Below are 57,671 nucleotides of genomic sequence, written 5' to 3'. Positions count from 1 at the left end.
AGAGCAGTACGGGCGCATCGCAGCATCCTGGCGCGGCAAAAAGCCCATCCAGCGCAACGCGATCATCGCGCTGGGCAATTTCAAGGACCGCACAGCGGTGCCGGTCTTGAGTGATCTGCTGCGGAGCGATCCTCGCCCGGAAATCCGGGCTACCGCAGCGTGGGCGCTAGGGCGCATCGGCGGTGAGGATGCTTTCGCCGCTTTAACGAAAGCTGCTGCGGCTGAGCAAGAGCCGCAGGTAAAGACGGACATCGAGAAAGCCATAGCTGTACTGAACAGTCAAGCAGTGGCCGTACAGGAGGAATAAGATGAAACAGCCGCAAGAAACAGTCTTGCTCACCTACACAGAGATCGACTCGCCGATAGGTCCCCTCGTGCTTGTGGCATCCCCACAAGGCCTCTGCAAAGTCGAGTTCGGTACCTATGAGAAGAATCGAGAACAACGTGAGCAGTGGGCAAGTCGTTGGTATGGGGCGTTTGAGCTTATCGAAAATGCGGAGCAGCTAGCGCCCGTAGCTGAGCAGTTAATGCAGTATTTTAAGAGAGAACGAGATAGCTTTGAAGGGGATCTGGACCTACAAGGAACAGATTTCCAGAAGCGTGTATGGCTGGCTTTGCAAACGATCCCCTATGGGGAGACAGCATCCTATAAACATATAGCGGAAGCGATTGGCTCGCCGAAAGCTGTTAGAGCCGTAGGGGGAGCGAACAATCAGAATCCCATACCTGTCATCATCCCATGTCATCGGATCATTGGCGCAAACGGCGATCTTGTAGGATATGGCGGGGGCCTTCCGACCAAAGTGCACTTATTAGATTTGGAACAACGATCATTGCTAACCTAGAAGTTCAACAACTACAACATGTGGAGTGAATCCTATGAAATATGTGCATTTGGATTCGGTGGAGTCCGGTCAATTCCTGGGACGTACGATATATGCCAGCAATGGGGCTATTTTGCTTTCGGAGAATGTGCAACTAACCGTATTTATGATTAATACGCTGAATCGAATTGGCGTGACGATGATTTATATCAAAGACCCCAACCTAGAAGATGTGGAGATCCCGGAAATCCTATCGGATGAAACGAAGCGACTTGTCATGACACAGATGGGGCAGACGTTCGCGTCTATTCAGTCAGGGAAAGATTTCAACTCGCGCAACGTCAGCATCTCCATCAACACACTACTAGATGAGATTATGAAAAATCGTGATGTTCTCGTACAGTTGAATGACATTCGGACGCAGGATAATCAAATGTATATCCATGCCATGAACGTCTGCATGATGGCCGTACTCATCGGGATGAATATGGGGATGAATGCGACCCAATTGAAGGATCTCGCTATGGGGGCGCTTCTGCATGATATTGGGAAAGTGGAGCTGCTCACAGACGATGAATCGGAGGATCCGCGGCGACATCATACGTGGCGTGGGTTTGAGCTATTGAAGAATAAGCGTGAGTTCAATCTGCTCATTGCACATGTTGCCTTTCAGCATCATGAGGCTCTGAATGGAGAAGGCGCTCCGAGAGGGATCATGGGGGAAGATATTCATCTCTATGCCAAAATCACTGCCGTCGCTAATATGTACGACAACTTACTCTTTGATATGTCTGCAGGACGCCGCAAGCTGCCGCATGAAGCTTGTGAATATATGCTGGCGTTGGCGGAGACGAAACTGGATCGCGATGTGTTGATTCAATTTTTGAAAATTGTTTCGATCTATCCGACGGGAACTTCGGTTCGATTGACGAATCGGGAGACTGGCGTTGTCGTTGGTCAGCATAGAGGACTTCCAACGCGTCCGATTATTCGGATTGTGAAGCAGGATGCCACAGATAAAGTGTTGGATATCAAAGAGATCGATCTGGCGAAGGAAACGACTTTATTCATTGAACAAGTTCTTTAATTTGTAAACCGTGGAACAGAAATGATATGATAGAACAAGCATTCTATTCTAAATATATACAAGCAGGGGGCACAGGTTATGTGGAGTTATTTAATTCCCATTTTCACATTGATTGCAGGTTTGGTTGGCGGTTTCTTTATTGGTGTATTCTATTTGAAGAGACAGCTTGAATCCATGCAAAACAATCCTGAAATGCTAGCCAAAATGGCAAAGCAAATGGGTTACAACATGAATAAGCAACAACTGAATAAAGCACAACAGATGATGAAGAATCAAAATTTTAACCAAAAGCGGAAATAAGAAATAAAGAAATAGGGTGGAGTGGTAGAGAAGATGGCATCCATCGATTATAAAAATGGATTAGTAGCAGAAAATCGCGAGCAGATAGAAGGTCATGTCCGTGAAATTTTGCGACTGATTGGTGAAGATGTAGATCGGGAAGGTCTATTGGATACGCCAGCTCGTGTAACACGTATGTACGAAGAAATTTTTGCAGGGTATGCAGCAGATCCTCGCGAAGTACTTGGTGTTACTTTTGATGAACAGCATGAAGAACTTGTTATTATCAAAGATATCGTTTACTACAGCCAGTGTGAGCACCATATGGCGCCTTTCTTTGGCAAAGTCCATGTTGGTTACTTACCAAGCGGTAAAGTGGCTGGTCTCAGCAAATTTGCTCGTTTAGTAGATGTCGTTACACGCAAGCTGCAAGTACAAGAACGTATTACCTCTGAAATTGCTGACATTCTATTCGATGTGCTTAAGCCGCATGGCGTCATGGTCGTCGTTGAGGGCGAGCATATGTGCATGTGCGCAAGAGGCGTGAAGAAATACGGCAGTCAAACCGTAACATCTGCTGTGCGCGGTTCCTTCCGTAAGGATGCAACACTGCGTTCGGAATTTCTATCTTTATTAAAATAATAAGAGCACCGGGGAATGTGCACGAAGACAATCGTCTTGTGCATCATTCCCTTTTTTCAGTTGTGCACCAGGTTGGGCTTGTTGGGGCATGGAGAATATAGTATTCTTGTAAATTAATAATCCTTCTGCATCAGGGGGTCGAATGGTGACTATCGTACATGCTCTCGCATAAACTGATAGCAGTGTGAGGAATCCCCCAGCAGCAGGATACAGGTAAGAACGGCGCCCTACAGCACTAGAGGGCTAGAGGAGGCAAACATATGAACAACATACGGAAATATCGGCCTGGTGAGGCAGCTTCCTCGAAATGGAGTGAAGAACGGGATGAATTTGAACGGGATTATGCAAGGTTGATTCAGTCACCGACTTTTCGGCGTCTACAAGGGAAATCTCAGGTGTTCGGGGCTGGTTCGGGAGATTACTATCGGACTCGTCTGACGCACTCCTTGGAGGTTGCACAGATTGCGCGAGAAGTGGCGAAGCGTTTAGAGCGGACGAATCCCTTTTTGAGCAAAAGAGAGCATCCAGGCCTGATCATCGATCCGACCGTGGTTGAGTGCGCATCCATAGCGCATGACTTCGGTCACCCGCCTTTTGGACATAAGGGCGAAGAAGTGCTCAATCATATCCTGATGAGGGATCACGGCTTGAAATATGAGGGCAATGCGCAAAACTTCCGGATCCTCATGTTTCTTGAAAAACGTGCAGGCAGCGAGAGTGGCTTGGATCTGACGGCAGCTGTGCTTCTCGGTATCAACAAGTATCCTTTTTTGATCGAGGAAGAGGGACGTCTCAAGGGTGTCTATGGGGCAGAGTGGGACGTCATTCAAGAGCTGCGTGACATTTGGAAAATGCCAGAGGGCTGCTCCACATTGGAAGCGCAATTAATGGACCTCTGCGATGATATTGCGTATTCTACGCATGATATCGAGGATGGCATTCGGGCAGGCAAAATTCAAATGAACGCTACCTTTTTCGAGGATCAACGATTGATTCGACACCTCGTGATGGAGATATTGAACGATCCCAATCAACATAAATTCGGCTGGGAGCAAGTTGATATTGAGCAGATGGTGCGCCGGGTTCTGCATGATTATTTGGAGCAGTGGGAGCTTATTTTTGCTGAGTGCAACCGCGAGGAATCACGGACGCGCAGAGAGATGAAAGCGCGCTGGGTCAGCTCCTTCGCCAGCCGCCTCGACATCATCGACGATACGGATCGCGGCTGGAAGAAGGTCGCCCTCGTCAAAGACGGCGCAGAGGATATGGATCTGCTGCGCACGATGGAGATCCTCAAGAAACTGGCGTGGGTCACGCTGATCAAGGATTTCCGCGTCCTGCGTCTGCAAAAGCGCAGCGAGATCATCGTCGAGCGTCTCTGGGACAGCTTCATCGAAAAGGACAAAGGGCAATGGATCATCCCGCCCGACTGGATCGATAGCTACGAGCGGCGCAGCAGCAATAGTCATTGGAGCTGGCCGCGCTTCGTCGCGGACTACATCTCGGGCATGACCGATGCGTATGCCGAGAAGGTATACGCGGAGCTGTTCGCGAGTAAATCGGGCTCGATTTACGAGATGGATTGAGTGGGGCGTGCCCACTCAAGTTCTGTCTGCAAGTAGATGTGAGTGGGTGCTTGTAGCTACAAGTAGCCACAAGGACCAGCAAGTACCTTACAAGTAACCAACAACCTCGCCACCTCTCTTCAACCAACCAGCCGCCGCCAGAGCGCAAATAGATGGATTTTATACAGCTAATCTATCTAGTTTTTCTCATTTAGGAAGATTAGATGGATTTCCTGTAGCTAATTTGATGGTTCTAAGCGGAAATGGCGGAAACCGCAATATTTAGCTGTACTTTTTCCATTTAAATTCAAAAATCAACGAAATAAGCCAAAATTAGCTGTAGGTTTTCCAGTTAAGTTGGCTGTTATGGGCATACATGGGGTACTTGGATCGAAGCGCATAAGGAGTCTAATGCACAAGAGTACTGTGAGTCCAGGGTTTAAGTAAGGACCTAAGTAACTAGCTACTTTTCACCAATTTAACCTTTAGCGAACACAGCCACTTGTCACTTAACGCAAACAGTAACCCACCCGCTTTTCACTTTCCGCAACCCATCACTCACCAGTAGCCACTTGTCACTCCTCACAAACCGTAACCCACCAGTAGCCACTAGTCACTCACGACAAACCGTACCCCACCAATAGCTACTATTCACTCATCACAAACCGTACCCCACCAGAAGCCACTAGTCACTCACCACAAACCGTAACCCACTAGTAGCCACTAGTCACTTACCACAAACCGTACCCCACCAGAAGCCACTAGTCACTTACCACAAACCGTACCCCACCAGTAGGCTACTATCACTTACCACAAACCATCACTCAACAGTAGCTACTATTCACTCATCACAAACGAACACCCAGCAGCGCAAATCCACCACCCCCGCCGAGTGCAAATAGATGGATTTAGTACAGCTAAACTATCTAGTTTTTCTAATTTAGGAAGTTTAGATGGATTTCCTGTAGTTAATTTAGCGGTTTTAAGGGGAATTAGGGGAAACCGCGACATTTAGCTGTACCTTTTCCATCTAAATTCAAAAATCAATAAAATAAGCTAGAATTAGCTGTAGGTATTCCAGTTAAGTAGCGACACAGGAGCATGCGGTTGAGAGGTTTGCTGATTTGGCTGATGGGGGGTAAGCGCTGCTTGTCTCTTTTCGGTTAGGTTCATATCGGCAGGCAAGCCGATAAAACGGCAAAAAAATACCGACCTCATCAGAGGTCGATTTTATAGGGAGGAGGGAATACCAGCGTTAACGTGCTCGGATGTGGCCGATGGTTCAATACTGCCGAGGAAGTCCATCGTGCGGCTCACATACGTTTTGGGCTCAGCGCGGTACAGAAGTTCATGTTGTGCGTTAGGGAGAATCCATAGCTTAGAGGCGATATTGTGTTGCTGCTTGAACATGGCCTCGACTAAAAGATGAGGAGCCTTGTTGTCATTTGTGCCATGAATCAGGAAGATTGGCATCTCATATGACGTTGTAGTTACTTTAGTGAAAGGCACGTCATGCAAGCTTACGCCATTAAGTAAAGGAAAGAATAAACGGACAAGTGGGAGAGAAGGGTATTTCGGCAGACGCACAACTTGATTCATATTTTGATAAAGGGTGTCCGAGTTCAGTAGAAATGTACTGTCTAGGATCATCCCTGAAATATCTCCATTTTGCTGTAGAGCAGTCTGTAAAGCAGTGCCTGCCCCCATGGAAAAGCCCCAAATAAAGATTGAACCACCAGTGGATTGTTTGACGTAGTCAATGGCCCCAAGAAGCTCTTGGGATTCCTGAACACCGCCGGTCATGAGGCGACTGCTAGTGGGATTCACATAGCCATAGTCAAACATGAGAACGTTATACTGCTTTTTATGAAGCTCGCGGGCCAAGGTGTACAAAGGAACCCATTCTTCTTCACGATTACCGCCATAGCCATGTGAGAAAATGACAGTTTTACTAGAGCCTACTGCTGGGATGAACCAGCCATCTAAGTTGGAGTTACCGTTTAGACTCGGAAAGGAAATGTTCGTATAAGGAAGTCGGACAGCCTTCATCGGATTCGAATGTAGAGGCTCAATATGTGGCCTTGCCAAAGTCCAAGCAATGTAAGCGTGGAAGATGAGTACGACTGAGGTGCAAAGAATTAATAAAGTTAGAAAAGCTGTGGTGATTAGCTTTTTCCTGCGTAGAAAAGGTTGTGTAACCTGATCAAGAGTGGGTTGCAGCGATCCCGTAACAGGATTGAGTGTAGTAGTAGACATCGATGAAGCCTCCCTCCGTGAAGATGTGTATGTGAAATTTCGCTAGTTAGAGGTATGAATTGGGAAGGGAGAGTTAATTGTTTAAATATTCTGATAAATATTTCTATACTTTAATATTATTCTGAATGCGCTTACAAGTCAATGTAGATGCGGCATTTGTAAGCCTATTGTAACGGTTCTGTAATAATGGGAAAAAGAGGTGTTTGACCTTTACGGTTCCATGTAGTTTCGTTATACTGAACATAACAAGGTTTCATATAGTGAAACTGTTTGGCTTATGAAGGTGGTGACTCTTCTATGGAAGATGGCAAGCTGACCGTGCGTGCTGTTGAGCGCGCTTTAGATATTATGCTTTGTTTCACGGGGGCGTCCGAGTTGACGTTAACCGAAATTGCTACACGTGTGCAGCTTCACAAAAGCACCGTGCATCGCCTTCTCGCATCGCTTGAAGGCAAGGGCTTCATCATGCGTGATGAAGCGACGGACAAGTACAGATTGGGCTACCGGCTCTGGGAGCTTTCGGCCAACCTGTCCAAAGAGGGAGACCCTGGCATCATTCTGCTGCCGGAGATGGAACGGCTGCGCGATCAGCTCGGCGAGACGATCTCGCTGTACGTGCAGGACGGCCTGGTGCGCGTGCGCATCCAAGCCGTGCAGAGCAACCATGCCATCCGACGTGTGGCCCCTGTCGGGGCGCGAATGCCGCTTTACGTCGGCGCCTCGAGCAAGGTGCTCGTCGCCTTCGCTGAGCCAGGGCTGCTGGAGCAGCTGCTAACCTCGGCCGACTGGCCGACAGGATTAGACACGCAGGCGTACCTGCAGCAGCTCAGCGACACACGGCGCGCGGGCTTCGCCACGAGCGTCGAAGAGCGCGAGCCTGGCGCGGCGGCTGTGTCCGCGCCGATTCTCGACCGCGGCGGCCGACTAGTGGCCGCCCTCGCGGTCTCGGGTCCAGCGAACAGGCTCACGCTGGAGCTGATGCAAGAGCAGGCGCCGACGATTATGGAGGCGGCGCGCCGGATGGGCACGATGCTGCGCTAAGCGGTATCGTTGGCCATCTTGCAGTACATAAGCAATCGCGGTGGTCTTATCTCGCGATAAACACCGATTTAAGCAGTAATAAGCAAGGGTAAACTTGCTTATTACTGCTTTTTCATTCTTCCGTCCCGTCCCGCCATGTCCCTTCGCACCGCTCCCATACGTTTCCCAACATAGACGGATGCTTTGCCGCCGTTAAGCCATACTAAACGTGGGAAGGGGAGTGGGCAAACCATGAAGAAGACAGCCTCGATGCTGGCGATTTGGATAAGCTTAGCCAGTAACATCGTACTGACCGCCATCAAAATCATCGTCGGCCTTCTGTTCAATAGCCAAGTACTGATTGCTGACGGTATTCATAACGCTGGGGATGTTATCGCGACAGCAACAGCTTACAGCTCCATGCGTGTATCCTCCAAACCAGCGGATGTCGATCACCCTTACGGGCATGGAAAAGCAGAGGTGCTCGGTGCTTTTATCGTTGCAATAATATTGGGCTTAGCCGCGATCTATATGGGCTATCACTCCATACATGCCCTATTTGAGGCAGCAGGAGAGGCGCATATCATTGCCCTTTGCGCAGCTATCGTTTCTCTCGTATGGAAACAAATTCTCTATGTCTACACGATGCGTATAGGAAAGCAGCTCAATAGCAAAGGGTTGATTGCCACCGCCTACGATCATTTAGCGGACGTGTACGCCTCTATAGCGGCTTCTGTAGGGATTGGTTTAGCATTGATCGGAGATCATTACAACATTAGCTACTTGGCGTACGGAGATCCGGTAGCGGGGATCATCGTCTCTTTCCTTGTATTGAAGTTAGCCTACGAAATGGGCAGCGAATCCTTTGATATTTTGATGGAGCGTAGTGTTAGCCAAGCCTATATCGAGCAGTATGCTGCGTTGATCCGGGGTGTGCCAGAGGTGAAACGGATTGATCGACTACGTGCGAGGGAACATGGCCATTACATATTAGTTGATGCGAGGCTTGGCATTCCGGGCCAGCTGTCGATCCAAGAAGGTCACGATATCAGTCGCAGCATTAAGCAGAAAATCAAAGAAGCCCATAGTGATGTGGATGAGGTGCTGGTGCATTTGAATCCTTGGTACGAGGAGCAAGCTGACGCATGAGTAGGTGCGTTGGCTTTTTATAATTCTACAATCCAGCAACTCATTTAATGTTTCTATGAATGGAAGAAATAGAAAATAAAATAGTGTATGATAAGGATATATTTTAAGGAGGTTGAATTCAATGTTAAAATTACATGAGTCCAATATACCAACCTTAACCAACAATGAAGTGTTAGCAATAACAAAGCTTAAATCCAGAATAAAAAATGAATTAAAAGCGACCCATTTATTTTTGTTCGGTTCTAAAGCCAGAGGAGATCACACTAGGGATTCTGATGTTGATTTGATGATTGTGACTTCGCTGGAATATTCTAAGGAGCTTAGAAGAAATCTTTCAGATATTCAATTTGATGTCATCATGGAGGTTGATGCCCCTCTTATGTGCAAGTTGGAAGGGGAGAGCGATTGGAACTCTGTGTCGTATAGAGCATTAAGAGACCCTATTCTAGAGGAGGGTATTGAAATTGAATTATGATCAGGTGGCTGTATTGCTAGGGAAATCAAAAAGCTCTTACAATTCCGCTGTCAGGGATCACGAGAATGGATCAAATGATAGGGCTATAAGTTCTCTGTATTATTCATGTTTTCAAGCCTTATTTGCTTATATGTTGCATATTGGAAAGAGTAGTAGTAAACATACTTATGTTAGATCTTTTCTGAATAAAGAATTGACATTAACGGGTAAGGTTCCCATTGAACTTAGTAAAATGTATAACGAGTTGATGGATATGCGATCTGACGCAGATTATAGTCCCACTATTGTTTTCACTTCTGAGGAGGTTTCTGAACTTTTTTTACCCGTTCTGAGATTTAACGAAATCATGGAATCTCTGATCATAAGTCAAGGGAATTAATAGAACCTAAGGAAAGTCAGATCACAGCTAATAAAAAAACACCCCTACACGAGCTCGCGGCTCCATCTAGTGGTGTTTTATTTATACATCTCGTTCATCACACGATTCGAATATTTTTACTTCGCAAAAATATGATTCCCGATCTGTAGCGTCTGTTGACGAGTCCAGATCCATGAGCTTGTTGCTGTTTTCGGGTTGAAATAGTAAAGCGCGCCACCCGTTGGGTCCCAGCCGCGAACAGCCTCTAATGCAGCTTTATAAGCTTGACTATCTGGTGTTAAATTATATTGGCCATCGCTGACTGCCGTAAAAGCACCACTCTCGAACACGATACCTTGAATGGTATTCTCGAACTGACTGGATTTTAGTCGGTTCATAACAACCGCTCCAACAGCCACTTGCCCCTCATAGGATTCACCGCGTGCTTCACTGTAAATAACTTTAGCTAGCATGTCCAGCTCAGCTTGATTCACTGTGAATTTACGCAAGTACTCCCACGTCTTCGCACCAACGATCCCATCCACGCTTAGTCCATAATTCGTTTGGAAGTTACGAACTGCCGCGGCTGTAATCGGACCATATTTTCCATCTATAGAAGGCTCATAAATGCCTAAAGTTTTTAGTCGGAATTGTGCGTCCCATACGTCACCATTTTGTGTACCTTGCTTTAAAGTCGTAGCTTCTGCTGCGGATGCCTTCGGGCTCCACGTACCTGCATTCATCCCTAAACCAAAGGAAGCTACGAGTGCGACTACGACTAGTTTTTTAATCAACATCATCTTCATCTCCCCTTTCGCTTTCCTCAGTATAGGCATCAATATACATCGTCTCAACCCGCAGTTTTTGGAAATGTAAGTCAATCCCTTGGGGCAGTAAGGGTTGAGCAGGCTCATTTTTTTATCGAAATGAGCGAATTAATCATTATTTTTTCCGTAATGTGTAAAAAGCCCGAGACTGCCATGAAGGCAATCCCGAGCTTTTGTGTGTGTGTTTTGCTGGTTGTTGAGTGTATAGAATTAGTTTTTGTTTTCCGCAAGAATCGAACGAAGAACGGTTTGCAGGATACCACCGTTACGGTAGTAGTCTACGTCAACCAAGCTATCCAAACGCACAAGAGCTGTGAATTCGAAGCTAGTGCCATCTTCACGAGTTGCAGTAACTTTAACAGTTGAACCTGGTTGAACGTCGTTGCTAAGGCCTGTGATGTCGAATGTTTCACGACCCGTAATTCCTAGCGTTTTCCAGCTTTCGCCGTTAACGAATTGAAGTGGAAGAACACCCATTCCAACAAGGTTACTACGGTGAATACGCTCGAAGCTTTCAGCGATAACTGCTTTAACGCCTAGCAAGAAAGTACCTTTAGCTGCCCAGTCACGGGAAGATCCAGTTCCGTACTCTTTACCTGCGATAACGACAAGGTTTTGACCTTCAGCTTGATACTTCATGGAAGCATCATAGATGGACTCGACTTCGCCAGTTGGCAAGTAAGTTGTTACGCCGCCTTCAGTTCCTGGAGCCACTTGGTTACGAATACGAATGTTCGCGAACGTACCGCGCATCATCACTTCGTGGTTACCACGACGGGAACCGTAGGAGTTGAAGTCTTCTCTTTTTACACCATGGTTGATCAAGTATTGGCCTCCAGGGCTGTCTACTTTAATGTTACCAGCAGGGGAGATGTGATCCGTTGTTACGGAATCGCCCATAAGTGCTAGTGTTTTGGCGCTGCGGATATCTGCGATATCATCAAGAACGGTACCTAGGTCTGTGAAGAAAGGAGGCTCTTGGATGTATGTGGAGTTCGTGTCGAACTCGTACAGATCGCCTTCAGGAATTTGGATTTGGTTGAAACGCTCATTCGCACGGAATACATTGCTGTATTTGTCGCGGAACATGTCAGGGCTCATAGCAATGTTAAGAGCATCTTGAATCTCTTGGTTTGTAGGCCAGATATCTTTCAAGTAGACAGGTTTGCCAGTGTGGTCATTACCGATTGGATCTGTCGCAAGATCGATGTTCACAGTACCTGCAAGAGCATAAGCAACAACTAATGGAGGTGATCCAAGGTAGTTCGCTTTTACTTGCGCATGCACGCGGCCTTCGAAGTTACGGTTACCGGAGATAACAGCAGCAACGGTCATATCGTTGTCGATAATCGCTTTGCTTACTTCGTCTGGAAGCGGACCGGAGTTACCGATACAAGTTGCACAGCCGTAACCAGCAACGTGGAAGCCAAGAGCTTCTAGGGACTCAAGAAGGCCTGCTTTAATCAGGTACTCAGTAACAACAAGGGAACCTGGTGTCAAAGAGCTTTTTACGAAAGCTGGTTTTTTCAAACCAAGAGCTACCGCTTTTTTCGCTACAAGCCCAGCACCGATCATAACGCTTGGGTTGGAAGTGTTCGTACAGGAAGTAATCGCCGCGATGACGACTGCACCAGTACCCATTTTAACGGTTTCGTTTGGATACACCACATCAACAACTTCAGCGACTTTCTCTTCCGTCAAGCCGTATCCGCCTTTTTCGATCGGTGTACGGATGATAGCGTTGAAAGATTCTTTCATGTTCGTAAGTTCTACGCGATCTTGCGGACGTTTAGGACCAGCTAAGCTTGGAACTACCGTGCTAAGATCAAGCTCAAGAACATCTGTGAACACTGGATCTGGTGTGCTGTCTGTGCGGAACATGCCTTGTGCTTTGTAGTAAGCTTCAACAAGCGCGATTTGCTCTTCCTCACGGCCAGTAGCACGCAAGTAGTTCAATGTTTCGTTATCGACAGGGAAGAAACCGATTGTTGCGCCGTACTCAGGAGCCATGTTCGCAACTGTTGCACGGTCAGCCAAGGAAATGTTGCTTAGTCCAGGACCGAAGAACTCAACGAATTTACCAACAACGCCTTTTTTACGCAAAATTTGAGTAACTGTCAATGCCAAGTCAGTCGCTGTAGCGCCTTCTGCCAATTGACCAGTCAATTTGAAACCAACAACGTCTGGAGCGACGAAGTATAGAGGTTGACCAAGCATACCAGCTTCCGCTTCGATACCGCCAACGCCCCAACCTACAACACCAAGACCGTTGATCATTGTTGTATGGGAGTCTGTACCTACGAGGGAATCCGGGTACACGACAGTTTCGCCGTCAATTGTTTTCGTTGCTGCAACAGATGCCAAGTACTCCAAGTTAACTTGGTGAACGATACCTGTTGAAGGTGGCACTGCACGGAAGTTATCGAATGCTGTTTGTGCCCAACGCAAGAAACGGTAACGCTCTTCGTTTCTTTCGAATTCTAAGTTAATGTTCATTTCGAGTGCATCCGGGGAGCCGAAAGCATCAACCATGACAGAGTGGTCAATTACAAGATCAACAGGAACTAGTGGGTTAATACGTCTAGGATCTCCACCTTCACGAGCCATAGTCGCACGCATTGCCGCAAGGTCAACGACGACTGGAACGCCTGTGAAATCTTGAAGAACGATACGAGCAGGAATGAACGGAATTTCTTTGTTCTCATCGCGGCCTTCAGCCCAGCCAGCGATTTGTTTCACGTGCTCACTTGTAATCGCGCGACCGTCAAATTGACGAATAGCAGCTTCAAGTAGAACGCGGATGGAAACAGGAAGATTGGTGATTGTGCCGTGACCTTGGCTTTCAAAGTCAGGAAGGCTGTAATACTGGAACGATTTCGTGCCGACAGTTAACTGCTTGCGCACAGAAAAAGAGTCCTTATTGGACATAGGTAGTTCCTCCTCAAATAATAATATCTAACCATGCCATCGAATTTCATCTAGTGAAACTCGATTTCATAATTCCCTCTACCTCAAGTATAGCGCTTCGCCACGTGTGAGTAAAGATTAATTTCAATCATTTTTACCATCAAAATGTCATATATTGAATCAATTCAAAGCAATTCGGGCTTGTCCTAATGAAACCTATACCATGCCTTAATAAAAGCTAAGGAGGGATACCAAGATGTCCTGGAAAACAGCGCTCTACAATTACGTTCATGCGAAAAATCAGGCTGAGCTTGAAGGCTCATCCGCACCCTTGGAAGCATTTGTCTCGGACAGCGCTTATGTACGGAAACAGGATGTCAAGGTGCGAAGGCTCCAGAACAGTTACCGAGAACGTGACGCTAAGCTGCTGCGCGGAGAAACCAAGCTCCGTATGCAAGGTGTTAAGGAATTGCCATATGGTATTATTGCGGATATCCAGCTGCATCGGTTTTTGACCTATCAAATTGGTTTGATAGAACATCAGGAGGAGCGTATAGAATCAGAACGAGTGATCATTGAGCAAAATGTTTCAGGCTGGAAAGTTCAAAGTGCGGAGCTCGTACAAAGCGAAAAGTCTCAGCCTAGCCGCGGCCGCAGCTTCCATTTGTCAGAGAATGAAACGTTCCTAGACACCCAGCGCAGCTCACCATCTCTTCCTTATATCAATCCTAGTATACGCAATACGAGTGGTCTGGAATCCGCTCACCGCAAAATCATTTATAATCGTCCCAAAGTCGTCCAATATGCGGAAAAATGGTGGCAAACACCGAATCCTAGTTATGAGTATTTTGAAGTAGATTGCACGAATTATGTCTCGCAATGCCTCTTTGCAGGCGGGGCTCCAATGGACTATACTGGGAAAAGGGAATCGGGCTGGTGGTATGCTGGCAAAAAAGGAAATCAAGAGCTTTGGAGCTATAGTTGGGCAGTAGCCAACAGCTTGCATCATTACCTTGAACGTCCTCATAAGCATGGTTTGACAGGTACAGTCGTCAAGGATGCTTGGGAGCTACAGCCAGGAGACACCATCAGCTATGATTGGGATGGCGATGGCCGCTTCCAGCACAACACAATCGTTATAGGTAAAGATGCCAATGGGATGCCGCTCGTTAATGCGCATACCTTTAATAGCCGTAATCGGTACTGGGCATACAAGGATTCACCTGCTTGGTCAGAACGGACGAAATACATGTTCATTCATGTTGCTGATGAAATGTAAGATGGCATAGAGAATTGTAAATACTAGACGGAGGTACGTAATGAGCCGCAAAATACGAATTGGTTTAATTTATGGAGGGAAATCCGGTGAGCATGACGTGTCTTTGCAAACAGCATTGGCGGTTATGAAAGCTGTGGACTTCACGAAATATGAGATAACACCGTTTTATATATCCAAAAAGGGCGAGTGGAGAAGCGGAGCGCCGCTTTTGGGTCCTGCTGAGTCCAAGGAAGCGCTGACCTTCAGTACGGACGATGCTGGAGCCCCTGCTTCCAACGCGCTGGCACCGATTTTTGGTGGTATTCAAACGAAGGGTGATGTAGCTGTTTCTTCTATTACATCTGCTGCAGCGGAGGATCTCGGATTAGATGTTGTATTCCCGCTATTACATGGAACGTTCGGGGAAGATGGGACGATTCAAGGACTTTTGGAAATGGCGAATATTCCTTATGTAGGTGCTGGTGTACTGGCTTCTGCTGTCGGCATGGATAAAGTCATGATGAAGAAGGTTTTCGCTCAGGAAGGACTTCCACAGTGCATTTTCCGTCATTTTACTCGTACCGAGTGGGAAAAGAACCGCGATTATCACCTTATGGAGCTGGAAACAGCGATTGGTTACCCATGTTTCGTGAAGCCGGCTAATTTAGGCTCAAGCGTTGGGATTTCCAAAGCGAGAAATCAAGAAGAGCTGATCGCGGCCGTTGCTTTTGCTTTCCAATATGATCGCAAAGTGATTATTGAAGAGAATATCGATGCCCGTGAAATCGAAGTTGCCGTTCTGGGGAATGATGAGCCTATCGCTTCTGTCGTAGGTGAGATCGTATCTTCGAATGAATTCTACGATTATAAAGCCAAATATTTGGACGGCAAATCAGCGATGATTATTCCTGCCGAGATTTCCCAAGAGGTCTCAGATGAGGTCAGAGCGTTGGCGCTTCGTGCGTTCTTGGCAGTCGATGGCAGCGGGTTGTCACGTGTGGACTTTTTCCTAGGCAAAATCGATCAGAAAATCTACATCAATGAAATCAATACGATGCCTGGCTTTACCCCATTCAGCATGTACCCATTGCTATGGCAAGAGACAGGTAAACCTTATAAAGAGTTGCTGAATGATCTCATTCGTTTGGCGCTTGAGCGCCACGCAGCTAAACAAAATATCCAATATTCTTTCGATGCGGAGTAGATAAGCCATGGGATTTCAAACGGAATTCAATTCAGTTTGTAAGTTTAAGTCCGAGCAAGAGCTCTATGAGCTGCTGGAGTATGGCCGCGGCAAAATGGTAAAAAGCGGCTTCCGCGTTTTCCCGACAGGCCAGAAGGTTATCGCGTACACGCCTGAGAATCAAGCGATCGCCATCGTGCGCATCGTTGCCTCCATCGCGGAAATCAATTTCCAAGGTGATGAGGTTACACAAGTGGAAATGGAGCTCATCCGGCGGTTAACCGAGGAAGAAGCTCGCGTTCAAACCTCGCTTGCGTTCGAAATGTTTTTCGGAGAGCAAGCTGGGAAATAGTATAGAGAGCACCGTCCGATGAGGAGGCTGCTGCAACCGATAGCGTAGTAAACTAAACCCAGTCAAACACGTCATTTTCGTGTTTGACTGGGTTTTTGGTTTCGATGAACCTATAGTCCTAACTCTATAAATACGCTCATTAGGATAGCGCGAGGTCCCTTTTCATTTCATAGGTAAACCGGAAATTGCCGGATCCTAATGATAAGGAAACACCAACTGCCGTTTCCAGAAGGCTGTGTATGCCGGATGACTGGGAGATCGATTCGTCATTTTCCCGGAGTGTTGCAAGCGTAGCCTTCGGAAGTAACAAGGTCGCCGTTGTGTTGGCGGGCAGTACTGCAGTTACTTCCATGGAAAAATCAGATTGGCGCCATCCGGTTAGAATCAACCCGTACATGGATTCCAGTTCGGCGTTCACCCAGGTTAAGCCTCCCCCTGGTTGGGGATGGAGGTGGATATGTTTATATCCTGGGACCTCTTCGTCCAAATCGAGACCAGCGACACAGCGGTATAGCCATTCTCCGATAGCGCCATAAGCGTAGTGATTGAACGAATTCATATGCAAGCTCCAGAAGCTGCCGTCTTCCTTGATGCCGTCCCAATGTTCCCAGATTGTCGTGGCACCTTGGGTCACTTGATACAACCAGGAGGGATAATCGGTCTGGAACAGCAGTTTATAGGCGGTCTCGGTTTGGCCAATTTTGCTTAACACTAGATTCAAGTAAGGCGTGCCGACAAAACCAGTCGTCAGGTGAAATTTGTTTTCCTCCAGTAGCTCTATCAGTTTTTTTGCTGTGCGCTCCCTAGCTGTTCCGTCCACAAGATCGAACATAAGCGCCAAAATAGCAGCGGTCTGTGTAGGTACGCTTAATCGTCCCGAATGTGTAATAAATTCTTGTTGAAAAGCACACAGTATTTGGTTATACAGATGGGAGAAAGCTTCTTGATCTGTTCCACGGTTCAAAACTTTCGCCGTTTTGGCCAGCAGGGAGACTGAGTATGCATAAAAGGCTGTAGCAATAAAATCTCTGTCGGTGGCGCCTACGTAGCTGTCCGGTTTAGCGTCTAATCCTAACCAATCTCCAAAATGAAACCCCGTATTCCAAAGGAGTTCATTGTCACCTTGATCACGAATGTAGCCCACCCAAGCCTTCATGCTTTCATATTGCTGTTCAAGAATCCGCTTGTCTCCGTAACACTGGTAGAGGACCCACGGACAAATGACGGCGGCGTCTCCCCAAGCTGCGGAGGAATGACTCGTGTCTTTTAAAACATGAGGGATGACAAACGGGACGCCGCCGTTCTCCAACTGATCAGCCGCTAGATCGTGAAGCCATTTGCTGAAAAATGGGGCGACGTTCATTAAATGCGCTGATGTGCGGATAAACATCTGGGCGTCGCCGGTCCATCCCAGTCGCTCATCACGCTGCGGGCAATCCGTAGGCACATCGAGGAAATTGCCTTTCTGTCCCCACAGAATATTGTGCTGTAGTTGATTAATCAACGGATCGGAGCATTGGAAATCTCCCGTTTGTTGCATAGCGGAATGAAGTACGATGCCAGTGAACCAACCGAGTTGAATGGCCTCGCCGAAGCCGCTTAGCTTCACATAACGAAATCCCTGAAAGGTGAAGTGTGGTTCATAGGTTTCCTGCTCACTGCCTTTTAAAATGTAACGGACTGTTTGTTTCGCATTTCGCAAATTATCCGTATAAAAGTTACCTTCCCTATCCAATACTTCAGCATGCTGCAAAATCACTTCCTGGCCTGCTTGGCCATGAACGGTAAAGCGGACCCAACCAACCATATTCTGTCCCATGTCGATCACTGTTTCGCCTTGTGGCGTGAGAATCAGCGCGATCGGGGCAATTTCTTCAATTTGACGGACGGGTTCGTTTTCCTGGGCGATCAGGGTCTCTTTGGTGTGTACACGACTATCAACGGTGACCCAATCTGTTTGCTGGCTATGGTCGTAGCCCGGTTTATTCCAATCCGCTTTTTCTAAGCGGGCGTCGTAGGTTTCACCGTCATAGAGTTCCGACATGAGAATCGGGCTCTCCGATGCCAGCCAACTACTGTCAGTTATGATAACTTCTTCTGCGCCGTTGGCATATTCGATGTGCATCTGCATTAAAAGAGCGGTACGATTGCCATAGATGTTCGGTTTATGAGATCCGGTTAATTTGCCCTTGTACCAACCGTTTCCGAGTATGCCGCCAACAGCATTTTCTCCAATTTCAAGCAGACTGGTAATGTCATAGGTCTGGTATTGAATGCGATGATGATAGCTCGTCCATCCGGGGGTGAAAAAGCTGTCTCCGACACGGTTTCCGTTCAAGTGCAGCTCGTAAAGCCCGAGTGCTGTGACATAGATGCGGGCGTTTTTGACTGGAGCAGTAACCTGAAAAGTACGACGGAGTAGAGGACAGGACTCCGATTCATCGAATCGGACTGGGGCGCTGATCCACTCGGCCTGCCAGTCCTCCGCTTGAAGCAGTCCCATTTCCCAGAAGGCGGATTCGGACCAGGCGGTTTCCTCGCCCTGTTCGCTCCAAACCTTTATACGATAATGGTATCGCTTTTGCTTTTGCCAAGGTAAGTCGGCCAGTTCAATGTGAATGGATTGATCGGAGTGGATTTTTCCAGAATCCCAGAGTGTAGCGGCAAAGACCGGATCCTGCGAAACTTGGATGCGGTAAGCGGATTGCAGCCAGGATCTCACATCGCTGTGAACTTGCCAACTAATCCGCGGTTGCTGGATGTCTATTCCGATCGGATTTTCCTTGTACTCACATCGTAATCTGCTAACAGTTGTCATAAGTGTCCCACCTTTTCGGAAAACTGTCCGGTTTACCTATATTTTTATTTCACTTATAATCATAAAATAAATAGATAATAGCTATATGTGGGATTTCGGACAAAATATATAGGTGAAACGGACTGATTTTAGAGGGGGGGACGGACTATGAAGCATCCTGATCCGCTAAAGCATACGCTTAAAGGAGATCGCTTTTTTTCGCAGCATCAGATGCTTTATGTTAACAGGGTCACGGAATCTTTCCGTTTATCCCGGCATTCGCATGAATTTATCGAGTTAGCTTATGTCGGGGAAGGCACAGGTTTCCATTACATTGAAAATGAGGTTCACCGTGTGGAACGGGGGCAGCTCTATGTCCTCCCCATCGGCGTTTCACATGTGTTCCGTCCATCGTCTGCGGATGTGTGGAGAGAACCGTTAATTATTTATAATTGTATTTTTAAGCCACAGCTGATCGAAAGTTTGTTGCCAAGCGTCGTGGATGCTCCTATCGTGGATTATTTGCAGAAGCTCAAAAAAGAGACGCATGAATATGAGTCGCTCTTGGATGCCGATATGGGGCTGGAAAAGCTCTTCCTTGCCTTACATCAAGAGTATTCTATGCCATTAAGCGGATCATCCACATATTTGAATAGTCTGCTTCTGCAGCTGCTGGTGAAGATCTATCGACTAAAGAATAAAGATCATCCGGCAAGTTCCCGGGCTGAACCGGCGGAACAGGACCGATTTCTTCCTGTGCTTCTTTATATGGAACAGCATTATGCCGTCGACTTGACGTTATCGCATCTAACTGAGAAATTTCAGTGGAGCGAGCGTCACCTGCAGCGATTGTTCAACCGGTATACCAGTCAGACCTTTCATCATTATCTGCAAAGCTTGCGGGTACGTAAAAGTTGCGAGCTTCTCCGCAATTCCAAGCATAAAATCAGCAGTATCGCCGAAGCGGTCGGGTATAAAGATTTGCATTCTTTTGTTTCGGTTTTTAAAAGGGTGGTCGGCATGACGCCGGGTCGCTATCGGAAACCTCTGGGGTAATAGGAAAGACACGCAATTAAGCAGATTGACTGCCGGGAAACTTCCCCGCGGTCTTTGTTGCCTATTTGGCAGAAATGATAACTTGTATGTGCCGCAGAGCACAGGGGTAACCTAACGGGGATCATCTTCATACAAAGGAGAACCCCACTATGCTTATTCGCCTAGGATACGTAGCCATGTCCACTGTGGTAAAGAATGCTTCCCCGTCCAAGACGATGACGGCAACAAACTTCAGCAAGCTGCTCGATCGTGAGGCAGCTATTCGCAAGCTGCAGCGCATCGGCGCTGAGAACTTACATAATACGCTCCGTTTGCTCAAACATAATCGTGCTCATGATATCATGGTGTTTAGATTTTCTTCCCGATTTATCCCGCTGATTGGACATGAGATGCTGGGCGACTGGGATCCGATCCCTGCCTTATCGGCAGAATTTGAGGAGCTTGGCAGCTACGCCAAGCAGAATAACATGCGCGTTAGCTTCCATCCCGATCACTTCACCGTGCTCAGCACCGCGAGAAAGGACGTGCTCCAGAAATCGGTCGAAGACTTGGAGCGTCACTCCGCCATGCTAAACGCCATGGGGCTTGGGATGGAAGCGATGTGCAACATTCATGTTGGTGGTTCCTATGGGGATAAAATTAAATCCGCAAAGCGATTTGTCCAAAACTTCACCGCCATGCGTATTCCGATTCAACGACGAATCACGCTCGAAAATGACGACAAAACCTTCAATGCCCTAGAGACGCTCGAAATTGCCGAGGAAGTCGGTGCTCCGATGGTATTGGATGTGCATCATCATACAGTCAACAATAATGGCGAAGACGCAGTCGAGTTGTGGCCGCGCATTCAAGAAACCTGGCTAACGCGCGCGCGCTTGCATCTGGATGAGACCTCATCCTCACTCCCACCCAAAATTCACGTTTCCAGCCCCAAAGGCGAAACAGAACCAAGAAGTCATGCCGACTATGTGGAGGTAGGGCCCTTATACAATTTTCTGAAAGCTATAGCCCCCATCACACCGAATCTGGATATCATGATCGAAGCCAAGATGAAGGATAGCGCTCTTTTCAAGCTCATGGAGGACCTCAAGGAACAAGAAGGCGTCACAGCCCTCGATGAAGCGTCGCTACAGCTCTAAATCCCATATTTTTCTTGAATTGTTGGACAAAATGGGGTACTTTGGAGAGTGGGAATGAAAGATGCACAATCCACTGTGAGAGGGGCTTCTACGAACCATGAGTCAATTATTAAACGGAAAAAATATACTTGTAATGGGTGTTGCTAATGACCGCAGTATCGCTTGGGCCATTGCACAATCTTTAGCCGCACAAGGCGCTAATTTGGTATTCACGTTTGAAAACGAGCGCGTTGAGGAACGCGTACGCAAGCTGGCTGATACGATCCCTGGCTCCACGTTGATGCCTTGTAACGTAACCGTAGATGCAGAAATCGATACTTTGGCTTCTGCGCTCAAAGAGAAGTTCGGAGTCGTGCATGGACTTGTACATAGTATTGCTTTTGCTAAAACAGAAGAGTTGGACGGGCTGTTCGTGGATACATCACGTGATGGTTTCGCGCTTGCGCATGACATCAGTGCTTACTCCCTAGTGGCCGTATCCAAACGCATTTACCCGCTGATGACCGAAGGCGGAAGCATCATGACGATGACGTACCTTGGCGCAGAGCGCGCTATGAAAAACTACAACGTGATGGGTGTTGCCAAAGCTGCGCTTGAAGCTAGCGTTCGTTACCTCGCGGCAGATCTTGGCCAATTCGGTATTCGCGTTAACGGCATCTCGGCAGGTCCGATCCGTACGTTGGCTGCCAAAGGCATCAAGGATTTCAACTCCATCCTGCGTCAAGTCGAAGAGAAAGCTCCACTTCGCAAAACGACAGATACAGCTGAGGTTGGCGATACGGCGATGTTCCTTATGAGCAATTTGTCCCGTGGAATCACAGGCGAAGTTATTTATGTAGATGGCGGATACCACATCGTTGGTATATAGAAGGCTTTATTTTCATAGATAAAAGCAGATAGAAAACCGTACGGCGTTGGTGCCGATACGGTTTTTTTGCATGAATTTCCGCGCCAATGTGAAAATGTACGAATAAATTAGGATGAAACGCACTAGTATTAGAAACGTATAATTTACTATACTTAACGTAATATCTAAATTAATGAAAAGAAAGAGTTGATATATATGGTAAATGGTGGCGCGGAGACATTCGTTGTTGGTAGCAAAAGTTTTACAGCTGTAGCCATTAACACGGCAGCTAAGGCAGGTCAGTGGATCAAAACCAAGCTTGGAGATATTAATCATGTGGGGACGAAGTACTCTGCACAGGATTTAGTGACAGAGGTCGATAAAGGTTCCGAGAAGTTGATTCGTAATTTGATTATGACGCATTTCCCTAACCATTCGATCCTTGGGGAGGAAGGCGTAGAGCCGGGTCCGGAGGCGTCAGCCAAAGCACTGCAAGAAATGAGTGATGAAGAGTATCTTTGGATCGTAGATCCAATTGATGGCACGACGAACTTCGTTCATGGATTTCCATTCTTCTCCGTGTCGATTGCATTGGCGCATAAAGGTGAAGTCATCGTAGGCGTTGTATATGACCCATCACGCGACGAATTATTCGTTGCTGAGAAGGGGAAAGGCGCTTACATGCATGGTAAAAAGACAGAGGTCTCCGAAGAGGAGACGCTGCTTACCAGTTTAATCGCTACTGGATTCCCTGCTGACCGTGATGGAGCGCTGCCTATTAATATGAAAGGCGTTCAGGCGCTTTCGCCGAAAGTTCGTAACATCCGTGTGGCAGGCTCCGCAGCGCTGCATTTGGCCTATGTGGCTGCTGGGCGTCTTAGCGGCTTTTGGGAAATCGGTCTCAATGCCTGGGACATTGCAGCAGGTGCCTTGCTCATTACAGAGTCAGGCGGCCGTGTGACGGATACGGAAGGCAAGCTTTATCACTTGGGCGTGCGTAATGTGATGGCAACAAATGGACGTATTCACGAGGAGCTCCAGAACGAGCTCGCAGTAGCTGAAGCGACAGGATATGTGAAGTAAAAAGAACCTCTTGCAAGGTCGTTCCGTGAGGAGTGACTCAGCAAGAGGTTTTTCCTCTATTTGGAACGGAGGCAGCCCGTCGTAAAAGTCTGGTGAAATCCGTTGAAATCCTCTATAATATGAGATATCTCATTTATTTAAACGTTTCAATTAACGGGACACGCGAGTCGTGATCGGAATGGATGGAGTGCTTCTATGTCGGTAAATACAGGATCAGGACCAGATATTATTACGTTTGGAGAAACAATGGCACTACTCATGCCTTCAGGTGGTAAGGGCTTAGAGTACTCATCGGAGCTGCATAGCCTGTTTGGCGGTGCAGAGAGCAATGTGGCGATCGGCATTTCACGTCTTGGCGGTCATGTAGGTTGGTTCGGCAGACTGGGCAAGGACCCGTTAGGTCGTATGATTTTCAAAAAAATCCGCGGTGAAGGTGTCGATGTTTCCCGTGCGGAATTGACTCCCGATGCGCCAACAGGGCTCATGATGCGTGAAGTTCTCATGGGCAAAACGTCCGTTTACTACTATCGCAAAAACTCAGCAGCAAGTCAGATGAGCCCGAAACATTTGGATGAGGCATACATCGCTGGGGCCAAAATATTGCATATCACAGGAATCACACCGGCGCTTAGTGAGTCGTGTAGAGAGGCAGCTTTTGAAGCTATTCGCTTGGCTCGTAAGCATGGCGTGAAGGTTAGCTTTGATCCGAATTTGCGCTTGAAGCTGTGGAGCATCGAAGAGGCGCGTCCTGTGCTGCTTGAACTGGCGAAACTGTCGGATATTTTCCTGCCAGGCTTGGATGAGCTGAAGCTGCTGTACCAAACCGAAGACTGGGATGTCATCGTGAGCAAGCTGCGTGAATTGTCGGCGGTTTCCATTGTCAAAGGTGGAGAAGATGTGACATACGTCGTGACGGCGGATACAATTACAACTGTGCCTTACTTCAAAGCAGAGCAAGTCGTTGATACTGTTGGTGCGGGCGATGGGTTTTGTGCAGGCTTTTTGGTGGGCGTGCTGAAAGCGTACGAGTACCCTGAGGCTGTTCGCATCGGGAATTTGGTGGGTTCCATGATCGTGCAGACGGAAGGCGACTGGGAAGGCGCTCCGACGTGGGAGCAAGTGGAAGCGGTACTTAACAACATTAAACATATTGAACGTTAATTGTTCGAAAGTCGTTACGAAAAATAACTCATATATGCTTACAAAAAGAAGGGAAGATGATTGTGAAGAAACTTCAATTACTTCAGCAAATTACAAATGAGGGCGTCGTTGCCGTCCTACGCGGAGATACACCAGAAGAAGTCGTCGAAATGGCGGATCAAGCGATCGCCGGCGGTATCAAAGTCATCGAAGTCACGATGACCGTGCCTTTCGCGCTGCGCGCGATTGAGGAGCTTGCGAAACGCTACTCGAGCACAGCGAAGGACGCGTCCAAGTACGCGATTATCGGGGTGGGCACAGCCCTTGACCCCGAAACAGCGCGTGCCGCGATCCTTAGCGGGGCCGAGTTCGTTGTCGGCCCGTCTTTGAACCCGAGCACGGTTACCCTGTGTAACCGGTATCGTGTGCCGATCATGCCAGGGTGCATGACCATTGCGGATATCCAAGCCGCGCTAGAGCTTGGCGTGGACATCGTGAAGCTATTCCCGGGTAATCTATATTCCCCGGCGATGATTAAGGCCATTAAAGGTCCGCTGCCACAGGCGAACATTATGCCTACTGGCGGGGTTTCGCTGAGCAACCTCGGCGAATGGATCCAGGCCGGCGCAGTTGCCGTCGGCATCGGCTCCGATTTGACCAGCGAAGCGGTCAAAACAGGAAACTACAGCCTTGTTGCGAAGAAGGCTGCTCAATATATCGAGGCCTACCAAGCGGCCAAGAAGTAGGCATTTGCATGCGCTCCGTCGAAATTAGGACGGAGCGTATTTTTTTGTGCGGAAATGGAGGCAGGGAAGATGGAGCAGAGCGGTCAGGCTAGATTATTGCTCAGCGTGAGCAATTTGGAGGCGTCGATAGCTTTTTATAGGAGTCAGCTAGGCTGGGAGTTGCTTGAGCAGGACGAGACGGGTTGTGCGGCGTTGCTGCATATTGGTGATACAACAGACGAAGCTGTCCTAGTCGTGAAGGGATATGAAGCAAGTGGAGTTCTGAACCGTTGGTTAAGAGTGAATTACAGTGCAGCACAAGCTGGAAGTCTTGTTTACATCGGTGTAGCTTCTGTAGCTGACGTGGAGTCGAACTTGCTCGCCAGAGGCTTCCAGCAGGCCATAGAGAGTCTGGAGTCCGAACATATTCGTGAACGCCATGTTCCGACCATTGATGGGTATACACTGGTCTACTGGGAAGAGCTATTCCCATCCCATATCGAGATTATGAAGATGTATGAAGCGGGCGTGGAGGAGTTACATCATGCCATTGACGGCTTATCTGATGCACAGCTTAACTTACGTGAAGTACACGACAAGTGGTCAATTCGTGAGCATGTGCTGCATCTGATCGATTTGGAGCTGATCACCCTGCACAAAGTGAAATTTGCACTTGCAGAGCCGGGGAGGATATATACGGGGAATGCGTTTCAACCCGATGATTGGCAGCGGGGACTCCACTATGCACAGAGGCCAATTGCTGCCGAAGTTCTGCTATTTGGAGCGGCGAGGCAGCATATTGTCGGGCTGTGCAAGCATCTTCCAGATGCGCTAGACCGCACCATACGGACGACGAGTCGGGAGGAAAATGTTGCCCAATTGCTGAAAATGATGGCTGGGCATGCCAAGCATCATTTGCGTGCTATCGAGCGAATTTGTGAGCTGCACGGGGTTCGTAGGTAAGGGATACATGCTAAGGGAACTGCCTGCCGCCTAATTCAGCTATAGTTAATCTTTCTATATGTGCCCTTTCCCAGCTTATGGTAAGTTGGATACAACAAGTAAGTTACCCAAGAAGGCAGTAGGGAGTCGATCAAGTGACTAAGCATCTAAAGGATTGGATTGTAGAAGCGGATATAGCAAGTATGCAAGCTGCCATGGAGACAGGCTCAGTAACCTCAGAGGAGCTTGTTCGTGTATATCTAGAGCGAATTGACGAGTATGATTCTACCATCAACTCAATCTTAGAAATCAATCCCGAAGCGATTCAAATCGCAAAGGACTTAGATCAAGAACGCAAGGAATCAGGGAGCCGAGGGAACTTGCACGGGATACCGATTCTTCTAAAAGATAACATTGATACGCACGATAAGATGCCTACGAGTGCTGGCTCGATTGCGCTGGCGGATTCGTATGCGGCTAAGGATTCATTGGTAGCGGCGAAGCTGCGAGCGGCAGGTGCCGTTTTGCTTGGAAAAACGAATATGTCGGAATGGTCGAATTTTATGTCTAGCTCCATGCCTGCAGGATATAGTTCACGTGGCGGGCAAGTGCTTAACCCTTATGGTCCCGGGGAAATGTTCGTGAGCGGGTCTAGCTCGGGTTCGGCGGCGGCAGTAGCTGCAAATCTAGGTGCTGCTTCGATAGGTACTGAGACGGCAGGTTCTATTGTTGGACCGGCAAGTCAGCATTATGTCGTGGGGATCAAACCTACTGTTGGTCTAGTGAGCCGTTCGGGTATTATTCCGATTTCAAGCAGCCAGGATACCCCTGGGCCAGTAGCAAGGACGGTTAAAGATGCTGCGATTTTGTTAGGGGCATTAACAGGGACTGACAGCGAGGATCCGGCTACGTTAGCGAGCAGTAAAGTCACATTACAAGACTACACACCGTTTTTGGATGCGAGTTTTATGCGACAGGCCAGAATCGGTGTTCCGCGGCATTATTATCAACATTTGGACAAGGAAAGACTAGCCATTATGGAAGCCGCCATTGCAACCCTGACCATGGAAGGCGCAACAATCGTAGATCCAGTTAGCTTACACGTGGAACAGCAAAACTGGAACAATGATGCCATCACGTATGAATTTAAAAAAGGCTTGAATGCCTATTTATCGCAACTGGCTGAAGACATACCTGTTCACTCTTTGGAAGAGCTGATTGCGTATAACCACAACCATGCAGAGGTAGCTTTGCAATTCGGGCAGGACACACTCGTTCGCTCACAAGAAACGACCTTGACGGAGGAAACCTATCTGCAGAAGATACAAGCCTACAAGCAACTGCCTCTCCAACGAGGAATCGACTATGCACTAGATAAAGATGACTTGGATGCGCTCTTGCTCCCAGGTGATGTGGATGGCCTGTATATCGCGGCGCGATTGGGTTACCCGTTGATTTCAGTTCCGGCCGGTTATGCCGAAGAGGGAGTTATCGACGCGCGTGGTCAATCGACCAAGGGGCCTTTTGGTGTTGTTTTTTCGGGCAGAGCTTTCAGTGAGCCTACTTTGATCAAAATTGCCTACGGCTTCGAGCAAGCTACCCATCACCGTGTTCCGCCCGGCAAACAATCGTCCTGAGCAGAGGGGATAGTATCCATAAGGTGAGAACGAGCGCTATGTGCCTTCACCTACATACCCAACCAAACACAAAGAACCCGAAGACCTGATTTCCTTAGAAATAGGTCGAACGGGCTCTTTGTGTTGGTCCCTCTAACGTGTGGGAGGAGAGGGGGGAATCCTAACTACTTGTTTTCCGCATCATACTCACTGGCGAATTCGGCCAGGGCTTTCACCTTACCATGTGGTGGATGCCCCGCTTGTTTACGACCCTTCCATGCAGCTTCTTGGCGGCGCTTCGAGTGGCTCATAGCTGAAAACCTCCTGTGGCATGCGGATGGTGTTGCACTAATAAAATGCGATAACTGCTCGCATTTTATGCACCAATAACACTTGCACTTATGAAAAAACTCCACCAGACCCTTGAAGGTCTGATGGAGCTATTTGCAACAATACTATTCAGTAGCAACGGATTGGTCAGCTTGCATGTTGACCGGGGAGATCCGGATGAAGTTAGCTTCTAGATTACTTAGCAAACCTTCGATTTTCGCCGCGGCTTCGGATTGACCGGAGTTCGCAAGCTCAGCGTGGTAAGCAGTGAGCAAATCAGTAAGATCTTTTTTACTTTGAAGGCCGATAGGCTCAAGTTTAACTTTAGCACCTTTAGCAATACGACGTTCGATAGCTGCTTGATCTAGACCCATTTCTGGCACTAGACGTTGGTAGATAACCCCACCCGTCATACCTGCACAGATCCATGGACCTGGATCGCCCATAACAACGGCACGGCCGTTTGTCATGTACTCGAACGCGAAGCCTTTAAGATTCGCACGAGCTGCTAGACCGCCAAGCTCATCTTGCAGAGGCGTTGTGATTTCGCCGCCGAATACAACGTCAGCACCGGAGAAACGGATACATGCACGTGTATCTGCGCTGCCTTGAATCAAGAACAAACCTTTTTGAGCGCCGTAACCGAATGATTTACCAACGCTACCATTGATGAAGGTATTGTTTTTGCCAAGTGATTTCACGATAGCTACTTTACCACCGAAGGCCATTTTACCAAGACCGTCTTCAGCACCGCCGTGTACTGTAATGTCTACGCCACGCGCGTTGAATGCGGCAAGACCGTTACCAGGAACGGAACCATCGATCAAGTTAAGTGCAACGGATGGAAGCTCATCGTAGCTGCCGTTGAAACGGTCTCTTACGCGATGGCTGGAATAACGAGTTCCAAGGATACGGGACTCAGCATCCACTTTGGACCAGTTACGAACAACAGGAGCATCGAATGATACGGAATCCGGGAAGAAGTCTAAACCTTCTGCACCAGCCGCGATACGAATATCGGACGAAACTGCTGCTGCTTCAGCTGCTCTTGTTTCCTCAGAAATAAACTGCAATGGAGCTGGACGAAGAATGTCGGATAGGTCAATGCGCTCAATGTGGCTGATTTGCTCCAAAAGATCAGAACGGCCAACAAGTTCTTGCAAGCTTGAGAAACCAAGGGAAGCAACAACTTCCCGAACTTCTTCACCGATACCGCCGAACAAACGAACCAGGCTATCTACAGCCGTGTCAAAGACACGCGGTACGAAACGGCGAAGACCTTTTTCTTCGGCTTCTTCCATGGAATCGATTTGTGTTGCGATACCAACGTGACAAGTGTCCAAGTGACAACCACGACATGTTGTACAACCAATGGATTGCATTGCGATACTACCGAAACCAGCGCGGTTTGCACCAAGCATAACCATTTTAACAACGTCAGCGCCTGATTTTAGACCGCCATCGGACCACAGCTCAACGCGGTGACGAAGACCAGCTTCAATCAAAGCAACGTGAGCAAGTTTTGTTCCTATTTCCGTTGGAAGACCAACGTGCGTCAAGGAGTGAATACGAGCCGCACCAGTACCGCCGTCGAAACCGGAAAGCGTAATAACGTCAGCGCCAGCTTTCGCTACACCAACTGCAATCGTACCGATACCAGGAACAACTGGGATTTTAACGATGATTTTGGCTTTACGACCGCTGCCTTCTTTAAGCTCGGAAATGATTTGCGCCAAATCCTCGATGGAGTAGATATCGTGGTTATTGGACGGCGAGATCAAGTCTGAACCGATTGTAGCGTTACGAGCTTCAGCGATTTTCGCTGTAACTTTGGAACCTGGCAAGTGACCGCCTTCACCTGGCTTTGCCCCTTGACCAATTTTGATCTCAAGGAAAGCTACTGCGTTAGCAAGCTCAATGTTAACACCGAAACGACCGGAAGCGACTTGCGCTCCGCGCGTTCTTTTGTAACGGCCAAGCATATCTTTAATCTCTCCGCCCTCGCCGTTCATGGTAACCATGTTCAGACGTTCGCCGGCTTCAGCGTAGGCACGGAAAGCTGTTTCATTTTGTGAACCGAAGGACATCGAAGAGATCAACATCGGCAAGGAATGACCGCCAATGGAAATATCAACTTGCGACGGATCGAGTGGTTGACGGCCATCGCTGCTTGCTTTGAAGCCTGCAATGTGACGAATGGAAATCGGGTTCTTCTTCTCTTCTTCACGCAGTTTGTCGCGGTAGTCGCTGTAAGGAGCAGCTCCTGATGCAGCATCGCCTAGCGCCTTCCACATACGTTGGAAGAAACGGAAGTTTTTCGCTGCTTTCGCTTTCGGATTGATGAAATCTGTGTAACGAGCTTCAGCTTCAGCTTCAAGCTGAGCAAAGCCAGTACCTGCTTTTTCACTACCAAGGTAGTTCACGATATCCAGCACCTCGGAAACTTCCGGATGGAAGCCGATGGAGGAGAAGAAACGTGTGTACCCGCGAAGCTCATGCGTACCGATCGTTGAAATGACTTTTTCAAGCCCTTTCGTAAGTGCCGCGTATACTTTACGTGCTGCTGCTGCGTGGCCTTCTTTGTCAGAAGCCGTGGAGAACAGCAAGTAAGGTGAGATCACGTCTGCACCAAGACCACAAGCTACCGCGATATCATGCAGACTGCGAATAGCAGCTGAACGAAGGATCAATGTAACTTGGCGGCGCAGGTTGTCGCCGAAACCGAGTTTCTCTGCACGAAGTGCGATATCGATTTTGGAAACAGCAAGGTGCGGATCAAGCCACAAGCGGTCGTTTTGGTGAGCTTCTGAATCGTCCAAGACGAGAAGTACAGAGCCATTACGAGCTGCAGAGATTGCATCTGCTGCAAGTTGGTTCAAGCCGTCTTTTAGCGAAGTCCCTCTAGCGAAAGTTGTGGAAAGAACAGCTACTTTGTTATCACCTTGTGCACGGAATTGTGCAAGCAATTGCTCCAATGATGGTTGGGACAGGTTTTCTTCGCTGCCTACACCGTTCGTTCCTTCAAGAACAAGCGGAGCAAGAAGCTCAAGACGAAGGTTGCTATCCACCTGTGCAAATACCGGAAGACGAGCTCCTGCAATAACCCGTGTAGAGAAGTGCTCCATTTCACGGTCACGGTCAATAGCCGGATTCGTTACTACAGCAACACTTTCTTTAATGAAGTCAGGCACATTCTGGCGTTCCCACGCAAGAGCGGCATGAGGGGAATCATGACCCAATGAACGAATTGGCTCAGCGCCTGTTTCGGACATGGATTCAATGTGTGAAATACCGTCACGGTCCCAACCGAATGCACTATACACTTGATCAGTTGTAACAATATTCTCATTAAGTTCAGCTTCTGTATTCGTTTGAGCAGGGTTCAAATAGGAGCGGAGACCGCCAATATTTACACGCTTGCTTACACGCTCATACACGAGGGTTTGAACTTCATGATAAGGAATCACTTGAATGTGCTCGCCTGGTGTTAGAACAACACCGACTTTCTCGCCTGGTGCGATCGGCTTCGGATCAGCAACCATTTCGCCAACCGTAATAACACCTTGCTCCGATGAGAAGTACAGGGACGTATCACTTTCAACCATCCAAACAGGACGAAGACCTAACGCATCTACGCTGAAAATACACTCGTTACCGTAACGGGAAACGATACCTGCTGGACCTTGTGCAAAGTGGCCCCATACTTGACGGTAGTACACATAAAGATCTTGAAGTTCCGGACGGAACTGTTTCATTTCATTAATAATAGGAGGGAACACCATTTCCATCGCTTCGAAAAGGGACAATCCAAAACGGTGAATGAACGTTTCAATCGTTCTGTTCATGTCTTGGGAGTCAGACCCGCCGCTTACAAGCGGAACGCCAACCATGTCAGCTTCAAGACGAAGTTTCTTCACCGTGTTAATTTCGCCGTTATGTCCAAGAAGGGAGAACGGTTGAACGCGGAAGAAGCTGGACAATGTGTTCGTGGAATAACGGTTATGACCAATCGTTACTTGGGACGCAAATAAAGGATCACGCAAGTCGTTAAAATATTTAGGTAGGATGCTAGCCGCACCTAGTACTTTGTAGGCAGATGTTACATTGCTAAGTGTAGCAACATGCACGTTGTAACGATCTTCAATCGCAATATGCAGTTCATAAAGGTGATCGGCAACTTGACCTTCGGTCTTATTGCTGATGGCTGCAATTTGCCAGAACGTAGGCTCATCGAGCAAACCATTAGCGCCTAAGGAGCCGCTGTCAACTAGGTTTTCTTGCTCTAGAATAATGGATACATCATGGGAGGCAAATAGCTCACGAATGCCGTTTTGAATCTCAGTAACAGTCAAATCCAACTTGCGTGGAACAAAGATATGTCCAACAGAAAAACGGTTGTCATAAGCAAGTTTGCTGTCCAGACCCGCATCTGTTAACTTCTTTTCCCAAAGCGCACGTGGAATATCTGTTAGAATACCGCAACCATCGCCTTCACCATTGATAAATCCAGAACGATGTTCCATTTTAACAAGGGCATCAATCGTTTTTTGGATGTTATCGCGGGAAGGATGACCATTCTTCTCAATAATACAAATAATACCGCAGCTGTCGTGTTCGGTTCCTAGTAGATCTTGAAAACGGCCTTCATTACGCATAATTTCATTCATTGCTCTGGTCAGTCGCCTGACCGTCACCCCCCATACATAATTAAACTCCTCTTGCTTTCGCTTCTTGCATTCTGGCACCGATGAAACTGCTAGCTATCGCATTTCCTAAGGAAAATCCACATTGTGGCTCAAATCCGAAATATGCATAATCATGTATAAAGATGCAATATAACTGAATATCATGCCAATTTGCAGGAGGTATAACTCTTGCAATAAGGCATAAATCGACACGTAGTAAAGTAAGGCACCACACACAAAAATCCGCATAGTATTTGTAAATCATGCCCTAACTTTCTAGGAAAATACTGTGAAACCGAGCGATTTCTCTAAAAGGGTAAAAGTAATCTTAGAATAGCATGAAAAAGTTCATCCGACAATACTTGCAGACGCAAATCACAAATGTAAGCGTTATCTTTTCTGTATATTGGTGAATAAAAGTATAATTCTAACAACTCATGTAAGGGTATAAAGACGAACGAACTATAATCCATACAGGATCATAGTTCGTTTTTGGGACAATCAGCGTGTTTTCATTATTTGGAAAGCTTGGTCTGCAGCCTCGAGCGTTTGAGCAATATCAGCCTCTGTGTGGGCAATGGTCATGAACCAAGCTTCGTATTTGGAAGGGGCCAAGTTGATGCCTTGATCCAACATAAGTCGGAAGAAATCAGCGAAGCGTTCGCCATCGGTATCTTGCGCTTCCTCATAATTGGTGATCGGATGATCACAAAAATGAGTAGAGAAGGCGCCGCCGATGCGGTTCAGCGTCAAGGCGATGCCATGGCGGGCAGCGGATTCGGAGATGCCATTCGCGAGTGTTGCACCAAGCTGCTCAAGCTTGGTGTAAACCCCCGGCTGCTGGAGCACCTCCAAGCAGGCGATACCGGCGGAGATGGAGGCGGGATTTCCCGCCATCGTGCCGGCTTGATACGCAGGTCCGAGCGGCGCGACCTGCTCCATCACTTCCTTGCGGCCCCCGTAGGCCCCGATCGGCAGTCCGCCGCCGATCACTTTGCCTAGGGCCGTCAGGTCCGGTTCGACGGCGGCGAAGCGCGCCGCCGTTGTGGGGCCTCCCTCTAGAATAGGGAGGCCTTCATAGGTCTGTGCCGTTCCGTAATGGAATCGGAACGCTGTGATGACCTCGTCGTAGATGACGAGGGCTCCGTGCTTGCGAGCAGCAGCGCAGAGCTGCTCGAGGTAACCGGCATGGGGCATAACCATGCCGAAGTTGCCGACGATGGGCTCGACCATCACCGCGGCAATGTCTTCACCCCAACGCGCAAGCGCGGCCTCGAGTGCCGGAATGTCGTTGAACGGCACGGTGATGACCTCTTGCGCGATGCTCGCTGGTACGCCGGCGCTGTCCGGCGTGCCTAGCGTGGACGGCCCGGAGCCGGCCGCCACCAGCACGAGATCCGAGTGGCCGTGGTAGCACCCGGCGAACTTAATGATCTTGGTGCGCTTCGTGAACGCGCGCGCCACGCGAATCGTCGTCATCACGGCCTCGGTGCCGGAGTTGACGAAGCGCACTTTGTCGAGCGAGGGAATCGCCGACTTCAGCATTTTGGCGAACTCGATCTCGAGTTCGGTTGGGGTGCCGTACAGCGTGCCGTTCTGCGCGGCGCGGATAATCGCTTCAGTCACGTGCGGATGCGCGTGACCGGTAATGATCGGGCCATAGGCGGCGAGGTAGTCAATGAAGCGATTCCCGTCTACGTCCCAGAAGTGTGCGCCTTGCGCACGCTTCATGAAGACGGGCGCGCCGCCGCCGACGGCTTTGAATGAGCGGGAAGGGGAGTTGACCCCGCCGACGATATGTTTCAGTGCTTCTTGATAGAGGAGTTCGGATTGCTTGCGTTCCATGACGATATCATTCCTTTATATGTAGTAGTGGTTGAATTTATTAAATAGCGGCTTGCGTCAAGCTAAGGGGAGCGAGAGAACGCATCGCCAATCGCGACCATCGCACCGTCGCAGCATCGAGACCCCTCACACCAATTCGGCTAGCTAACAAATCATGAATGACAAAATTCCGATTTTGTCATTCATGATAATTTTTATTAGCTATACATTGCCTCGGCGAGCGGGTTCGGAATGACGGAATCTAAGATGGGATCGGGGAGCCGTGGGTCTTGGCGATTCGTTCCATGAACGAACTCTGTCTGCTTCGCTGGTAGCATAGGACCGGACTGCCACAGCCTAACCCTTCGGTAACCCCGCGGCAACTAACAAATTAGGAATGACAAATTTCCATTTTTGTCATTAATGATAATGTCCAAAAGCTATATACCACCCCAGCGAGCAACTTTGAAGTCACGGCACCTGGCCATAAGGCTTTCGTTGCACTCCGTGCGAATGCTCGCTCATATAAAAAATAAGAGTGGATACCCACTCTTATGATCCGTCTTTTTCATGCTATGCTCTCATGTGTTCTATTTCACGGTTTTCCCAGCAACCTTCGGTGTTGGCGAAGGTGATGGCTTGGTTGGCCCTGTATCAGCTTCAGCTGTACCTGCAAAAAGGTCTTTCATATACTTTTGAAGCTTCAGCTTATCCGCTGTAATGACCGAAGCGCCGCGGATTGTTTTCTCCATCAGTAAGTCTGATGGGGGAAGCTGTGACGTGATGATACCGTCAGCCTTAGCTTCATAACCAAGACTTCCAAGCTTGAGCATGTCCGTAACGCTAAGATTCGTATCAATATACGGATCGATTGCATTTAGAATGCGCGGGAGCTTGATCAGCGATGAAGTGGATTGCATTTTAGCCGCAACAGCTGTCAGGAACTTTCGTTGTCTCTCCGTTCGGGAGAAGTCGGACAAGGCATCATGGCGGAAGCGCACATATTGCAGGGCTGTTTTGCCATCCAGATGCTGCTGTCCCTTTTTCAAATTAATGTCGTACACATGGTCATCTTCGGAGTCGGAATATTTCATATCCTTCTCCACATCAATATCAATTCCGCCAACCGCGTCGATCAATGCGATGAAGCCTTTGAAGTCGGTGTACACATAATATTGAACGGGAATGCCTAGCAAATCGCTAACGGTTTTCATGGCCAAATTAGGACCGCCAGTCGTAATCGCTGTATTAATCCGATCTTCGCCTTCGCCGGGGATTTTCACGTAGGTGTCCCGCAGAATCGAGAATAGATGAGCCTTCTTCGTGACCGGATCGATGGAGGCTAGCATAATACTGTCTGATCTTGGCAACTCATTCTTCACCATGCCACGAGAATCGCCGCCTAACAGCAAAATGTTCACCCGCTGCTTGCTTTCCCATTTCGGTGGTGTGTATTTATCTCCATCCTTCAACACGCTGCTCGGGATTAAGCTTGTGCTTCCACTACCTTTTCCATCACTATTGTCTGATTTATGAGAGATATTATTAGCGAAGCTGTAGAAGGCGTAAGAATAATAGCCGGCGACCACCAAAAGCAGCATGACGATCAGGAGCATGGTCCGTTTGAAGATTTTCATACTATGTAAGCTCCTCTCCAAGGTAAAATGCAGCGATATTTTAAGGCAAATAAGATACCTGTTAATCTGTACTTTTTTTTCTTACAGAATTGGGGTATTATGAGCTTGTTGTACGGTTGTATGAAACATCATTATGATCCATATTATAGATGCTACGAAACTTCGATAGCAAGTTATGACGAATGTTGCCGTAATCTGTAACCGAGACGACGAAGTCAGGGGGGAAGACGCATGTTAGCCATAGATGTTCAAATGCTGCGCAAAGAATTTCAAGTTCAGCAAAGCCGCGGTGGCCTCAAGGGGGCCATGCAAGATTTATTCAAACGTGAGTATAAGCAAATTACTGCTGTGAAGGACATAAGCTTTCAGATTCCAAAAGGCGAAATTTGTGGATATATCGGTGAAAATGGTGCAGGGAAATCGACGACGATCAAAATGTTGACGGGTATTCTCGTACCTACGTCCGGTCACATCAAAGTGAATGGCTATGTGCCTTTCAAAGAGCGGGAGAAATTCGTCGCTGGGATCGGTGTTGTTTTCGGTCAGCGCAGCCAGCTCTGGTGGGACATTGGCGTGGTGGAGTCGTTCCAGCTGTTGAAAAAGGTGTACCGCGTCTCCGAAGCGGATTACAAAAAACGTCTCGACGAGCTTGTCGACCGTTTACAACTGTCGGATCTTCTATCACGACCTGTCCGTAAGCTGAGCTTAGGTCAGCGGATGCGCTGTGAATTAGCGGCTTCCTTGCTGCATAATCCTGAAATTTTATTTCTGGATGAGCCAACCATCGGCCTCGACATTGTTGTAAAAACAGAGATCCGCGAGTTTCTGAAATCGCTCAATCAGCGATACGAGACGACAATTCTGCTGACAACGCATGATTTGCAGGACATCGAAGCACTATGCTCCCGTGTTATTATGCTAGATGACGGCCGAATTATTTATGATGGCGGTCTGGAAGAGCTGAAAGCCAGATGGGGCAAAGGAAAAGAAGTTGTGCTGCAGTTCGAGCATCCAACAACGTTAGCACGACTTCAAGAGTTGACTCTTGGCTTGGATGTCGCTTGGCAGCTTGAGAATGAGCTATCCGCCAAAGTGTTCATTCCCTATGAAAGAGCGAACATCTCGGATGTGTTAAGCCGCGTCGTTGGCGTGCTGCAAATCCAAGATATCAAGATTAATGAAACGAATACGGATGATATTGTTCGTGAAATTTATAAATCAGGCTCGGCCGATGTGAAACGTTTGGAGATTGATCAGCCAGAGGGAGTTACGATCCATGCATAGAGCTTATATAGAAGTTATACGCATGCGGTTCCTCATGATGCTCGCTTATCGGGTGAATTATTACAGCGGGATCCTGATCTATGCGCTTAATATTGGCTCGTACTATTTCGTATATAAAGCAATTTATGGCGATCAAGCTGTCATCGGTGGACTTACCCTAGGTCAAATGACAACCTATGTGGCGATTTCCTGGATGGGCCGCGCTTTTTACTTCAATAACTTAGATCGTGAAATTGCGAACGAGATTCGGGACGGCAGCGTAGCGATTCAATTCATCCGGCCTTACAATTATATTTTTGTGAAAATGATGCAAGGCTTAGGTGAAGGTGTATTCCGTCTTCTGCTTTTCACGACACCTGGCATGATCCTGATCTGGCTGCTGCTTCCGATTCAGTTCCCAACAGATCCAAGCTTGTGGGTCATCTACTTAGTGATGTTGTTCTTCAGCTTTCTGATTAATACGCAGTTGAATATCATTACGGGTTTGTTTGCCTTTTTCCTCGAAAATAATGAAGGCCTTATGCGCATGAAGCGCGTAGCGGTGGACCTTTTTTCAGGGCTCATTATTCCGATTTCATTTTTCCCGGGATGGTCCAAGTCGATTCTGGAGTGGCTGCCCTTTCAGGCGATCACTTATCTACCCAGCGCAGTGTTTACCGGTAAAATAACGGGCAACGCGATACTCCCAAACTTTGGCGTACAAGTACTCTGGTTCCTGCTCCTTATTATTCCGATCTATGTGCTGTGGGTAAAATCCAAAACACGTCTATTCGTACAGGGAGGGTAACGCATGTTCTATATCACCCTCGTTTTCGATTATTTCAAAAACTACATGAAAACAAGGCTCACCTACCGATCCGATTTTTGGATTGAAGTGCTGTCCGACTTGTTATTCAATGGGTTGAATCTATTCTTCATTCTTGTCGTCTTTCTGCAAACGCAATCGCTAGGCGGCTGGAATCAAGAACAAATTTTGTTCATCTACGGTTATTTTATGATTCCATATGGCATATTTATTTCCTTTTTTAATCTGTGGGGCTTTAGCGAGCGCTACATTGTCAAAGGGGAAATGGATCGTATCCTTACGCGGCCGGCATATAATCTATGGCAGCTTATGCTAGAAAATCTCGATCCAGCTTCCATGTTCAGTGCATTGGCAGGTCTGGTCGTTATGATCTACTCCTGGGTGCAGTTGGATCTGCCGTTCCACTGGCATGATCCGCTGATCTTCATCGTCATGGTGGTGGGCTCGATCCTTATTTATGCAGGTGTATACATCTCGTTGACCTCTTTAGCCTTCTTCTCCGATGCGCCAACAGGCATATTGCCGTTGATTTGGAACATTCAGAACTATGGTCGTTATCCAGCGACGATTTACAATAAGCTGCTCAGAAGTATTCTGACGTGGATACTGCCGTTTGCGTTCGTTGGCTTTTATCCAGCCGCCTATTTCATTGACCCTGAGAACTGGAAGTGGTTCGCTCTGCTAACCCCTGTGGTGGGCATCGCATTTAGTGCGCTGGGCATCACGGTGTGGAACATTGGCGTGAAGCGTTATCGCGGTGCAGGTTCTTAACTCTAATCATAAGGCCGTCCTACAAGGTAAATAACCTTGCGGGACGGCCTTATATCATTTATTTGGCAGAAACTTTGAAAAAACATCATTCACTATCCAAAGTTGTTTCGGAAGGAGGTTCTGCGTTTGGGAGCGACTGCTCAATAGACGCGGTCGAAATGCGCCGATTCGGCGCCTTCTTCGCCTTCGAGCAAGTCAAATCATACTTGCGGCCATTGGCTCTGCCGAATCGGACGATTTTGCGGATGATGGTTTGATCCGCCAGCTTCGTGAAGGGACAGGGATCAGGTCGCGTGTTCACTTCGAGGATCCATGGCTTCAGCTGTTGATCGACGGCGATATCGATGCCGAGCTCATTCATGGAGGGGAAGGAGCGGCTTATTTGACCTGCGGTTAGGTAAGATATTCTTTCCATCTCGCGCATAAGAATAGACGTTGCTTGGACACCGAATCGGGGTGCCAAGAGGTCATGAGGACTGTAGATCGTGCCCCCTTGACTGCCATTGGTGACAGCCTTCTGTGGGTGCGCGACTCTGGCTGCAGTCCCCGTACATTCCCATTTCCCCGCGGGGTTTCGCTGAATCATGACACGAAAGTCATAGGGATTGCCCTCATGCGTCAGCACGTGAATACCTTTCTGTATGAGGTATCGCTTGGTGCCGCAGCGTTGCTCCAGGGACTGGTACAGTTTTTCAAAAGTCGGAAAACGGTAAATGTTCACCCCGCTCTGATAGCGATAGGCTCTTCCTCGCTTCTCAACGCGCATAACGCCTATCCCAAGGGAACCGATGTCGGGTTTCAGGTAGAGCATACCGTGCTGGGCGAGCATAGCAGCTAGTCTATTGCGATCAAAAGGATGCGTTGTAGGCACATGCTTGTGCAGCTTTACATTGCGAAGCATGACGCGTGTTTTGATCCATTTGCTTGAAACGGCCTTCAGTGAACTTGTCATGGTGACGATCCTTTCTAACCGAGTTTGGCGCTTCATTATTTCAATATGATATGAGCGACACTGGAGGCGGGTGAACAGGGAAATGATTTAGGCAATTAGGAAAAAAGAACGATGGGCGAGAAGGGCGCATAGAATATGTAGTCAGGTGGATTTGGGTTACAGGTGCAGTCAGTAGAGCTGAGAGGAGGAGCCGCACGTCTATGCGCATAAAGGAAGTTATACAAAAGATGAAGCGGCAATTTCCTTGGTTGTTGGCAGGACACGAACAGGAAGAGCTCGCGGTACTACCGCTGGTGTCAGCTGGCATGCTGGAATCGTATTACTACATGGATACGAATCCATATCTACAGGTTGAGGAAATGAATCGGTATCAAACGTCAGGTACGAGTTCGAAGCGGCGGAAAACGATTTTTTACTCCCAATCAGATGAAGAAGCTTATCTGCGAATTAAACTGGATGTTTTCCGCAGCATACTGGACGGCACTCGTTATCGAACTGCGATGGCAGATATGGGTACAGGGCATGCGGAGGCAACGGCCGTCGAGGTATTTCGTGAGCTCGGCATGGAGGTGGAATCGGTATCCTTTCGGCTTCCGATCGAGCAGCATATTGAGCGGCTTCAAAGCTTTAGACCCGAGGTGCTATATACGATGCCGTCTATTTTGGATCGGATTATGCAAGCCTCGGAGAATCCTTCGGGCTATGGCATCCAGCATGTCATTCTAGTTGGGGAGATTGCTTCGCCGGGATGGAGACAACGCACGGCCGATAGACTGGGGATACCCGAGACGCATATCACCGATACGTACGGATCGATCGAAATTGGGACCATTGCCTACTTTTCACATGATCATGGTAGGTATTTGTTTGCGGATGGTATCATCGCAGAGGGTGTCAAAGCAGAACTGCTAGAAGGCGATATGGAGCCGCTGCCAGATGAGTTGGAGCAAGTTCTGGTTCTCACCTCAACCGTAAGGGACGCATTCCCTGCACTGCGTTATGTCACCTACGATGTCGTGCGTGATTTGAAAGTCATTGATGTGGATGGTGTTCCCACGCAGAGTTTCCAGAGCATCGTGAAGCGCATAGGCCCCGATTTAAAGCACGGGGAGAAAATCAGTATCTATGACATCGAGGATGTCGTTTATCGGCATCTGCGAGAAGCTAGCGTTCGTGTACAGGTGAGTGGCAATGCATTGACTGTTTATGTCTTCAGTGCACTGGCAACACCAGCCATTCTGAGCAGCATTCGCGCGGATGTGGAAAGCTGCATCCCGGCTATCGGCATGATGATTCAGGCAAAGCTTTTGGATGGAATCCAAGTAATCGGGGGCACCTATGAGGATTCACAGAACCGCACCTCCGTAAAAAATAAAAAGATTTTTTACACCTAAAGGAGGGGAAGCGAATGGAGCTTGAAGGAGGTATTGTCCAAGCGATCGGGCATACGCCGCTTATTCGGCTATCGCGTTTGTTTAAGGATCAACCCTTTGAGGTTTATGGCAAAATGGAGTGGATGAACCCCGGCGGCAGCGCAAAGGATCGACCAGCTTTATTCATGCTGCGGGAGGCGATTCGCCGTGGTGAGGTGACGAGCGAGAGTGTCATCGTGGAGTCGAGCTCTGGCAACCTCGCGATTAGTCTCGCTCAACTTTGCCGATATCTCGGGCTTCGCTTCATCTGTGTTGTCGATCCGCGTACGACGCAGCAGCATTTGCAAATCATCCGCAGCTTCCATGGGGAGATCGACCTCGTTTCCGTGCCGGATGAGGCGACGGGCGAGTTTTTGCCAGCACGTATCCGGCGGGTAGCGGAGCTGATGAGTCAAATCCCGAATGCCTACTGGACGAATCAGTATGGAAGTCCAGACAACGCGCTGGCTCATAGCGAGACAACGATGCGGGAAATTGGCGAGCAGTTAGGTAAGGTTGACTATTTATTTTGCGGCGTCAGCTCGTGTGGAACGATTCGAGGATGCATGGAGTACATCCGCAGTCGCGGTTGGTCGACACAGATCGTGGCGGTGGATGCCGAAGGCAGTGTTATTTTTGGCGGGGAAAAAGGTTCGAGGAAATTCCCTGGCCTTGGCGCAGGTATCACACCTGGCTTGCACCGGCATGATGTCGCGGACAAAGTCATCTACGTATCCGATAGGGATTGTGTAGAGGGCTGCCGCGCATTAGTTCGTGAAGAAGCCGTTCTAGCTGGCGCTTCATCAGGAGGTGTTATTTCGGCGATACGCAGAATGAGCGGAATGATTCCCTCAGGAGCCGTAGTTGCAGCGATTTTGCCGGACCGTGGTGAACGATATTTGAATACGGTATACAACGATGAATGGGTTGGGCGAGAGATAGGGTATACACCGAGTAACTAGCATGGGAGACTAGCGGATGTTGTATTTACAGGATGACCATATCCGAGAGATCGGAATCGATTGGAAGAAGCTAACCGACATCATTCAGGATGTTGTTGCCATACAGGATAGTGGGGATTGTGCTCATCCCTTGAAGCCATACTTACGTTTCCGCGATCCGAAAAACCGGATTATAGCGATGCCTGCTTATGTAGGCGGTAACATCGATATTTCGGGTATCAAATGGATTGCGAGCTTTCCAGACAATCGCCTGAAGGGACTTCCCCGGGCACATAATACGCTGATTCTGAATAAACCTTCGACGGGTGAGCCACTGGCATTTATCCACAGCGGACTGTTAAATGGTCTTCGGACCGCAGCGGTGAGCGGTGTGATGTTGAGTCAATTCGTGAAGGTCAGGAAGCCTGACCGTTTGCGCATTCACTTAATCGGGTGGGGACCGATTGGGCGGCTGCATCTGGATATGTGTGTCGCTTTATTCGGCGAATGGATTGAAGAGGTTCGAATTTATGATCTGAATGGTGTCGAGCTGGGGACGATTCCGGCAGCTATTCAGAGCAGGACGCAAGTGGTTAATGATTGGCGCACGGGCTATCGCGAGGCTAATGTCGTTATGACGTGCACAGTGTCAGCGGAGAGGTACATTGATGAAGCCCCGCCTCGCGGTGCGCTCCTGCTCAATGTCTCCCTCCGGGACTATAAACCGGAAAGTGTTGCTGACGTGAAAGCGATCATAGTGGATGATTGGCGCGAAGTATGCCGTGAGCAGACGGATATCGAGCAGCTGCACCTGTTGAATAACTTACAAGAATCGGATGTGCACACCTTAGCCGACGTAGTGCTTCGCGATCAGCTAGCAAGTGTGGAAATGCAGGAGCCTGTTTTTTTCAATCCGATGGGATTAGGCATCTTCGATATTGCCGTTGCAGGTTACTATTGGAGGGAAGCGTTGCGGCTACAAAAGGGAATTACGCTAGAGGGAAGTAAGTATAAATAGCCACGGGGAGTTAGTTTTTCTGGAGATGGGGAACGACGTTCCGCTATTTTGCCTAGAACAGCCATTTTAAAAACGCAACGGAACGTGAGGGCGCTATTTCGCTGGAATTGAAGCTTTGTGTGCCTAATTCCATGAAATAGCGGATCCTCGTTCCGCAACTATTTGAAATTGCAGAAATTCACTCGATTAGTGGAATGACGTTCCGTTTCATAGGGACATGCTGTAGGTGATGGGGGGTGAATGTGAATGTTGAATGTGGTGTTAGTGTGGGTAAGTGTAGATTCGAGTGTGCGTAGTTGAGTGTGTAAAAGTAGATGTCTGCGTAATTGTGGGTAAGTGTAGTTGCAGCTGTAAGTGTGGATATGAGTGTGCGTAGTTGAATGTGTGAAAGTAATTGCAGATGTAGAAGTTATTGTGAGTAAGATGAATAAAGTAGCATAACTGCAGCGCTGAATGGGATGATTACAAAAGTAAACGAGGGGCGTCTGGGAGGCCGTCGCCGCAACAAAAGCGGCTGCTTTTTACTCTTATACACATCTATCCACAGAGTTACCCACAAGTCCACAGGGGCTTAAGTCCCTGTTGTGTATAACTTAGGTGATAGGTATTAACATATCCACATATTGAGTTATCCACAGAAAATCGTCTGTGGATTATAAATATAAATCAGCTGGTGTACTGGATGCAACTGTCGGGCAACCCCAACCCCAACCCCAACCCCAACCCCAACCCCAACCCCAACCCCAGTCGTACCACGTATCTAACTAACTGGATTTTCTACATCTATTCGAACCGTATTATACGTTTCTGAGGGATTAGATGGATTATCTACAGTTAGTTTTCAACTTTTGTCCCGTTTCTTCGAATTTGCATAAAATTAACTGGATTTTTTACAGCTATATCAGGAAAACCATCTAATCCGCGAGAATTAACTGTAGGTTATACAGCTAAACACACGAACAAGCTACTCTAACCACCTCAATCTGTGCCATCCACAGAGCAAGCCGCCTCATCCAGCTCATGCGCCTCATCCAGCTCATGCACCTTATCCACCTCAATTCCTCATCTCAGCCACCTCAACCACACGCCTCAGCTCTACCTCCAGACAATTCTTTCTTCTCTTGTCACAAAACACCCCCCTATTTCGCCTTATAGATATAAAGCGAAACTGGAGGATGATGAACATGACAAAATACGATACAGCCGTCATTGGCGGAGGCTTAGCTGGATTCATTGCTGCACTTGAAGTAGCCAAAGGCGGAAGAAGCGTGGTTCTGCTGGAACGTTCGGGACGAATGGGCGGTAGAGCGATGACGAATAAGAAAAATGGTGTGCTTTTCAATCTTGGCGGCCATGCGTTATACCGTGCAGGAGATGCTTTCCGCATTCTGCAAGAGTTGGGTATTCGCATTGAGGGAGGCCCACCTTCTGCGAAGGTCAATGCTTTGTGGAACCGAGGGGTCGTGCCAATGCCGGCAACACCGCTCAGCATGCTCACATCAAAGCTGCTCACTTGGTCCGGGAAATTAGGACTTCTGCGACTCGTCATACGGATAACCAAAATGGACGCGAGCAAAGTTGAAAACACACCGCTCAGACAGTGGGCGGAGCAAGAAATTGCGGATCCGATGGTTCGTCATATTTTTTACTCTTTGTGCCGTACGGCAACTTACACATTTGATCCAGATCATCAGCTTGCAGGTCCGGTGCTAGGGCAGGTACAGCGCTCATTAAAAGGAGTGTTGTACATCCACGGAGGCTGGCAAACGATCGTCGATCAGCTTCAACAGAAAGCGATTGATGCAGGTGTCCACATCATAAGCGGTTCCGACGTGAAAGAAATCGTACATGCGAATGGTCAGGTGCAGGGCATCAAACTTGCCCATGAAGAAATGGTAGAGGTATCGCATGTCATCAGCACCGCGTCCCCATCGGAGACCTACAAACTAGTCGCGAACGCTGACCGCACGATATTGAAACAGTGGAAGGACGAAGCGCGCCCTTCGAAAGCTGCGTGCCTAGACTTAGGCTTGAAAAGGCTCTCCGTTCCAGGTAGAAATGTAGCGATTGCGCTGGACCAACCGATCTTTTTCTCGCATCACACGTTAAATGCCAATCTTAGTGAAGACGGCACACTCGTCGTGCATATGGTCAAATATAACGGATCTGGGGAAAGTAATCCGAAAGAGGACGAGGAAGCCCTTACTGCTGCCATGAATACCCTACATCCAGGTTGGGAACAAGAAATCGTAACGAAACAGTTCCTGCCGAACATGACGGTCGTCCATGACACTTTACATGTGGGTAAATCCAATCTGCAAACAGGTCCAGCCGTTGAAGGCATTCAAGGACTCTATGTAGCGGGTGACTGGGCAAGTCATGGCGAAATGCTCGCGGATGCTTCGGCGGCAAGTGCTAGACGTGCGGCTCAAGCTATTTTAAAAACGCCTCAGTTCGCTTAGAATTATCCTATTACAGATACCAGTAGATCGGGAGGTGTGACAAGATGGAGATCACAGGAGCAGAGGCTTCCGAGCAGATCTATCTGAGCTATAGACCGTTAATGTTTTCACTAGCGTATCGCATGCTGGGAAGTGTGATGGACGCGGAGGATGTGGTGCAGGAGGCATTTCTGTATGCCAATGAGACGAATCTGGAGCATGTTCACAATCCCAAGGCTTATCTATGCAAAATCGTGACCAACCGCTGCATCGATAGCCTGCGCTCCGCCAGCAAAAAACGAGAGGTGTACGTCGGGCCATGGCTGCCGGAGCCACTGATGACGACAAGCGCGACAAGCACAGATCATCAGATCGCACCAGATCTCGCGTATACGCACAAAGAATCGCTATCCACCGCATACCTTTTGCTCCTGCAGCAGCTGTCTTGGGTGGAGCGAGCGGTATTCCTGCTTCGTGAGGTCCTGCAATATGAATACGATGAAATCGCCGAGATTGTTGGCAAAAGCAGTACGAATTGCCGTCAAATTTTCCGCCGAGCCAAGAATGCGATTAGCCTCCCGCCGGAGCAGGCTCGTGAAACGAAACAAACGACAGCGATCGTGGAACAATTCGTGCACGCATTAGTGTCAGGAAATATCGCTCAACTGTTAACCATTGTGAAATCCGATGCCATTCTATACTCCGATGGCGGAGGCAAGGTGAATGCGGCGATCAACCCTATTCAGGGAGTGGAACGAATTGCCAAGTTCTTGTCTGGGATTTTAGCCAAATTACCGGAGGAATATCGCTTTACCTTAACGACAGTGAACGAACAAATAGGCATTGTTGCGTATGTGAATAATCAGCCTAATAATGTGATGACATTCCATCTAGAGGAGGGGCAGATCAAGACTTTCTATATCGTCGTGAATCCTGATAAATTGAAGCACATCGCATCATGGCAAGCGGAAGTGTGAGGTCTTAACCTCTTATCATAGAAAGCTGCTAAGGAGTCATTACGATTCGTGGTGGCTTTTTTTCGTTTGATGTCATCCGGGTAATGTCGCATAATGGGAGGAAGTGAAGAGTTGCCTAGCAAGACGAGAAAGAGGAGAGAGCCGTATTGAAAAAAGTTAGTGAAACGGCAGTAACCAAGCGTAAGGCACCAGCCTTCTCGCTGCCTGCCTCCAATGGAGAGAAAGTTTCTTTAGCCGATTATAAAGGGCGTAAAGTTGTTATTTATTTTTACCCACAAGATAATACACCAACTTGTACCCAGCAATCCTGCGACTTTCGAGACTACAACGGGAAATTCGCGGAGTTAGGTGTAGAAGTGATTGGTATCAGCCCGGATGAGCTGAACTCGCATGACAAATTTATTGCGAAGTACGAGCTGCCGTTCCTCCTGCTTTCAGACACCAATCATAAAGTAGCAGAGAAGTATGGGGTATGGGCGATGAAAAAGCTGTATGGCCGCGAGTACATGGGCATTATTCGATCGACGTTTCTAATTAACGAGAAAGGTTATATCGTAAAAGAATGGAGTAAAGTGAGAATTAAGAATCACGTGCAAGCCGTGTTGGATGCTGTGATAGAATTGAAGTAGGCCGCTTCGAATCTCGTATTCGTCCACTTATTTAGTAGAGATACGCGGAACAGTTTCTTCCATATAAAAGGATAATGAGTTCTAAAGCGATGCTTCTCCTTGTCGGGAAGGATCGTTTTTTTTCGTGTCATACTCTCGCACCTCCGCCCATATAATCTATCAGATGTCAAAATGATAGAACATGCGGAGGGATCATCGGATGCGCTCACAGGTACAAGCCCCAAACAACGGACGACTACGATTTCAAATCATGATGGTTGTTGTTTTACTAGTTTCACTCTTGGTTGGCAGCATGCCGGCCAAAGCCGCGGACAATGAAGCTGATCCATCTGTACAAGAAGCGTTTGGGCAGCTTCAAGCAGGGAAGCGACTGAAGGGTGAGAGAACTTACGTAACACCGGAGCAGCCTACTGTCTATCTGACGTTTGATGATGGTCCTAGCAAGTTGACGAATCAGGTGCTGGATATTTTAGATAAAGAAGATGTTAAAGCAACGTTCTTCGTACTTGGTGAACAAGCGAAAGCGCATCCTGCTGAACTCAAAAGAATTGTAAAAGACGGTCATGCCATCGGCAATCATACCTATAATCATGTTTATAAAGAGCTTTATAGTGATTTTCAAACCTTTTGGAACCAAATCCAGCGCAGCGAGGACGTTATTTCAAATATCGTGGGGATACGACCTCAACTCGTACGAGCGCCTGGTGGGACAGCTACGAATTTTGACGCCTACTACTTTTATTTGATGGAGCAAGCAGGCTATATCATGGAGGATTGGAATGTCGACAGTGGAGACTCCAAGAGAGCGAATGTGCCGGTAAATGAAATTTGGCAGACGGTGAAAGCTTCCCCTCTCGATCACGAGATTAATATTCTGTTTCACGATGGAACGGGGCATGAATCTTCTGTCCAAGTATTACCCCAAGTGATTAGCTATTACAAAAAGTTAGGATACGCCTTTGCCACGTTGACAGACCAAGTGAAGCCCAAACAATTCGCCATCACGAAGCCGAAATGGTCACGGAACATGAATTTGAAGCAATTTCAATCGATGATAGATCAAACGCAGCAATATGCAGTCGCTCATCCGAGCCCATCGGATCTCTTGAAGCAGGCAGAGGAAAAGCGCCTCGCGCAGAAGCTTGAGGCAGAAGCTGAAGAGAAAGCGAAAGCGAAGATGGAAGAAGAAGCGGAGGCTGCGCGTATTCTAGCTAAGCAAGCCGCTTTGCCGTTGCAGGTTCATGTACTCGGAGGGAATACGTTTACCATAGAACCTTCCATTTATAAGCTGCATGCGAATCAAATAGAGTTGCCTCTGCGCTATCTGATCGAGAAGATGGGTGGGAAAGTGGCGTGGCAGGCTGATACGAAAACAGCCAATGCCCATTACGGCATTTATGATATGGACTATGATCTTGTGAATAGAAGCATTAGTTTGTTCACTTTAGGCAAGCAAACAGCCACTTATTCGTTAGCGGATATGAACATGCAAGATAATCAAATTATCGTGCCGCTGCGCAAAACGATCGTATCACTCGGCGGCCGTATTACGAATGCTGTGATGGATCCCGACTACCGTGAGGTTTCTATGGCGCTGAGTCCCCTTCACTTTTTTAAAGAAAATAATCGAATTCTCAAAAACTCTCTATTTGCAATGGCAGGATAATGTCTAAAAGAGTAGAGAGCTGGAAAAACTAGAAGCATACCCTTATAAAGGAGGCTTCTTGTCTATGGCATCGAAAACCCGAATATTCGATCAACCGCAGCCTCTTGTGGAACGGATGATCATGAACGTAGAGAAAGTGATAGTTGGCAAAAGAGAAACGATAGAGAAAGCTTTTATCGCGATGTTGAGCGGCGGGCATCTACTGCTAGAGGACGTTCCTGGTGTAGGCAAAACTATGCTAGCACGCGCGTTAGCCAAAACGATCGGTTGCGAGTTTAAGAGAATTCAATGTACGCCAGATTTGCTTCCTTCGGATGTGACCGGTGTTTCTGTTTTTAATGTCAAAAGCAATGAGTTTGAGTTTCGGCCAGGGCCATTAATGACGTCTGTCGTACTTGCAGACGAATGTAATCGGACATCCCCGAAGACGCAGTCAGCTTTCCTTGAAGCGATGGAAGAAAAACGAGTGACCATTGACGGCACAAGTTATGAGTTGCCGAAGCCCTTCGTCGTCATCGCGACGCAAAATCCGATGGATTATGAAGGCACGTACGCGCTGCCGGAAGCGCAGATGGACCGGTTTATGATGAAGCTTTCACTTGGCTATCCAACGCATGATCAAGAGATTCTGATGTTGGATCGCTTGCAGGATCGACACCCCTTGGAAAGCTTGAAACCGGTGATTGTACAGGATGAGTTTGTGCAATTGCAGAAGGAAGCGGTCATGGTCCATGTGGATAATACGTTAAAAGATTTCATCGTTCGCTTAGCTTTAGCGACGCGAGATCATGCTGATTTTTACATAGGTGCAAGTCCGAGGGCGTCTTATGCGTTGATGCGTGCTGCACAAACGGCTGCTTATGTGAAAGGGAGAACCTTTGTTGTTCCGGATGATATTAAGGATTTGGTTTTACCTGTGTGGACACACCGGCTTATTCTCACTTCGGATGCGCGCATGATGGGCCGTTCGGCAGATCTCATACTTCAGGGTTTATTAGATGGTATGCAAACACCAGTTCTCCGTTATGTCACAGCGAAGTAGGGGACATGACATGAAAAGCTGGGGGAAGACGACGCTATTGCTGGTAAGTTGTGTGTTGGTGATCTATTTGGCTTATCGCCAAGGTGGATTCGCTGCGTGGTATCTTGGTATTTGTTTATCGTTGATCTGGATACAGGCAGGACTATTTTATGTATTTGCGCTGAAAGGTTTGAACTTGAATCGGCGCCTGTCAGGTGACGTGTTTCTCGCAGGTGAAGATGTAACGATCGTGCTGGAGATCCAGCATCGTTCCTGGGTTCCAATGCCGTGGCTGCTGTTGAAAGAAACTTGGATCCATGAAGGAAATGGGAGAAAGCTGACGTACAGCAAGCTGCTTTTCCCTTGGTTTCAGAAGTCGATTCTGCTGCCTTACAAAATGACCCATCTCATGCGAGGCAGTTACCGTTTTGCTCATTTTGAAGCTGCGGCAGGGGACCTCTTTGGTTTCGCGCTTCGCAGAGTACAGAGGGAAGATTTGCAGCGTTATGTTGTGTATCCACGACCGGATGCATTGGAACGAAGCGGGATGACCTTTCAATCGGAGGAAGGCTCAACAACCCTTAGTTCCAAGGGCGAAACGCCGCTGATCAGCTCCGTTCGCGATTACGTCAGCGGTGATCCGTATCACCGCATCCACTGGAAATCGACGGCTCGCCTGAGCCGTCTGATGACCAAAGAACCCGAGCAGGCCGCCTCCACGAAGTGGATGCTGCTGCTCGATGTCACGCCTGCGGCGGGCCCAGCAGAAGCGGCACAGCCGCTGCTGGAGAAGGGCGTCGCCCTCGCGGCGGGGTTCTTCGAAGCCGCCGCCAGTGGGCGAGAGAGCTGCGGCTTCGCCTGCAGCTCCTCTAACGCAAGGCGAATCGCGCCGACGATTCGCCCCGATCTGACGCTCGCGTACGAAGTACTCGCGAGCGTTGGCGGCAAGCCCGCCCTGTCCTTTCCTGACCTCGTCAGGAAAGAGGCGGCAGACTTGCCGCTGCATGCGTCGATGCTGTGCATCACATCGACGCTGGATGTGGCGCTGGTGCGCGCGATCGCAGATAGCGGCACCAGGCGCCGAGCCGTGCACGTGATCTACGTGCACGCGCGGCCTTCCCTCTCGGTCGCAGAGCGAGAGGGGGCTTCCCAGCTGCAGGCCGCAGGCTGCAGCTTCACGGAAGTGCCGCATCCGCAGAGCCAGTGGCCAAGGCAAGGAGGTGTTGCGGATGCAACCGCTTGAACCTCGCCGCGGGCTGCACGCGCGCTCTCGCACTTCGCACTTTTTTAAGAAGCACCAAGGCACTTCACCCTTAAGCAATCCACAAACCAATCCATCCCACCCAGACACATCATCCCACAACCCGTCCAAACTCATCTTCCGCGCAGACAGCCTGCCGCCTCAACCTAATAGTCTCTTCCGAGATGGTCTCATCACCCTGCTGCTCTTTCTCCTTCTCTCGGAATGGCTGCGACCTTTGGCTTGGATGGGCGATGAGTTGATCCGAATTGGACCGATACTTGTTGTGTTTGCACTGTGTCTTGCACTGGATTGCTTCCGAGTCCCTTATGGTTGGGGATGGCTGGCAAAGTGCAGCATAATTGTGGTTTTTATCGGATATATGTTTAACCACGAGACCTTACTTGCTGGAGGGTGGATCCTCTCGTTGGTGAGAACGCTTGCGCAAGATTTTGTCTATATCGTACAGGCTCATTTTGATCTGATCAGCGGTGAAATGCGCACGCTCCTGTTTCTAATGGGTTGGGCATTACTGCTTTCGGTTGTTCAAGCTCTAATGCTCCAAAGACAGCATAGTCTTTGGTTTGTGATGGCTACCTTGATCTATCTCGTAGGTATACAGCTCGTATTTGGGGCGGATACCGTACAAGGAATCATACGCACATTAGGTTATGGGTTGCTTCTGATGGCTCTTCTTAATCTCTCAAGAATCGAACAGACCTATCGCGTGACAACTGTGCGTTCACGTAATTATTTACAATGGCTGGTCGTCAGTTTGATCGTCGTTGGTATGTTGTCTGGCGTTGGTTGGTTGTCGGCTAAGCAAACCGAGTCCGAGCCTTTGATGAAGCCAGTAAGCTGGGCGCACTGGTATGATCGTTTGTTTGAGCTCTATGAGGAGGAGACGGGAGTAAGCCCAGCTGTGGCGACTTCTGGGTATGGCCAGAACGATACGTCCTTAGGCGGTCCACTCCAAGTGGACACTTCACCAGTGTTTACGGCCAAAACCTCTGAACTCACTTACTGGCGCGGCGAATCCAAAAGTTTCTACGATGGCAAAGGCTGGACCCAGCCTACGCAAAATCTAGAACCTTTCGTGGCCTCTAGTTCATCGGCGACTGCTCCAGTCATTGTGCAGGAGATTTTAATGAATGAGAAGGCGGCGAATAAGCAATTATTCGTAGGTGGTGGGCTGCGGAGCATTGATATGCTACTGAGTGAAAAAGGGAAGCCTATTCCATCTTGGAATGTGCTAACTTCCGAAACGAGTGGCTTAACGACCTTGCCGGAGATCGCTGACCCTCTTTCCTATTACAAAATCACCGTGCAACCCATTAAAGAAAATCCTGACCTCTTGAATACAGATATCGCACCTTATCCAGAAGAAATCACGCGGGAATACTTGCAATTGCCAGAGTCATTGCCGCGGACCGTGCGAAGCACAGCCGAGCAAGTTACCGAAAATCGGTTGACGCCGTATGCCAAAGCAGTAGCGATCGAGCAATATTTGAGCCAAACCTTTCCGTACAGTCTCGAAAAGCCGACCAATCCCAGCCGCAGCGAAGATTTCGTCAGTCATTTCCTGTTCGTAGATCGAACAGGGTATTGTGATCATTTTTCCACGGCCATGGTGGTTATGCTACGTTCTGTCGGTGTACCCGCTCGGTGGGTAAAGGGGTATGCTCAAGGAACAGTAGACGCCACCGATGATAATGGGCTGCTCGAGGTAGTTGTCCGCAATCAAGATGCGCACTCTTGGGTTGAAGTCTATTTCCCTTCGATGGGATGGGTGCCATTCGAGCCGACACCTGGTTTCTCAGGAATATCCGTCGATCAGCCTAGAGATCTGTTAACGACAGCAACCATGGAGCAGCTGGGGATGACCGCTTCCCTTACGAATACACCGGTGACGAAATCCGTCATTTTCAAATCGAGTGAATGGTTGCACACGATGAAGAATAATCTCATTCAATTAGTAAAGGCTTATAAGAGTACCGTTTTTGTTCTTATTTGCAGTATCTGTTTACTTGTTGGTCTATATGTCTTACTAAGACGTCAAGGATACTTGTTGCGCAGAACGGTGGAGTTCTCAAGTTACAACAATGGATCTCCTAATCAGCAACATCCGTTGACGCCGTTTATGGATCGATTATGGAGACAGCTTTTCCGCAAATACGGTGTAAAGCCTGCCAATCAAACGGTTCGCGAATATGTCATGAATCTCCAGGTAACCCATCAAGGGCAGCAACAGGCACTGATGGCTTTCGCTCACATCTATGAAAGTGTCCGCTACGATCCGGCGCGTGCTTTTGCCTATTCGAAGCGGGAAATTACAGCGATTTGGAAAGCCATTCAAAAGACACATTAAATCCCCTTTACATCCTAGGTGCCTAATGTTTAAAATTAGTACCTAGAAATAGCGGTAAGTGGACAAGGGTTCTACCCCATCTTCAATCGCTATGAATCTAGGAGGTCGGATATGAGTAAACCAAGTGAATTGATCGTTGTTTTAGATTTTGGAGGCCAATATAACCAACTGATTGCTAGACGAATCCGTGATTTAGGCGTTTACAGCGAATTGCTGCCGCACAATACAACGGTTGATAAAATTCGTGAGATTAACCCTAAGGGGATCGTGTTCTCCGGCGGACCTGCAAGTGTTTATGGCGAAGGAGCTCCTTCGGTTGATGCTGGCATTTTCGATTTGGGTATTCCAATCTTAGGCATTTGCTATGGCATGCAGTTGATTGCCCACCAATTGAACGGGAAAGTTGAACGCGCACATACGCGTGAATACGGGAAAGCAGATCTTGAGTTCTCGAACCAAAGCCCGTTAGTCAAAGGCCTAGAGGCGAAACAAACGGTATGGATGAGTCATGGTGACCATGTTTCCGTTCTACCTGAAGGTTTTGTTGTTGAAGCTAGCACAGAGTCACTTCCAATTGCTGCAATGAGCAACCGTGATCGCAAAATCCATGCCGTCCAGTTCCACCCAGAGGTTCGTCATTCAGTTCAGGGTAACGAAATGATTCACAACTTCATCTACGAAGTGTGTGGTTGTGTCGGCGATTGGACGATGTCATCCTTCGTGGAAGATATGATTAAAGAACTTCGTGCAGAAGTTGGCGATAAAAAAGTGCTATGCGCATTAAGCGGCGGCGTTGATTCCTCCGTTGTTGCGATCTTGCTTCACAAAGCAATCGGCGCGCAATTGACATGTATGTTCATTGACCATGGCTTGCTGCGTCATAATGAAGGCGAAAGCGTTATGGAAACGTTCGTCGGCAAATTTGATATGAAAGTTGTCAAAATCGATGCGAAAGATCGCTTCTTGGGCAAATTAGCTGGCGTTGCGGATCCAGAGCAAAAACGTAAAATCATCGGCACCGAATTCATTCGCGTGTTTGAAGAAGAGTCCAGCAAGTTTGACGACTTTACTTACTTGGCGCAAGGCACGTTGTATACCGATATCGTAGAAAGTGGTACAGCTACTGCGCAAACGATCAAATCGCATCATAACGTTGGCGGTCTGCCTAAGGATATGAAGTTCAAGCTGATCGAACCATTGAAAACACTATTCAAAGACGAAGTTCGTAAAGTCGGCGAAGAGTGTGGTCTACCTTCTGCAATCGTATGGAGACAGCCATTCCCAGGTCCTGGTCTAGCGATCCGTGTTCTAGGTGAAGTTACCGAGGATAAGCTGAAAATTGTTCGTGAATCCGATGCTATCCTGCACGAAGAAATCGCGAAGGCAGGCCTAGATCGCGAGATCTGGCAGTACTTCACGGCACTTCCAGGCATGAAGAGTGTAGGCGTTATGGGCGATGCTAGAACATACTCCTATACAGTAGGTATCCGCGCAGTAACATCCATCGATGGTATGACTGCTGACTGGGCTCGTATCCCGTGGGATGTGCTTGAGAAGATTTCCGTACGTATCGTTAACGAGGTTGAGAACGTGAATCGTATCGTATACGACATTACGTCCAAGCCGCCAGCTACGATTGAGTGGGAATAGATTGGCAGTTTAATCAACACCAATAGTGTGAAAGAAAGACTCTCTTTGAGCTGTAGACCAGCTGGAAGAGAGTCTTTTATTTTGAACGAATTGATTGGATAAATATGTTACATTAGTAGGAACACCTAATAAATTGGAGTACCACGGGAGGAAAAGTTATGGCAATGATTGCAATGATTTTGGTCGGACTTGTTGCGCTTGAGCATGTGTATATCCTAGTGTTGGAAATGTTCTTGTGGACAACACCACGCGCGATGAAGTCTTTCGGTATGACGAAAGAGAATGCTCAGATCACGAAGAGTTTAGCTGCCAATCAAGGACTGTACAATGGTTTTCTGGCAGCAGGTCTTGTGTGGGGCCTTGTCCATCCGGATGCTGCGGTCGGGCGATCGATCGAGATTTTCTTCCTCGTTTGTGTACTTGTTGCAGCCGTGTTTGGAGGCGCCACCGCCAAGAAATCAATTCTGCTTGTGCAGGGATTGCCTGCTCTTGTAGCGCTTGTTTTCGTCCTTCTTACCTAGCGAAATCGGCGATGATTGCCATTGAATGGGAATATGAAAGTAAACTAGAAAAAGACGAACGATATGGGAATCTTTACCCGTATAATGTTCGTCTTTTTTGTTGACACTAGATCAAATGTTCACTAGAATATGAAATTGGATAACAGTTTTTCGTATAATCTCGGGAATTGGCCTGGGAGTTTCTACGAGATCACCGCAAATGATCTGGCTACGAAAAAAAGGAACGGTTTCCGTATGAGTTTTTACGTGCGACTTCACATATTGAAGGCAGCCCTCATATGGACGGCTCCTTTTTCGTACCCGGAATCAGGCAACATGATTCCGGGTTTTTTGCTGTTCCCCACCATTCGCTTAGGAGGAGTAGGAAAATGGATTTGGATCGTTTTTTTAAATTGAAACAAAATGGCACCACGGTAAGAACAGAAATCATGGCGGGGATTACGACGTTCATGACTATGGCTTACATCCTTGCGGTAAATCCAGACGTATTAAGTGCATTTAAATCAGGGGCAACTGGCGGAGACTGGACTTCCATTTTCTTAGCAACAGCGATTGCAGCGGGCGTGATGACGATTGCAATGGGGCTTTTCGTAAACTTTCCTGTGGCACTAGCACCGGGAATGGGCTTGAATGCGTACTTCGCGACGATTATTTTGACCTCACAAGGTAAATTTACGTTTTCGATGGCACTCACGGCCGTGTTTATCTCCGGGATAATCTTTATCATCCTAACGGTTACGAAAGTTCGTCAAATGCTTCTAGTCGCTATCCCAGATAGCTTGAAGCATGCGATCACAGTAGGGATTGGGTTGTTTATTGCCATGATCGGTTTTAAGAACAGCGGCATTCTCAGCGTTGCAGTTGAAGCAGGTAGTGATATTAAAGCACATCAGTATACAGAAGTTCTTTCGTTTGAAACGATCTTTCATCTAGGTTCATTAGAGAATAAAGGTGTTATTTTAACCATCGTAGGTATTCTATTGATCTCCATCTTAATGGTGCTTCGTGTTCGTGGCGCAATCTTGTTCGGAATTCTTGCAACAACGGTTGTTGGTTATTTCATGGGTATGGTGGATCTAGGTACATTAACAAGTGACAAAACAACATGGGTACCCGATATGTCCAAGCTGCGTTTTGCTGATTTTGATTTCGCGGGCATTATGACGACAGGGATTGTTTCTGTCATTGCTACATTTACTTTCGTTGAGTTGTTCGATACTTTCGGTACAATGGTAGGGACAGCTTCTCGTGCAGGTATTATGAAGAACAAAGAAGAAGGTAACAAACGTGTAGGTAAAGCGATGTTCGTTGATGCGATCGGTGTTAGCGGCGGTGCATTAGTCGGAACAAGTACAGTAACAGCATTCGTAGAGAGTGCGGCAGGTGTAGCAGAGGGTGGACGTACAGGTCTAACGGCTGTAACGACAGGCGTATGTTTCTTGCTAGCTCTGTTCTTGGCGCCAATTGCTATGTTGATTCCAGGTTCCGCGACTGCGGCAGCGTTGATTGTTGTTGGTGTTCTCATGGTTCAATCCATTAAAGAAATCGACTTCCAAGACTTCGTTGTTGCAATCCCAGCGTTCCTTACACTTGTATTGATGCCTTTCACATACAACATTGCGAACGGAATTTCCTTCGGAATCGTGACTTATGTGGTTCTAGCTACAGCAGCTAATTTAGGTGGCAAAAGTGAGAAGAAATACAGCGTCCACTGGTTAATGTGGATTCTAGCCCTTCTAATTATTGCTCGATACGTCTTTATTGGAAGCCAAGGTTAAAATAAAGTAGGGCTCTGGTACATCTGTACCAGGGCCTTTTTATATTCCGTTTATTTCCATGTCGAAAAAACTTGCAATCCTTTGGAGGATTTGTTATATTACTCCTTGTCGCTTCGGCGGTCGAACGAAAGAACGAGAGAATCGAAAGAATCGAAAGAAACTTAAAAAAAGTTCTTGCATTCGAATGAGCTGAT

At 48.0% G+C, this 57,671-nt stretch carries 46 protein-coding genes and 1 riboswitch (1 of these 47 running past the window's edge); of the genes, 37 read left to right on the top strand and 9 right to left on the bottom strand.

From position 1 onward, the window contains the following. The 6 genes from queG to GC096_RS06610 form a co-directional block, all read left to right on the top strand. Window positions 1-307 carry the end of a tRNA epoxyqueuosine(34) reductase QueG gene (queG, locus tag GC096_RS06635; RefSeq protein ID WP_216626049.1) on the top strand. The gene continues 875 nt to the left of window position 1, outside the view, so only the last 307 of its 1,182 coding nucleotides appear in the window; its start codon lies off the left edge, out of view; its stop codon occupies window positions 305-307. A 1-nt stretch (window position 308) separates the two neighbouring features. Next, the gene (locus GC096_RS06630) at window positions 309-845 is read left to right on the top strand and encodes a methylated-DNA--[protein]-cysteine S-methyltransferase (protein ID WP_246302616.1); all 537 of its coding nucleotides are present in this window, start codon (window positions 309-311) and stop codon (window positions 843-845) included. A gap of 34 nt (window positions 846-879) precedes the next feature. Beyond that, window positions 880-1,911: an HD-GYP domain-containing protein gene (locus GC096_RS06625; protein ID WP_171629466.1), complete on the top strand. Its 1,032-nt coding sequence runs from the start codon at window positions 880-882 to the stop codon at window positions 1,909-1,911. Window positions 1,912-1,989: 78 nt separating this feature from the next. Beyond that, entirely contained in the window at window positions 1,990-2,211 is a 222-nt protein-coding gene (locus GC096_RS06620) for a YneF family protein (protein WP_171629465.1), read from the top strand. A gap of 33 nt (window positions 2,212-2,244) precedes the next feature. Then, window positions 2,245-2,832, top strand: a complete 588-nt coding sequence (gene folE, locus GC096_RS06615; protein WP_171629464.1) for a GTP cyclohydrolase I FolE — start codon at window positions 2,245-2,247, stop codon at window positions 2,830-2,832. A 260-nt stretch (window positions 2,833-3,092) separates the two neighbouring features. Continuing rightward, window positions 3,093-4,418, top strand: coding sequence for a deoxyguanosinetriphosphate triphosphohydrolase family protein (locus GC096_RS06610; protein WP_171629463.1), 1,326 nt, complete (start codon window positions 3,093-3,095; stop codon window positions 4,416-4,418). A 1,209-nt stretch (window positions 4,419-5,627) separates the two neighbouring features. Here GC096_RS06610 and GC096_RS06605 read toward each other — a convergent pair. Further along, window positions 5,628-6,653, bottom strand: a complete 1,026-nt coding sequence (locus GC096_RS06605; protein ID WP_171629462.1) for an alpha/beta hydrolase — start codon at window positions 6,651-6,653, stop codon at window positions 5,628-5,630. A 297-nt stretch (window positions 6,654-6,950) separates the two neighbouring features. Between GC096_RS06605 and GC096_RS06600 the strand changes: the two genes are divergently transcribed. The 4 genes from GC096_RS06600 to GC096_RS06585 all read left to right on the top strand — a co-directional run bounded on the left by GC096_RS06600 (window position 6,951) and on the right by GC096_RS06585 (window position 9,676). Then, complete coding sequence (locus GC096_RS06600; protein WP_056617559.1) at window positions 6,951-7,694, top strand: IclR family transcriptional regulator; 744 nt, start codon at window positions 6,951-6,953, stop codon at window positions 7,692-7,694. Window positions 7,695-7,925: 231 nt separating this feature from the next. Beyond that, window positions 7,926-8,822: a cation diffusion facilitator family transporter gene (locus tag GC096_RS06595; protein ID WP_171629461.1), complete on the top strand. Its 897-nt coding sequence runs from the start codon at window positions 7,926-7,928 to the stop codon at window positions 8,820-8,822. 121 nt (window positions 8,823-8,943) lie between these two features. Next, a complete protein-coding gene (locus GC096_RS06590) occupies window positions 8,944-9,297 on the top strand; it encodes a nucleotidyltransferase family protein (protein ID WP_171629460.1) in 354 nt (117 codons plus the stop codon). Beyond that, window positions 9,287-9,676: a HEPN domain-containing protein gene (locus GC096_RS06585; protein ID WP_171629459.1), complete on the top strand. Its 390-nt coding sequence runs from the start codon at window positions 9,287-9,289 to the stop codon at window positions 9,674-9,676. The genes GC096_RS06590 and GC096_RS06585 overlap by 11 nt, the downstream gene beginning before the upstream one ends. 116 nt (window positions 9,677-9,792) lie before the next feature. Here the strand turns inward: GC096_RS06585 and sleB are convergent, their stop codons facing one another. Together sleB and acnA are read right to left on the bottom strand one after the other, a co-directional pair. Beyond that, window positions 9,793-10,461: a spore cortex-lytic enzyme gene (sleB, locus tag GC096_RS06580; RefSeq protein ID WP_171629458.1), complete on the bottom strand. Its 669-nt coding sequence runs from the start codon at window positions 10,459-10,461 to the stop codon at window positions 9,793-9,795. A gap of 231 nt (window positions 10,462-10,692) precedes the next feature. Further along, the gene (gene acnA, locus GC096_RS06575) at window positions 10,693-13,410 is read right to left on the bottom strand and encodes an aconitate hydratase AcnA (RefSeq protein ID WP_171629457.1); all 2,718 of its coding nucleotides are present in this window, start codon (window positions 13,408-13,410) and stop codon (window positions 10,693-10,695) included. Window positions 13,411-13,645: 235 nt separating this feature from the next. On the opposite strand from acnA, the gene GC096_RS06570 reads away from it, so the two are divergent. Genes GC096_RS06570 through GC096_RS06560 form a run of 3 tightly spaced genes read left to right on the top strand, consistent with a single transcriptional unit; the run spans window position 13,646 to window position 16,182 of the window. After that, window positions 13,646-14,668 carry an amidase domain-containing protein gene (locus tag GC096_RS06570; RefSeq protein WP_171629456.1) on the top strand — a complete coding sequence of 341 codons (1,023 nt, stop codon included), beginning with the start codon at window positions 13,646-13,648 and terminating at the stop codon, window positions 14,666-14,668. A 40-nt stretch (window positions 14,669-14,708) separates the two neighbouring features. After that, window positions 14,709-15,851 (top strand): D-alanine--D-alanine ligase, encoded by a 1,143-nt coding sequence (locus GC096_RS06565; RefSeq protein WP_171629455.1) that lies wholly within the window; start codon window positions 14,709-14,711, stop codon window positions 15,849-15,851. A 7-nt stretch (window positions 15,852-15,858) separates the two neighbouring features. Beyond that, a complete protein-coding gene (locus tag GC096_RS06560) occupies window positions 15,859-16,182 on the top strand; it encodes a hypothetical protein (RefSeq protein ID WP_171629454.1) in 324 nt (107 codons plus the stop codon). A 139-nt stretch (window positions 16,183-16,321) separates the two neighbouring features. Here the strand turns inward: GC096_RS06560 and GC096_RS06555 are convergent, their stop codons facing one another. After that, on the bottom strand, window positions 16,322-19,000 hold the full coding sequence (locus GC096_RS06555; protein ID WP_171629453.1) for a family 78 glycoside hydrolase catalytic domain: 2,679 nt from the start codon (window positions 18,998-19,000) through the stop codon (window positions 16,322-16,324). A 147-nt stretch (window positions 19,001-19,147) separates the two neighbouring features. Between GC096_RS06555 and GC096_RS06550 the strand changes: the two genes are divergently transcribed. From GC096_RS06550 to GC096_RS06515, 8 genes are all read left to right on the top strand, one after another. Then, window positions 19,148-20,035: an AraC family transcriptional regulator gene (locus GC096_RS06550; protein ID WP_171629452.1), complete on the top strand. Its 888-nt coding sequence runs from the start codon at window positions 19,148-19,150 to the stop codon at window positions 20,033-20,035. Between the two features lie 149 nt (window positions 20,036-20,184). Continuing rightward, complete coding sequence (gene uvsE, locus GC096_RS06545) at window positions 20,185-21,174, top strand: UV DNA damage repair endonuclease UvsE (protein WP_171629451.1); 990 nt, start codon at window positions 20,185-20,187, stop codon at window positions 21,172-21,174. 97 nt (window positions 21,175-21,271) lie between these two features. Beyond that, window positions 21,272-22,042 (top strand): enoyl-ACP reductase FabI, encoded by a 771-nt coding sequence (fabI, locus tag GC096_RS06540; protein WP_028555353.1) that lies wholly within the window; start codon window positions 21,272-21,274, stop codon window positions 22,040-22,042. Window positions 22,043-22,237: 195 nt separating this feature from the next. Beyond that, complete coding sequence (locus tag GC096_RS06535) at window positions 22,238-23,104, top strand: inositol monophosphatase family protein (RefSeq protein ID WP_171629450.1); 867 nt, start codon at window positions 22,238-22,240, stop codon at window positions 23,102-23,104. A gap of 195 nt (window positions 23,105-23,299) precedes the next feature. Then, window positions 23,300-24,265 carry a sugar kinase gene (locus GC096_RS06530; protein ID WP_171629449.1) on the top strand — a complete coding sequence of 322 codons (966 nt, stop codon included), beginning with the start codon at window positions 23,300-23,302 and terminating at the stop codon, window positions 24,263-24,265. A 62-nt stretch (window positions 24,266-24,327) separates the two neighbouring features. Continuing rightward, a complete protein-coding gene (locus GC096_RS06525; protein ID WP_056617588.1) occupies window positions 24,328-24,990 on the top strand; it encodes a bifunctional 2-keto-4-hydroxyglutarate aldolase/2-keto-3-deoxy-6-phosphogluconate aldolase in 663 nt (220 codons plus the stop codon). Between the two features lie 69 nt (window positions 24,991-25,059). Then, window positions 25,060-25,932: a DinB family protein gene (locus tag GC096_RS06520; RefSeq protein WP_171629448.1), complete on the top strand. Its 873-nt coding sequence runs from the start codon at window positions 25,060-25,062 to the stop codon at window positions 25,930-25,932. A 134-nt stretch (window positions 25,933-26,066) separates the two neighbouring features. Next, window positions 26,067-27,548 (top strand): amidase family protein, encoded by a 1,482-nt coding sequence (locus GC096_RS06515; RefSeq protein WP_171629447.1) that lies wholly within the window; start codon window positions 26,067-26,069, stop codon window positions 27,546-27,548. Between the two features lie 164 nt (window positions 27,549-27,712). Here GC096_RS06515 and GC096_RS38650 read toward each other — a convergent pair whose 3' ends face one another. The 4 genes from GC096_RS38650 to GC096_RS06500 form a co-directional block, all read right to left on the bottom strand. Further along, entirely contained in the window at window positions 27,713-27,838 is a 126-nt protein-coding gene (locus GC096_RS38650; protein ID WP_246302615.1) for a DUF6254 family protein, read from the bottom strand. 144 nt (window positions 27,839-27,982) lie between these two features. Continuing rightward, on the bottom strand, window positions 27,983-32,512 hold the full coding sequence (locus GC096_RS06510; protein WP_171629483.1) for a glutamate synthase-related protein: 4,530 nt from the start codon (window positions 32,510-32,512) through the stop codon (window positions 27,983-27,985). 531 nt (window positions 32,513-33,043) lie between these two features. Next, window positions 33,044-34,387: a glutamate-1-semialdehyde 2,1-aminomutase gene (locus tag GC096_RS06505; RefSeq protein WP_216626047.1), complete on the bottom strand. Its 1,344-nt coding sequence runs from the start codon at window positions 34,385-34,387 to the stop codon at window positions 33,044-33,046. A gap of 569 nt (window positions 34,388-34,956) precedes the next feature. Beyond that, entirely contained in the window at window positions 34,957-36,003 is a 1,047-nt protein-coding gene (locus GC096_RS06500; RefSeq protein WP_246302614.1) for an LCP family protein, read from the bottom strand. 231 nt (window positions 36,004-36,234) lie between these two features. Here GC096_RS06500 and GC096_RS06495 point away from each other — a divergent pair, with 231 nt between their 5' ends. The 3 genes from GC096_RS06495 to GC096_RS06485 are packed head-to-tail and all read left to right on the top strand — an operon-like array spanning window position 36,235 to window position 38,863. Next, window positions 36,235-37,287 (top strand): ABC transporter ATP-binding protein, encoded by a 1,053-nt coding sequence (locus GC096_RS06495; RefSeq protein ID WP_171629446.1) that lies wholly within the window; start codon window positions 36,235-36,237, stop codon window positions 37,285-37,287. Next, window positions 37,280-38,074, top strand: coding sequence for an ABC transporter permease (locus tag GC096_RS06490; RefSeq protein ID WP_171629445.1), 795 nt, complete (start codon window positions 37,280-37,282; stop codon window positions 38,072-38,074). Before GC096_RS06495 ends, GC096_RS06490 begins: the two co-directional genes overlap by 8 nt. A 3-nt stretch (window positions 38,075-38,077) precedes the next feature. Then, window positions 38,078-38,863 carry an ABC transporter permease gene (locus tag GC096_RS06485; protein ID WP_171629444.1) on the top strand — a complete coding sequence of 262 codons (786 nt, stop codon included), beginning with the start codon at window positions 38,078-38,080 and terminating at the stop codon, window positions 38,861-38,863. 85 nt (window positions 38,864-38,948) lie between these two features. Here the strand turns inward: GC096_RS06485 and GC096_RS06480 are convergent, their stop codons facing one another. Continuing rightward, window positions 38,949-39,815: a YheC/YheD family protein gene (locus GC096_RS06480; protein ID WP_171629443.1), complete on the bottom strand. Its 867-nt coding sequence runs from the start codon at window positions 39,813-39,815 to the stop codon at window positions 38,949-38,951. A gap of 200 nt (window positions 39,816-40,015) precedes the next feature. Between GC096_RS06480 and GC096_RS06475 the strand changes: the two genes are divergently transcribed. The 13 genes from GC096_RS06475 (at window position 40,016) to GC096_RS06415 (ending at window position 57,477) form a co-directional block, all read left to right on the top strand. Next, window positions 40,016-41,209, top strand: coding sequence for a phenylacetate--CoA ligase family protein (locus GC096_RS06475; protein ID WP_246302613.1), 1,194 nt, complete (start codon window positions 40,016-40,018; stop codon window positions 41,207-41,209). Window positions 41,210-41,223: 14 nt separating this feature from the next. Continuing rightward, window positions 41,224-42,189, top strand: a complete 966-nt coding sequence (gene sbnA, locus GC096_RS06470; protein WP_171629442.1) for a 2,3-diaminopropionate biosynthesis protein SbnA — start codon at window positions 41,224-41,226, stop codon at window positions 42,187-42,189. Window positions 42,190-42,205: 16 nt separating this feature from the next. Continuing rightward, complete coding sequence (locus tag GC096_RS06465; RefSeq protein WP_171629441.1) at window positions 42,206-43,186, top strand: 2,3-diaminopropionate biosynthesis protein SbnB; 981 nt, start codon at window positions 42,206-42,208, stop codon at window positions 43,184-43,186. 1,184 nt (window positions 43,187-44,370) lie between these two features. Then, window positions 44,371-45,648 (top strand): phytoene desaturase family protein, encoded by a 1,278-nt coding sequence (locus GC096_RS06460; RefSeq protein ID WP_246302612.1) that lies wholly within the window; start codon window positions 44,371-44,373, stop codon window positions 45,646-45,648. A gap of 44 nt (window positions 45,649-45,692) precedes the next feature. Next, a complete protein-coding gene (locus GC096_RS06455; RefSeq protein ID WP_171629440.1) occupies window positions 45,693-46,604 on the top strand; it encodes an RNA polymerase sigma-70 factor in 912 nt (303 codons plus the stop codon). Between the two features lie 146 nt (window positions 46,605-46,750). Continuing rightward, window positions 46,751-47,233 carry a thioredoxin-dependent thiol peroxidase gene (gene bcp / locus GC096_RS06450; protein ID WP_171629439.1) on the top strand — a complete coding sequence of 161 codons (483 nt, stop codon included), beginning with the start codon at window positions 46,751-46,753 and terminating at the stop codon, window positions 47,231-47,233. A 199-nt stretch (window positions 47,234-47,432) separates the two neighbouring features. Further along, window positions 47,433-48,899, top strand: coding sequence for a polysaccharide deacetylase family protein (locus GC096_RS06445; protein WP_246302611.1), 1,467 nt, complete (start codon window positions 47,433-47,435; stop codon window positions 48,897-48,899). A 64-nt stretch (window positions 48,900-48,963) separates the two neighbouring features. Then, window positions 48,964-49,941, top strand: a complete 978-nt coding sequence (locus GC096_RS39655) for an AAA family ATPase (RefSeq protein ID WP_171629437.1) — start codon at window positions 48,964-48,966, stop codon at window positions 49,939-49,941. Window positions 49,942-49,951: 10 nt separating this feature from the next. Next, on the top strand, window positions 49,952-51,163 hold the full coding sequence (locus tag GC096_RS06435; protein ID WP_171629436.1) for a DUF58 domain-containing protein: 1,212 nt from the start codon (window positions 49,952-49,954) through the stop codon (window positions 51,161-51,163). After that, window positions 51,150-53,528 (top strand): DUF4129 domain-containing transglutaminase family protein, encoded by a 2,379-nt coding sequence (locus tag GC096_RS06430; RefSeq protein ID WP_171629435.1) that lies wholly within the window; start codon window positions 51,150-51,152, stop codon window positions 53,526-53,528. The genes GC096_RS06435 and GC096_RS06430 overlap by 14 nt, the downstream gene beginning before the upstream one ends. A gap of 111 nt (window positions 53,529-53,639) precedes the next feature. Beyond that, window positions 53,640-55,178: a glutamine-hydrolyzing GMP synthase gene (guaA, locus tag GC096_RS06425; protein WP_171629434.1), complete on the top strand. Its 1,539-nt coding sequence runs from the start codon at window positions 53,640-53,642 to the stop codon at window positions 55,176-55,178. A 158-nt stretch (window positions 55,179-55,336) separates the two neighbouring features. Further along, window positions 55,337-55,699, top strand: a complete 363-nt coding sequence (locus GC096_RS06420) for a DUF1304 domain-containing protein (RefSeq protein WP_171629433.1) — start codon at window positions 55,337-55,339, stop codon at window positions 55,697-55,699. 130 nt (window positions 55,700-55,829) lie between these two features. Further along, window positions 55,830-55,930, top strand: a riboswitch (purine riboswitch). Between the two features lie 143 nt (window positions 55,931-56,073). After that, entirely contained in the window at window positions 56,074-57,477 is a 1,404-nt protein-coding gene (locus GC096_RS06415) for an NCS2 family permease (RefSeq protein WP_171629478.1), read from the top strand. Window positions 57,478-57,671 lie beyond the last annotated feature (194 nt).

The organism is Paenibacillus plantarum (assembly GCF_013141695.1).
GTDB classification, from domain to species: domain Bacteria; phylum Bacillota; class Bacilli; order Paenibacillales; family NBRC-103111; genus Paenibacillus_E; species Paenibacillus_E plantarum.
This window is presented reverse-complemented; position numbering and strand designations above follow the sequence as displayed.

Excerpts from the sequence above, each read along its gene's own strand:
- GC096_RS06630 (WP_246302616.1), top strand. The coding sequence starts at position 309 with ATGAAACAGCCGCAAGAAACAGTCTTGCTCACCTACACAGAGATCGAC.
- GC096_RS06625 (WP_171629466.1), top strand. The coding sequence starts at position 880 with ATGAAATATGTGCATTTGGATTCGGTGGAGTCCGGTCAATTCCTGGGA.
- GC096_RS06620 (WP_171629465.1), top strand. The coding sequence starts at position 1,990 with ATGTGGAGTTATTTAATTCCCATTTTCACATTGATTGCAGGTTTGGTT.
- folE (WP_171629464.1), top strand. The coding sequence starts at position 2,245 with ATGGCATCCATCGATTATAAAAATGGATTAGTAGCAGAAAATCGCGAG.
- GC096_RS06610 (WP_171629463.1), top strand. The coding sequence starts at position 3,093 with ATGAACAACATACGGAAATATCGGCCTGGTGAGGCAGCTTCCTCGAAA.
- GC096_RS06605 (WP_171629462.1), bottom strand. The coding sequence starts at position 6,653 with ATGTCTACTACTACACTCAATCCTGTTACGGGATCGCTGCAACCCACT.
- GC096_RS06600 (WP_056617559.1), top strand. The coding sequence starts at position 6,951 with ATGGAAGATGGCAAGCTGACCGTGCGTGCTGTTGAGCGCGCTTTAGAT.
- GC096_RS06595 (WP_171629461.1), top strand. The coding sequence starts at position 7,926 with ATGAAGAAGACAGCCTCGATGCTGGCGATTTGGATAAGCTTAGCCAGT.
- GC096_RS06590 (WP_171629460.1), top strand. The coding sequence starts at position 8,944 with ATGTTAAAATTACATGAGTCCAATATACCAACCTTAACCAACAATGAA.
- sleB (WP_171629458.1), bottom strand. The coding sequence starts at position 10,461 with ATGAAGATGATGTTGATTAAAAAACTAGTCGTAGTCGCACTCGTAGCT.
- acnA (WP_171629457.1), bottom strand. The coding sequence starts at position 13,410 with ATGTCCAATAAGGACTCTTTTTCTGTGCGCAAGCAGTTAACTGTCGGC.
- GC096_RS06570 (WP_171629456.1), top strand. The coding sequence starts at position 13,646 with ATGTCCTGGAAAACAGCGCTCTACAATTACGTTCATGCGAAAAATCAG.
- GC096_RS06565 (WP_171629455.1), top strand. The coding sequence starts at position 14,709 with ATGAGCCGCAAAATACGAATTGGTTTAATTTATGGAGGGAAATCCGGT.
- GC096_RS06560 (WP_171629454.1), top strand. The coding sequence starts at position 15,859 with ATGGGATTTCAAACGGAATTCAATTCAGTTTGTAAGTTTAAGTCCGAG.
- GC096_RS06555 (WP_171629453.1), bottom strand. The coding sequence starts at position 19,000 with ATGACAACTGTTAGCAGATTACGATGTGAGTACAAGGAAAATCCGATC.
- GC096_RS06550 (WP_171629452.1), top strand. The coding sequence starts at position 19,148 with ATGAAGCATCCTGATCCGCTAAAGCATACGCTTAAAGGAGATCGCTTT.
- uvsE (WP_171629451.1), top strand. The coding sequence starts at position 20,185 with ATGCTTATTCGCCTAGGATACGTAGCCATGTCCACTGTGGTAAAGAAT.
- fabI (WP_028555353.1), top strand. The coding sequence starts at position 21,272 with ATGAGTCAATTATTAAACGGAAAAAATATACTTGTAATGGGTGTTGCT.
- GC096_RS06535 (WP_171629450.1), top strand. The coding sequence starts at position 22,238 with ATGGTAAATGGTGGCGCGGAGACATTCGTTGTTGGTAGCAAAAGTTTT.
- GC096_RS06530 (WP_171629449.1), top strand. The coding sequence starts at position 23,300 with ATGTCGGTAAATACAGGATCAGGACCAGATATTATTACGTTTGGAGAA.
- GC096_RS06520 (WP_171629448.1), top strand. The coding sequence starts at position 25,060 with ATGGAGCAGAGCGGTCAGGCTAGATTATTGCTCAGCGTGAGCAATTTG.
- GC096_RS38650 (WP_246302615.1), bottom strand. The coding sequence starts at position 27,838 with ATGAGCCACTCGAAGCGCCGCCAAGAAGCTGCATGGAAGGGTCGTAAA.
- GC096_RS06510 (WP_171629483.1), bottom strand. The coding sequence starts at position 32,512 with ATGCGTAATGAAGGCCGTTTTCAAGATCTACTAGGAACCGAACACGAC.
- GC096_RS06505 (WP_216626047.1), bottom strand. The coding sequence starts at position 34,387 with ATGGAACGCAAGCAATCCGAACTCCTCTATCAAGAAGCACTGAAACAT.
- GC096_RS06500 (WP_246302614.1), bottom strand. The coding sequence starts at position 36,003 with ATGAAAATCTTCAAACGGACCATGCTCCTGATCGTCATGCTGCTTTTG.
- GC096_RS06495 (WP_171629446.1), top strand. The coding sequence starts at position 36,235 with ATGTTAGCCATAGATGTTCAAATGCTGCGCAAAGAATTTCAAGTTCAG.
- GC096_RS06490 (WP_171629445.1), top strand. The coding sequence starts at position 37,280 with ATGCATAGAGCTTATATAGAAGTTATACGCATGCGGTTCCTCATGATG.
- GC096_RS06485 (WP_171629444.1), top strand. The coding sequence starts at position 38,078 with ATGTTCTATATCACCCTCGTTTTCGATTATTTCAAAAACTACATGAAA.
- GC096_RS06480 (WP_171629443.1), bottom strand. The coding sequence starts at position 39,815 with ATGACAAGTTCACTGAAGGCCGTTTCAAGCAAATGGATCAAAACACGC.
- GC096_RS06475 (WP_246302613.1), top strand. The coding sequence starts at position 40,016 with ATGCGCATAAAGGAAGTTATACAAAAGATGAAGCGGCAATTTCCTTGG.
- sbnA (WP_171629442.1), top strand. The coding sequence starts at position 41,224 with ATGGAGCTTGAAGGAGGTATTGTCCAAGCGATCGGGCATACGCCGCTT.
- GC096_RS06465 (WP_171629441.1), top strand. The coding sequence starts at position 42,206 with ATGTTGTATTTACAGGATGACCATATCCGAGAGATCGGAATCGATTGG.
- GC096_RS06460 (WP_246302612.1), top strand. The coding sequence starts at position 44,371 with ATGACAAAATACGATACAGCCGTCATTGGCGGAGGCTTAGCTGGATTC.
- GC096_RS06455 (WP_171629440.1), top strand. The coding sequence starts at position 45,693 with ATGGAGATCACAGGAGCAGAGGCTTCCGAGCAGATCTATCTGAGCTAT.
- GC096_RS06445 (WP_246302611.1), top strand. The coding sequence starts at position 47,433 with ATGCGCTCACAGGTACAAGCCCCAAACAACGGACGACTACGATTTCAA.
- GC096_RS39655 (WP_171629437.1), top strand. The coding sequence starts at position 48,964 with ATGGCATCGAAAACCCGAATATTCGATCAACCGCAGCCTCTTGTGGAA.
- GC096_RS06435 (WP_171629436.1), top strand. The coding sequence starts at position 49,952 with ATGAAAAGCTGGGGGAAGACGACGCTATTGCTGGTAAGTTGTGTGTTG.
- GC096_RS06430 (WP_171629435.1), top strand. The coding sequence starts at position 51,150 with ATGCAACCGCTTGAACCTCGCCGCGGGCTGCACGCGCGCTCTCGCACT.
- guaA (WP_171629434.1), top strand. The coding sequence starts at position 53,640 with ATGAGTAAACCAAGTGAATTGATCGTTGTTTTAGATTTTGGAGGCCAA.
- GC096_RS06420 (WP_171629433.1), top strand. The coding sequence starts at position 55,337 with ATGGCAATGATTGCAATGATTTTGGTCGGACTTGTTGCGCTTGAGCAT.